Here is a 57,671-nt window from a genome sequence, read left to right as displayed (position 1 = left end):
TCATTAGTAATTTTTTTCTGGTTAAACAACTGAGAAAATAACGGGTCACATTCACTGGCAACACTGTCACCTGATAGCCACAATTTTAGCCCGCCATCTAGAGCTTGCTGACGGTCACCTTTATGCCACTGTGCTGTATTGTAGAAACATTGACTCACTTCTCCTTTTGGCTCTGTACGAGAAAATTGAAGCAGTTTGTTCCACTGTTTCGATTGACCAAGCAGTTGCAGGTAAGTCTTACTAATCACATTAGAAAAAGGCAATTCTTGATATGTTTCAATGAAGCGTTGTACTTCTTGCGGTGACCGCTGCTCCAAACCAATTAGAAACGACCGATATTCTAAATATGGCGTAAGTGGATAGCTTGCCAGTTTACTTTTTACTTTTTGGTAGCGTTGCGGAGTGCGGGCATCAAACCATTGTTGAGCTTGGTCGTACAACTTTCGTTGCTGCTCAAGTTGGCTGTTCGCCAATGCGGCACTTGCTGTTTGCCAAGAACCCATAAGCGTAACTAGAATCAACGTCTTTGTGATGCCCTTACACTGATAATCTATCCTACTCATATTCCGCAACAACCTTACTAATGAAATAAATTGATATTTTAATTGTAGACCGTAGTCGAAGCTAACCGTGCCCTATCTTGCAAAATTAATTGTACAAATCCAATCACATTCACCAAACATCACAGAAAAACATTCACTTAACAGTATTCTTAACAACATTTAAATAAGAGTAATTACTGCTTTTCGATAGCTAAATTAGATCGAGATAGTAACAATAGCGAATGCTTTAGTATAAAATATTTAGCTTAATTCATTAGTTACCATTAGGAATGATCGGCAATGGCTGAATACGTATATACCATGTCACGGGTGAGCAAAATTGTTCCCCCGAAACGACAAATTCTTAAAGATATCTCTCTTAGCTTTTTTCCTGGTGCCAAAATCGGTGTACTTGGCCTTAACGGCGCAGGTAAATCAACTTTACTTCGTATCATGGCTGGTATCGACAAAGATATCGATGGAGAAGCTCGTCCTCAACCTGGACTCAATGTCGGCTACCTTCCCCAAGAGCCTGTCCTTGATGAATCAAAAACAGTGCGTGAAATTGTTGAGGAAGCTGTTTCAGATGTTGCCGATGCATTAACCAGACTCGATGCCGTTTATGCAGCCTATGCTGAAGAAGATGCTGACTTTGATGCTTTAGCAAAAGAGCAAGGCGAATTGGAAGCTCTAATCCAAGCCAAAGATGGACACAACTTAGAGAATGCGCTTGAGCGTGCGGCAGATGCTTTACGCCTACCAGAATGGGATGAAAAAATCGCAGTACTTTCTGGTGGTGAGCGTCGCCGTGTTGCCATCTGTCGTTTGCTACTCGAAAAACCCGACATGTTGTTGCTCGATGAACCAACTAACCACTTAGATGCGGAGTCCGTTGCTTGGCTTGAGCACTTCTTAGTTGATTACAGCGGTACTGTTGTAGCCATTACCCACGACCGCTATTTCCTCGACAATGCAGCGGGTTGGATATTGGAACTTGACCGTGGTGAAGGTATCCCATGGCAAGGGAACTATACTTCATGGCTTGAGCAAAAAGATGAACGTTTAAAACAGGAATCATCACAAGAAAGCGCTCGTCAGAAAACCATCGAGAAAGAATTAGAATGGGTGCGTAAAAACCCGAAAGGCCGACAAGCTAAATCAAAAGCTCGTATGGCTCGATTTGATGAACTGACTACCACAGATCATCAAAAACGTAACGAAACTAATGAACTATTTATTCCACCAGGTGAGCGTCTTGGAGATAAAGTTCTTGAAGTCAACAACCTAACCAAATCATTTGGTGATCGTGTATTAATCGATGATTTATCGTTTAGTATGCCGAAAGGGGCAATTGTCGGTATCATTGGTGCCAACGGTGCGGGTAAATCTACCCTATTCAAAATGTTAAGCGGCACTGAACAACCAGACTCAGGTAGCATTGAACTTGGCGACACGGTTAAGCTTGCTTCCGTTGAGCAGTTCCGTGACAGCATGAACGACAGTAACACCGTATTCCAAGAGATTTCAGAAGGTAGCGATATTATTCGCATCAATAACTTTGAAATCCAAGCTCGTGCTTATTGCTCTCGTTTCAACTTTAAAGGTGTTGATCAGCAAAAGCGGATTGGCGATCTTTCAGGTGGTGAACGTAACCGTGTTCACCTAGCGAAACTGCTTAAGGCTGGAGGCAATGTATTGCTTCTCGATGAACCGACCAATGACCTAGATGTTGAAACGCTACGAGCATTGGAAGAGGCCTTACTTGAATTCCCTGGTTGTGCCATGGTTATTTCCCACGACCGTTGGTTCCTCGACCGCATTGCGACACATATTCTTGATTATCGTGATGAAGGTCAGGTCAACTTCTACGAAGGCAACTATACTGAGTATACCGAGTGGTTGAAACAGACATTAGGTGCTCAGGCAGCTGAACCACATCGAATCAAATACAAACGCATTACTAAGTAATGCTTTGATATCATGACTTGATGTAAGGGCTGTCGTTTTAGGTAGCCCTTTTTTTGTTTTCTAGACACGATAACCACCTTATTTAGAGCAAATAAGAGAGATCCACATGACTGAAAGACGACGTTTTTCCAGAATTATTTATCGAGCACCAGCGTTGATTACTTATCAAGGGCAAACTATCAAATCGACCGTTCAAGACCTTTCATTACATGGGGTTCTTTTACTCTTGAATGGTGAAAATACCTTTAATTGTGGAGACGAAGTAGAGGTTGAACTTACGTTACCAGAGAGTGATATTATGATTCATATTGCCGCTCATGTAGTTGAAACTGACAACACCACAATTCGAGCTCGTTTTGGCAATATTGATATTGAGAGTATTAGTTACTTGCGACGTTTCGTTGAACTCAATGTCGGTGACGATTCTCTTTTACATCGAGAGTTAGAGCATTTAACCGATTTAGCCGATCATATGGAAGAAGATTGATCCTTTTCTATTGATACCGTCAAAAATAAAACCCTGCAATCAGATTGCAGGGTTTTATGCAGTTGTTCCATTCAATTTAGATCTGAGCTTAGCGCTGAATTGAATCACTCGCCTGCTTCAACAGATGCTGACTTTCTGACATAAACTGCTGAGAGTAATCCCCAAACCAATCACTTACCGCATTAAAGCTGGATACAAAACCTTCTTTATCACGATTTTCAATCAACTCTAACGCTTCAGTAAAACGTTGGTGAAAGCGTTTAATCATTTCAATATTCTCTGTAGACGACAGAATAATATCACCGTATAGATCTGGGTTTTGACAGAACAAACGTCCAACCATCGCTAACTCAAGCCGATAGATTGGTGAACTCAAGGTCAGTAGTTTATCCAAGTCAGGATTCTCTCGTGACAAATGCATCCCGTAAGCAAACGATGTAAAATGCCGTAATGCTTGAATCAAACTCATACCTTGATCATGAGAATCTGCATTGATCGGGCATAAATACGCCCCCCAAATCCGCATCTGCTCTACTAACCATTGATAATGCTCTTCACCTCGGCCGTCACAATAGACAACGACCTGTTTTGCCAAGCTAGGCACATCTGGACCAAACATAGGATGAAGACCAACAACAGGACCTTGGTGAGCTTCCATCATTGCAGTTAACGGCTCACCTTTGATAGACGTCAAATCACACAAAATACAATCATCAGGAAGATTGGTTAAGCGAGAAATAACATCGACCGTTTTATAGATCGGTACGGTTACAACCACCAAGCCTGCATCTTTCAATATGTCATCAGCACGATCCCAATCTTGGCTACCAAGGATTTTGACGTTATAGCCAGAAAGGGTAAACATTCTCGCAAATAAACCACCAAGCTGTCCTTTACCACCAACAATCACGATAGAGCGTAGATCTGGCTTTAAACATTTAAAGCCAGCATCCTTTTCACTCGCATAAGATTCACGCATCGTACGACGCAAAATATCTTCAATCAACTGGGGTGGCACGCCTTGACGAGTCGCCTCTTCTCGGCGTGAAGCCAACATAGCCGCTTCACGGTCAGGGGCGTAAATGGGTAACCCATGTTTACTTTTTACTTCCCCAACCTTCTCAACCAGTGACAAACGACGAGCAAGAAGTTGCAATATCTGTTTATCGACATCATCAATTTGGTCACGTAACTCGTTGAGTTCAACAGCCATTTATTCCAACCTCTCTTACTCTTTGATCAAACGTTTTGCTAAAAATGGAGCCAATTCTTGGTGCGTCTTGCGAAGTAGCGCTTCAGTTGTCTCCCAATCAATACATCCATCGGTAATCGACACACCGTATTCCATTTCCGCAAGAGGGAGATCTGATGATTGATTACCCGCATTAATGTGACTTTCTATCATTAGACCATTAATCGATTGGTTACCATTGCAAATTTGCTGAATAGCATCTTCCGCTACTAATGGCTGACGACGGTAATCTTTACGAGAATTAGCATGACTGCAGTCTATCATAAGAGAAGGTTCCAAATTGGATTTAGCCATCTCTTGTTCACACTCTGCGACCGATACTGAATCATAGTTAGTCTGCTTGCCACCACGTAGAATTACATGCCCATTCGCATTACCTTGTGTTGTCAGCAATGCAACTTGACCTTCTGAATTAATGCCCATAAAACGGTGACCAGACGCTGCAGCTTGCATCGCGTTAATCGCAGTTCCTAGGCTACCATCGGTTCCGTTTTTAAAACCAATCGGCATCGATAAGCCACTTGCCATTTCACGGTGAGTTTGTGACTCAGTAGTACGAGCACCAATCGCAGCCCAAGTGAACGTATCGGCCAAATATTGTGGGCTAATCGGATCAAGTGCTTCGGTAGCTAGCGGAATTTCCATTTCAGCTAACTCAACTAATAGCTGACGACCAATATGAAGGCCTTGCTCGATATCAAAACTGCCATCAAGATGTGGGTCATTGATCAAGCCTTTCCATCCAACTGTTGTTCTAGGTTTTTCAAAGTACACTCGCATAACGAGGAACAATTGATCGCTTAACTCTTCCGCAATCTCTTTAAAGCGACGAGCGTACTCTTTCGCCGCATCAAGATCATGAATAGAACAAGGACCGCATACGACTAAGAGTCGATGGTCACGCTTATGGATAATATCCGCAACGGTTTGACGGGATTGCTTAATGTATTCCCGAGCATTAGCACTTAATGGCAATTTTTTCTTTAGTTGTTCTGGTGTAATCAAAACTTGTTGGTCCACTATATTAATATCTGATAAGTCACTTTTAGCCATGCTATTCACCCAGTATATAATTCTTTACAAATGTTCCTGTTCGAAACTCTTTAGCTGTTACTCAGCTCTTGAGGTGAACAATATCATTTTAACTGAACATTACAAGTGTAAGATAATAAAAACAGATAGTGTATATATAATTTTACACTATCTATTTGTTAATATAGAAACACTTATAATTATAGAAAATAGAAGCATATTTCGTACAAAATAATATACACATGTAAATTTTGTGTATTTTTGAAACGTCTCCCTTTTATTTTCCCATAATTGAGTAAAATATAATTATCATTTATTCAAATAACCTTGCTATGGACTTAATCCTCTCTCTCCTGCAACAGATGTGCGTATATTTGGTTTTAGCGTACCTCTTAAGTAAAACCCCATTGGTTTTGCCATTGCTCAATGTCCCTACTCGACTCGACCATAAGCTCGCTACTTATGTCCTCTTTTCTCTATTTTGCATTATGGGAACCTATTTTGGCCTACAAATAGACGATGCCATCGCCAATACACGAGCAATTGGTGCGGTTATGGGTGGGTTATTTGGGGGGCCTGTCGTTGGCGTTGCTGTAGGATTAACTGGAGGGTTACACAGATACTCACTCGGAGGCTTTACCGATCTCGCATGCGCGATATCGACGACAACAGAAGGACTTGTCGGTGGGCTACTGCACAGTTACTTGATGAGTCGAAATAAGAAAGAGTGGCTATTTAATCCCGGGATTGTGTTTAGCATTACACTGGTCGCCGAGGTCCTTCAAATGTCGATTATTCTTGCTGTAGCGCAGCCCTTTGATAAAGCCTATGCACTGGTTTCAACTATCGCGATACCTATGCTCATTGCCAACTCTATTGGTGCCGCACTATTTATGAGTATTTTGCAGGATAAGCGAACTATTTTTGAACAATACTCTGCAACATTTTCACGCCGAGCACTGCGAATTGCAGAACGGTCTATCGGCTTACTTGCGGAAGAATTTGAAGCAAAGAGTGCCAAACAAGTCGCCAAGATCATCTATGAAGAAACCAATGTCGGAGCCGTTTCCATCACTGATCAGGATAAAATTTTAGCCTTTATCGGTATTGGTGATGACCACCATAAACCAAACACACCAATCTCTTCTGATAGTACCCGCCAAGCAATAGACGACAATACTATTATCTACCTTGATGGTAACGAACACCCTTATCAATGCTCTCTTAGTCATGAATGTAAACTAGGGTCGGCGCTGATTATTCCTCTGCGTTCAGGGGACCAAGTCGTTGGAACAATTAAGCTTTACGAACCAAAACGTAAACTGTTCTCTTCAATCAATATGTCTATGGCAGAAGGCATCGCAGAACTGCTTTCAAGCCAAATTCTCTATGGACAATATCAGCAGAAGCAAAGCCTGCTCGGCCGCGCTGAGCTCAAATTACTGCAAGCACAAGTGAACCCGCATTTTTTGTTTAATGCACTCAATACAATTAGTGCGATTACTCGACGAGATCCTGATAAAGCAAGAGAACTCATTCAACACCTCTCCCAGTTCTTTCGCAGTAATCTCAAACAGGACATCGAAAACGTCACTTTGAAAGAAGAACTGGCACACGTAAACGCCTACCTCACTATAGAGCAGGCACGCTTTAGTGATCGTTTAACCGTGATTATCGACATAGAACCACATTTACTTTCAGTTCGCCTACCTAGCTTCACATTACAGCCTCTAGTGGAAAATGCGATAAAACATGGCGTATCAAACCTTCTCAGCGATGGTGTTATAAAAATTTATAGTGAAGCACAACAAGATGGATATAGGATCATCGTCGAGGATAATGCTGGGTGCTATGTGACTCCAGATGAACATCATGATGGTTTGGGCATGGAAATTGTCACAAAACGATTAACAAACCTATTTGGATCAAGCTCAAAATTGGACATCGAATCTATACTCAACAAATCGACTCAGATGAGTTTCTTTATCCCTAGCGATGCAATAGAAAGCTCCAATCACACTCCACAACACGAAGAGAATCATTCATGTTAAGTGCGCTTATTATCGATGATGAAATGTTAGCTCGAGAGGAGCTTATTGCTCAATTGGAGCATTGCAATCATATTGACATAATAGGTCAAGTCAGCAATGCGATAGAAGGTCTCAAGGCAATACAGCGCCAAAAGCCGGATATCATATTTCTCGACATTCAGATGCCACAGGTGACCGGAATAGAACTTCTAGCAATGCTCGACCCTGAAACTATGCCTTATGTTGTGTTTGTTACTGCTTACGACCAGTATGCGGTTCAGGCATTTGAAGACAACGCCTTCGACTATTTGCTAAAGCCTATCGACCAAAAACGATTGGAAAAGACCATCAAGCGTTTAGTAAAACAAACGCATCATAAACAAGATCTTTCGGCCATTACACCAACATTAGATCAAATCCCTTGCATTGGCCTAAATCGAATCTTATTGATTGCCACCAATGATGTGGAGTTTGCCTTTAGTGACGTATCAGGTGTTCAAGTTCAAACCATGCAACAACAAGCAACGAGTCAATTGTGCTTAAAGCAATTAGAAGCCAAAACAACACTGCTGCGCTGTCATCGCCAGTATTTGATCAATCCAAAAGCCATTCATGAGATTAAGCTATTGGAAAATGGTTTGGCGGAAGTCATCACCCGAAGTCAACATTCAGTTCCCGTAAGCCGACGCTACCTAAAACTCCTCAAAGAGTCTCTGGGAATGATCTAACTGCCACTCAAAAGCCTTAAAATGAGATGGGCACAAGTTACTGATTGATGATTCGTTTCATTGTCTCACTTGCCTCTTTCCACTGAGTACTGGATTTTAAGTCTGCCAGCGTAAAAGCGGTGCTTTTTAACATATTAGTGGCTGTTGGCACTTCCATTATTGGTAGGTTATCGATGACTTCAACCGCCTTAGTAGGATCGTTACACACCAAGATCATGTCACACCCAGCCGCTAACGATTGGTGAGCTCGTTCGACCACGTTGCCCATCACCGATGCCCCTTCCATACTAAGATCATCTGAGAAAATAATACCGTTAAAGCCTACCTGTTGGCGTAGTATCTGCTTCAACCAAAACGTAGAGCCACTTGCAGGTTGGTCATCATAATGTGGGTAAACCACGTGTGCAGGCATCACCGCATCCAGTAATTGAGCGTCAATTTGAGCCTTAAATATCGCCATATCTTGCTCAAATACTGAGTCTCTTGGATCTGAAGGTAACTCAAAGTGTGAGTCAGCCAATACAGCACCATGGCCGGGAAAATGCTTACCGGTCGTTGCCATACCCGCTGTTTTCATCCCGTTTAAAAAAGCCGTGCTATAGCGAATCACTTGCTCAACAGATTCTCCAAAAGAGCGACTGCCAATCGCCTTTGAATCGAACCCTTTATCTAAAACTGGGGCAAAACTTAAATCAATATCATGAGCAATCAGTTCGGCAGCCATTAACCAGCCCCCCTGATCAGCAAACGAAACCTCTTTTGAGTAATTCGCGTAATCTTGCGCCGCCGGAAGAAGAGTAAAACCTTCACGAAAACGCTGAACACGCCCACCTTCTTGATCGACGCCAATAATGATCGGCGATCCTGCCGCTTTGCGAATTGAACGATTAAGGGCGACGAGCTGTTCACTATCGTAATAGTTTCTCGCAAATAAAATCACACCACCTACCGTTGGGTGTGCGAGTATCTCTTTCTCTTCCGCCGTTAATTCATAACCCGCGACATCTAACCACAAAGGGCCCATATCTGATCCTTGCTATCTAAATCTATGATTCTATTCTAGCAAGCAACACGTTGGCATTGGAGCACTATCTTGAGATTCAACGATGTTAGTGAGACTATTGCACCATAAATAGCTCAGCAAGGCTTTGGTGACACCGCTGGCAGCAGACATTCCAATCTAAACAGGCAACTAAAAATGGCAATGAACGAACCCGAATACTATATTGGCGTCATGTCTGGCACGAGCTTAGACGGTGTCGATGTCGCTTTAGTCGAATGCCAACAGTCATCGTCTCGTCTCATTACGCACTATTGTCATCCGATGCCAGATAGTCTCAAGCAGCAAGTCACTAAAATTAGCACTGGACAAGCACTGTCTATTAAAACATTCGGCGAACTTGACCACCAACTTGGCCAACTCTTTGCCGATGCCGTACTAGCATTGCTGGCATTGCCCGAATGCACAATAGAACACACAAAGATTCGAGCAATTGGGAACCACGGCCAAACAGTATTCCACCAACCGGAAGGTGAAACGCCATTTACCTTGCAATTGGGTGATGCCAATATTATTGCAGCACGAACAGGGATTGAGACCATTGCTGACTTTCGCCGCAAAGATATGGCGTTTGGAGGTCAAGGTGCGCCGCTTGTTCCTGCTTTTCATCAAACGCTTTTTGAATCCAATGACTCGAGTTTGATTGTGCTTAATATTGGCGGCATTGCCAATATTTCCGTATTCGCGCCAGATGGTAAGGTCGTGGGCTATGACACCGGCCCCGGCAATGGTTTGATCGACAGCTGGTGTAGCCACCACACTGGAGATAGATTTGATTGCGGTGGGAAATGGGCGCAACAAGGAAAGGTAAACCCCGCATTTTTGTCGCTAATGCTTAGCGATCCCTTTTTTAGTAAACCCGCTCCTAAGAGTACTGGAAGAGAGTATTTTCATCTTGATTGGATAGTAAACCAACTCAGCCAAAGTGATGAAAAGATGGCTCTTCAAGATGTACAGCGAACCCTTACCGAACTAACCATCAGCAGTATTGTTGCTGAAGTCGTCTCTCATCAAGCAGGTCCATCTCCTCAATTATTGGTCTGTGGCGGAGGCGTACAAAACCCTTTAATCATGCAACAGCTAAAACAACAACTTCCAGCGTGGCAAGTAATGACGACCTCTCAGCTAGGTATTGATGCCGATTTTATGGAAGCGATGGCTTTTGCCTGGTTAGCCTATCGACGAGTTCACAACCTACCCAGCAACTTGCCGCTGGTTACAGGAGCGAGCAAAGCGGTAAGTTTAGGGGTTATTTACCCAGCCGATAACATTTCAGATATCGATCGTAACTAACTTAGATTCTACACATAACTAATTTGAGAATAACCATGGCCGACGACACACTACTTTCTACCCTATCTCAACTCGTATCCGAAGGGAGAAATCCTGACACCATGGATATTGATTTGCTCCCGACGCGCGCTTTGGTCGAGAAGCTAAATCAACAAGACAAGCTCGTGCCTTTAGCTGTAGAAAAAGAACTGACCAACATCGCGACTGCGGTTGACCATATCACTCAGGCATTTAAAAAGGGTGGCCGCTTAATTTACCTTGGAGCGGGAACCAGTGGGCGATTAGGTGTTCTTGATGCCTCAGAATGCCCGCCAACCTTTGGCGTAAGCGATGAGATGGTAATGGGGTTAATTGCCGGTGGTAAACCTGCGATGTTTAAAGCCCAAGAAGGCGCAGAAGACTCAAGCGATCTCGGAGAAAACGATCTTCGTAGTATTAATTTTTCACAGAACGACATTGCGGTTGGTATTGCCGCAAGTGGACGTACCCCTTATGTCATTGGCGCATTAGATTATGCCAATCAACTCGGCGCGACCACTATCGCGCTATCTTGTAATCCAGACTCTCCGATTGCGAATATGGCAACCATTGCCATTTCACCGATTGTGGGACCTGAAGCGCTAACAGGATCAACTCGATTAAAGTCAGGAACCGCTCAAAAACTGGTGCTGAATATGCTCACTACCGCCAGTATGATCCGCCTCGGCAAGAGCTATCAAAACCTTATGGTCGATGTAAAAGCCACCAACGAAAAATTAGTTGCTCGAGCAATCAGAATTGTCATGCAAGCCACCGACTGCGACAAAACAACGGCAGAACATTTGCTCAATCAAAGTAACAACAATGCCAAAGTAGCAATACTGATGCAGTTGACTGGTTTTGATTATCAACAAGCTGTTTCTCAATTAGAAAAAAATGAAGGTGTTCTACGTCACGCTTCTCAACCCAAGTAGCTCCTTTGCCACCATTGATATCCGTCAATTAAGCACACACAATGCTTAATTGACAAACCACTTAATTACTCCAAAGACCACTTATTTTAATATTCGACCACTTACCTCAATAGCTAATGTTTCTATTTCATCAAAGCGATATTGTGCAATCTGACCTTGATTACACTCTACACAAAATTACAAAAATAGAAGGAACATCCTATGCTATGGTTCTTAACTTGTATGGCCGCCCTCCTAGGTGGCTATTACCTTTACGGAAGCTTTGTCGAAAAAGTATTTGGTATCAATCATAAACGCACCACTCCTGCTCACAGCATGGAAGATGGCGTTGATTATGTGCCCATGTCAACTCCCAAAGTTTATCTCGTACAATTACTCAACATCGCCGGTGTTGGCCCAATTTTTGGCCCAATCATGGGTGCACTATACGGTCCTGCTGCAATGTTGTGGATTGTCCTCGGTTGTATCTTTGCCGGCGCAACCCATGACTATTTCTCAGGAATGTTATCGGTCAGAAATGGTGGTGCTTCAGTCCCTACTTTAACTGGGCGTTACCTAGGCAATGGCGCAAAACATTTCATGAACATCTTTGCCATTATCCTTCTACTTCTAGTTGGTGTTGTATTCGTATCAGCTCCAGCAGGTATGTTAACCAAACTGGTTAATGATCAATTCAATCTTGGTATTGGTTCAATTGTAATGGTGCTGGGGATCTTCGCTTACTACATCATTGCGACGATCGTTCCCGTCGATAAAATTATCGGTCGCCTATATCCTTTCTTTGGTGCTCTGCTGATCTTTATGTCAGTTGGACTCATGACCGCCATTGGCTTCTCTGACCAACATACAGTTCTTGGTGGATTTGAAGTTTCTGATATGTTCAGCAACATGAACCCTAATGACATGCCTTTATGGCCTGGCCTATTTATCACCATCGCATGTGGTGCTATCTCTGGGTTCCACGCAACTCAATCTCCAATGATGGCTCGTTGTATGGAAAATGAAAGCAATGGTCGCTTTGTATTCTACGGTGCGATGATTGGCGAAGGTATGATTGCACTTATCTGGTGTACAATCGCTCTATCGTTCTTCGGTACGCTTGAAGGCCTACAAGAAGCCATTAAAGCAGGTGGCCCTGGTAATGTTGTTTACTCTGCATCATTTGGCTTACTTGGTGTATTCGGTGGTATTCTTGCATTCCTTGGTGTGGTTATCCTTCCAATTACCTCTGGCGATACCGCGTTCCGCTCTAGCCGCTTGATTCTTGCTGAATACTTCAACATGAAGCAAAAAACATTAGTAAGTCGCTTAATGATGGCCGCACCACTATTTGTTATCGGTGCAGTACTAACGCAAGTTGACTTTGGGATAATCTGGCGCTACTTCGGATTTGCCAACCAAAGTACAGCTGTTGTCATGCTATGGACTGCAAGTGCCTACTTGATTCGTCACAATAAGTTCCACTGGATTACAACGATACCTGCTATGTTCATGAATACCGTCGTTCTTAGCTTTATCTTAAGCAGCTCGAAGCTTGGCTTTGGTCTACCAATGCAAATATCAACTGTCCTAGGTTTCTTAGGCGCTATTGCAATGTTTGCCTTTGTTATCAAAAAAGCGAAACAAACTAACGGTGTCGATCTATCAGACGCAGAACCCGCAACTCCGAGTAAAGTATAAGTTTATATAACAACATTGATCATTTGGGCTCAGAAATGAGCCCTTTTTTATTGTCTACAACTCAACTTGACTTTAGCCTCACAAAAACGCAAGTTATCTCCATTACTGAATCGAATATGGAGTAGACAATGACGAAAGGCTTTCAATGGGATTGGGTAGTAAAAATCACACACTGGTCAGTGGCAATACTATTTATTGCTAACTTTTACTTCACAGACGAAGGTGGTGATATTCATATCTGGTGTGGCTATGGCATTCTCGGTTTGGTGGGACTTCGTTTACTTTGGGGATTAATAACCCATTCTCCTGCACGCCTATCGTCCTTTTTTCCTTCTCCTTTTTCAGCATTAAAACACTTAAAAGAAGTCCTAAAAACTCGAAAAGACGATCATGAAGGACACAACCCCGCTGGAGCTATAATGATTTGGGCTATGTGGTTAGGTCTACTTACCACGGGAACATCTGGGTGGATGATGGAAACGGATATGTTCTGGGCCGAGATTTGGGTCGAGGAATTACACGAAACGGCGGCAAACGTAACGTTTACTTGTGTCTGCATTCATGTATCAGCTGTCATATTAATGAGCTTTTTAACCGGCAATCGGTATATCCAAACGATTTCACCGTTTAAAAAATAAAAAGCCCAATTAGAACACTGACTAATCGGACTTAACATTTAAACGTTAGAATTCACAACTTTATAGCCGCATAATTAGCGGCGATGAAGTTCTATTCAACCTGTTTAATCTGAAGCTCTTTAGGCACTTCAAAGAACATATTTTCTTCTCGACCAAGCACTTCTTCAATATCAGTAGCTCCAAGATCTTGAATTCTAGCCAATATTTGATTCACAAGTTCCTCTGGTGCAGAGGCTCCAGCAGTGACACCGACCAAGGTTTTATTATCAAACCAATTTGCTTCAATGTCTTCTGGACAATCAATAAGGTAGCTCGATGTTCCCAGCTTTTCCGATAACTCTTTTAGCCGCGTTGAGTTGGATGAGTTTTTAGATCCAACGACAATCATCACATCAACTTGATTCGCTAAAATACGTACCGCATCTTGACGGTTTTGCGTCGCATAACAAATATCATCTTTCCGGGGACCTTGGATATTAGGAAAGACCTTACGTAGCTCATTAATAACATCAGAAGTTTCATCGACAGAGAGCGTTGTCTGGCTGACGTAATGTAAATTATTAGGATCTTTCACTTTATCCAATAGATTCACAACATCACTAGGGTATTCCACCAAATACATTCCGCCTTGGTCACTTGAGTACTGCCCCATCGTGCCTTCAACTTCAGGGTGTCCTGCATGCCCGATCAATACAACTTCCATATGGCGACGGCTTGCTCGAGCGACTTCCATATGCACTTTTGTTACCAAAGGACACGTTGCATCAAAAACCGTTAAGTCACGATCTTTCGCCTCATTACGTACTTTTTGTGATACCCCGTGTGCCGAGAAGATCACAATATTATCGTCGGGTACATCACTAATATTTTCGACAAAAACGGCACCACGCTGTTTTAGGCCTTCAACAACAAATCGGTTGTGAACCACTTCGTGGCGAACATAAATCGGCGGTTGATACATTTCTAACGCTCGCTCGACGATGCTAATAGCACGGTCAACACCGGCACAAAAGCCACGCGGGTTAGCGAGTAAAATTTTCATATTATTGCTCATACTAATTAATCTGCCGATATTTCAGTTTGTTAAAAGTGTGTTTATTGTACAGATAAAATCTCTACATCAAAGATTACATCTTGCCCCGCCAAAGGATGATTGAAGTCCACCTTAACTGACTCACCTTCAATCGACGTAATAATTCCAGGAATTTCAACCCCGTCAGCTCCCGTAAAAGCCATGATGGTTCCGACTTCAACAGCAGCATCACCGACAAATTTTGATTTATCCATATAGTGAATCGCATCAGGGTTAGGCTGGCCAAACGCATCATCCGCTTTTAGCTCAATAGCTTGAGCATCACCTTCTTTAAGTCCAAGCAAGCTCTGCTCAAAGTTGGAACTAAGGCTTCCGTCACCCATAACAAACACCGCAGGCTTGTCCATATTGCGGGTTGAATCCGCCACCGAACCATCTTTAAGTTTGATGGAAAAATGAAGTGTTACAGTCGAATTTTGAGTAATACTGGTCACAGAAGTGCTCCAAAATAGTCATAAAAAGTAAAAGCGATATAGATATATCCCTTTATGACAAAAAGCGCCACCTGAATCAACAGACAGCGCTTGTGGTTATTCATATTAGTGAACTTAATTCACTCTTTTATCGTCAGTGCTCTTGGTGCGAAAACCATCCAAAATCAACATTCCAGCGCCAATACAAATCGCACTATCTGCCAAATTGAATGCAGCAAAGTGGTAGCTTCCCCAATAAAAATCGAGGTAGTCGACGACAAAACCATGAACGATTCGGTCAAATACATTGCCGACAGCACCACCAATCACCAAGGCGTAAGCACAATTACTCCACTTTTCAGCAGACGATTGTTTGCCCATCCAAAACATCAGCATAGCAACGACAAAAAACGCAATCGAACTAAACAACCAACGTTGCCATCCACCTTGATCACTGAGAAAGCTAAAGGCTGCTCCGTGGTTATGAACATACAACAAATTGAAAAATGAGGTCACTTCAATTCGATTTGCCCAGCCATACCCCATCTTATCCATCACCAGTAATTTAATACCAATATCAGCAATAAAGATAAGGAGCGCTAACCAAAGCCAACGCAATCCAGATTGTTTAATGTCGTTCATACTCATGCTAGTTACGCAAACTGACGAGTTTCGCCTTCACCAGTAACATTAGTTACACAGCGGCCACAGATTTGCTCGTGTCCTGCAATGGTGCCAACATCATCAGTATGGTGCCAACAACGCTCACACTTCGCAGCAGACGTAGGCGTCACTTCAACAAATAAACCTTCAACTTCAGTTTCATTTGCAGAGTCACTTTTCTCACTCAGAGGTTTCACAAGCGCTTTTGAGGTTAATAATACAAAGCGTAGCTCATCTTGAAGTTGGTTCAGTTGAGTCGCTAAAGCATCATTTACATAAAGCGTTACTTCTGCCTGTAAAGAGCCACCAATGACTTTCTCGCTTCGAGCGACTTCAAGTAACTTATTCACCGCATTACGGACTTGCTGAGTTTGTGCCCAAAAGTCATTGTTTAATGCTTCTTCTGCGGACAAAGCAAACAGCTCTTCATACCATTCTGACGCAAATACAAATTGACCACGGCTCTCACCTGAAGGCAGTGTTTGCGGCATTTCATTCCAAATTTCATCGGAAGTAAACGACATAATCGGAGCCATCCAACGAACCAACGCTTCGACGATATAATAGAGCGCTGTCTGACAACTACGTTGCGCGTGGCTACCTTGCTTCGCTGTGTATTGACGGTCTTTAATCACGTCAAGATAGAAAGAGCCCATTTCTACTGAACAGAACTGCATTAAGCGCTGAACAACAGCATGCGTGTTGTATTCATCGAATGACTTAACAATATCTTGTTGCGCTGAGAACGCTTGACCTACAGCCCAACGGTCTAGAGCCACCATATCTTCTGGGGCAACCATATCGGTTTCTGGGTTAAACCCATTAAGGTTCGCTAAGAAAAAGCGAGCAGTATTACGGATACGACGATAAGCATCTGCACTGCGTTTTAAGATCTCATCAGATACGGCAACTTCACCGGTATAGTCAGTTGATGCAACCCACAAACGAAGAATATCTGCACCCAGTTTGTTAGTGACATCTTTCGGTGAAACCACGTTACCCACAGACTTAGACATCTTACGACCTTGGCCGTCAACCACGAAACCATGAGTCAATACTTGGTTGTAAGGGGCTTTACCTTTCATCGCAATCGAAGAAATCAATGACGATTGGAACCAACCACGGTGTTGATCCGATCCTTCTAAATACATATCTGCGGCATTGCCGTTAAATTCTGGACGACTATCAACAACTGAGTAATGAGTCACACCTGAATCGAACCATACATCTAAAGTATCGAGTACTTTTTCATACTGCTCGGCATCTTCAGCACCTAATAGCTCAGCAGGCTCAACATCCCACCACGCTTGAATGCCTTTTTCTTCAACCAATAGTGCAACTTTCTCGATAAGCTCGAGTGACTTAGGGTGAAGGTCAGAAGTTTCTTTATGAACAAATAATGCAATTGGAACACCCCAAGTACGTTGGCGTGAAATACACCACTCTGGGCGCCCTTCAATCATACCCTCGATGCGGCTTTGACCCCACTCAGGGATCCATTGAACACTTTTAATCGATTCAAGAGCCTTTGCACGAAGGCCCGCTTGTTCCATAGAAACAAACCATTGAGGTGTTGCTCGGAAGATAATTGGGCTTTTATGACGCCAGCAATGTGGGTAGCTGTGGGTATAATCAACATGATGCAATAATGCACCTTTTTCTTTCAGTAAATCGACTACATTGGCATTCGCTTTAAAGACATGTTGCCCAGCAAAAATCTCTGTATCTGAAAGATAAACACCATTAGAGCCCACTGGGTTCGCAACTTCTAAACCGTATTTTTGGCCTACAATAAAGTCTTCTTGACCATGTCCAGGAGCAGTGTGAACCACACCAGTACCCGAGTCAGTCGTTACGTGATCGCCTAATACAGCAGGAACTGAGAAATCATAAAATGGATGTTGGAACTGACTAAGCTCTAAATCAACACCAGTTGCAAAACCAAGCTTCTCAAACTCTTCAATTCCAGCACGCGATACAACATCATCAACTAATTCACTAGCAACAATAATTCGCTCTGGGTTGTCCCCTTTCACTTGCAAAAGAACATACTCTAAGTCTTCACGCAAACAAACAGCGCGGTTTGCAGGAAGAGTCCAAGGAGTCGTGGTCCAGATAATAATAGAGATATCGCCTTGACCTTGCTCAGAGCCACATTCAAATTTGGCTAGCAATGCAGCTTCATCAGCGGCCTTAAAACGTACATCAATCGAAGGAGATACTTTGTCTTGATATTCAACTTCAGCTTCCGCTAGTGCCGAACCACAATCGGTACACCAATGAACAGGTTTAAACCCTTTAAGTAAATGACCGTTATCGGCAATCTTACCTAAGGCACGAATAATGTTTGCCTCGGTACCAAAGTCCATCGTGCGGTATGGCTTATCCCACTCACCAAGAATACCAAGGCGCTTAAAGCTTTCGCGCTGACCATCAACTTGAGTTTGAGCGTAAGTACGACATTTCTCGCGAAATTCCGCAGCAGTTACTTTCTTTCCAGGTTTCCCTACTTTCTTTTCTACCATTAACTCAATAGGTAAACCATGACAATCCCAACCTGGTACATAAGGTGCATCGTAGCCAGCTAGGGTTTTTGATTTAATAATAATGTCTTTAAGAATCTTATTTAGCGCATGGCCAATATGAATATCGCCATTTGCATAAGGAGGACCATCATGCAAAATAAAAGATTTTTTGCCTTTTTTAGCTGCACGAATTGCACCGTATAAATCTTGCTCGTACCAACGTTTAAGCATTTCTGGTTCGCGGTTCGCCAGATTGCCACGCATTGGAAACCCTGTTTCAGGTAGGTTCAGGGTATCTTTATACTCACTCATTGATTCTTAATTCCGTAAATGTGGGCGGAGTTAAACATGATGCTAAGTAGCAGTAATGCACTTAACCGTTATGCTCGAGCAGCCACACCCTTGCTGCTTGTGCATCAAATTCGATTTGTTGTTTTAAAGCGTCAAATGATTCAAACTTTCGTTCATCACGCAGCTTATGCAGCAATATGACTTCGAGCTGTTTTCCGTACAAATTTTCTGAAACGTCGAACAAATGTACTTCAAGCTGCCGTCGCATGCCATTCACTGTTGGGCGTTGACCAATATTCGCTACACCATCAACAACGGACTGTCCTAATCCCTTAACTTGCACAACGTAAACACCAGAGACGGGAGACACGCATCGCTTCATTGGAATATTTGCGGTTGGAAAACCAATGGTTCGTCCTAACTTTCGCCCATGTGAAACGCGGCCAGAGATACTATAGTCTCGTCCCAGCATCTCAGCAGCTCGTTGTAATTGGTCATTTGCTAATGCTTCTCGAATCAAAGTACTACTGACTCGCTTGGACTCTACACAAAAACTTTGCGTACTTACCACATCAAAGCCTAACTCTTTACCGATTCGCTGTAATAATGCGAAATCACCACGCCGCTCTCGACCAAAACAGAAGTCGTCACCGATAACAAGAAACTTAACACCCAATTGTCTTACCAACAAGTCACGAATAAAGGCTTCTGGTTCAACATTTGCAAATTGATAATCAAAACCAACACACAGCATTCGGTCGATATTCAACTTACTTAACTGAACAAACTTGTCACGTAACTTAGTTAACCGTGCTGGGGATTTTTCTTTTGCAAAAAACTCCATCGGTTGTGGTTCAAACGTCATTACAACAGACGACAACCCAAGTTGCTCAGCTTTTTCTGATACTTGCGCCAATACTCGCTGGTGCCCTAAATGAACACCATCGAAATTTCCGATCGTCAAAACACAGCCATAATGCTGTGCTTGAATGTTATGAGTACCGCGGATCAGTTCCATGAAATTAGCTTATAACCTGTCACTTCGTATCTATCATTCGATAAAACCGCAGGATTATATACCAATCCCGTTTAATCTGTCGCGGCTTTTAAGTGCTTTGGTCGAATTCCGAGCAAGAGAAGCATAACAATATATGAAAATGCCCCGATAACAATCAGTAAAAACAGATGCCCACTGCGACTTAATTGATCCCACGTAGTCCATACCGATATATCGTCTAGACAATACCACACAATGCTACTCATGATGATGCCCGCCAAAATCACTCTTATAATAAAGAATACAGAAGAGCGACATAAACGATATACATTGGTTAAATGCAATCCTCGATACAAAAGAGCCATATTAATAAAAGCAGAAAGCGACGTTGCGATGGCTAAACCAATATACCCATAGAACCAAGCAAAAATAGCGTTGAAAACCATATTGGAAACCATGGCAATTATGCCATATTTAACAGGCGTTTTCGTATCTTGTCGCGAGTAATACCCCGGTGCCAATACTTTAATTAACATGAAATTAGTTAAACCTGCACCATAGGCAAGTAATGACAATGAAGCCTGATTAACATCATGTACCCCAAACTCCCCTCGCATAAACAACACCATGATCATTGGCTTCGCTAATACCATTAAACCAAACATGGCAGGAATACCAAGTACACACACCATTCGAACGCCCCAATCCATGGTGTGAGAAAAACCATCATTCTGTGCATCAACATGTTTTCGAGAAAGAGCGGGCAAAATAACAGTTGCGATGGCGATACCAAAAATACCCAATGGAAATTCCAGTAGCCGATCAGAATAATAAAGCCAGCTAATAGAGCCAGTTTCGAGAAAGCTCGCAATAAAGGTATCGAGCAGCAAGTTTATCTGACTTACTGATACGCCAAACAAAGCCGGAATCATCAACGTCCGTATTTTTACCACGCCGGGATCACGCCAGCCCCACTTTGGTTTAACCAACACTCCTTGACGCCACAAAAAAGGCAGTTGAAAGAAGAACTGCACCATTCCGCCCAAAAATACGCCAAGTGCTAGCCCAAGTTCTCGTTGCTCTAAGTTGGGCGCGATAAACCAAGCACACCCAATGATCATGACGTTCAGAAATACGGGCGTAAACGATGACACTGCAAACTGACCCAATGTATTAAGAATTGCCCCTGATAACGCAACAAAGGTAATAAACCATAAATAAGGGAAGGTAATTTTTAATAACAAACTCGCAAGTTCAAACTTTTCAGCACTTGGACCGCCATTCAGCCAATCAATAAACCACCCAGCGCCGAATAACGCGGTAACAACACCAGAAAATAGAACCCCTAATAAGGTCACTATGGTGACAATTCCGCCCAAGGTTCCAGAGACCTTTGCGATTAAATCATTGGTTTTTTCCTTATCACCTTGAGCATGATATTCAGTTAAAACAGGTACGAATGCTTGAGAAAATGCGCCTTCGGCAAACAAGCGGCGTAAGAAGTTTGGAATCTTATTGGCAAAAAAGAACACATCTGCACTTGTTCCCGCTCCCATTAAATTCGCGATAACAATGTCACGCACCAATCCCAAAACTCGTGAAACCAAGGTCATAGCACTTACTACTATGCCTGACTTAAGCAGTCGTTTACTCACCGCAACCTCAATATAAAAAGTAGAGAAACACACCCGCCTCCATCCTAAAAAGGTAAGATAATAAATATCTAGGGATAGGAGCGGATAAGTATTAGCATTAAAAAAAAAATACTGTTAGAATCCCCGCCATCTTAACCGCGAAGAGCTGCTATACCAAAATTTTGTTTCTGGTAGAGTGGTTTTTGCACAAATCATTTGACATTCGAGTGCAAATAAGGGATATTTCGTGCCCTTAAAATGTCACCGAACTAAGTTTTTGGGAGTTAAACCCTTGGCAAATAGTAAATCTGCTAAGAAGCGCGCCATACAAGCTGAGAAACGTCGCCAGCACAATGCTAGCCGTCGTTCAATGATGCGCACTTACATGAAAAAAACTGTTGCTGCTATTGAAGCAGGCGACAAAGAAGCTGCAACTGCTGCATTGGCTGCTGTTACACCGATTTTAGACCGCTTAGCGACTAAAGGTCTTGTTCATAAGAACAAAACTGCACGTCATAAAGCTCGCTTCGTAGCTGCAATCAAAGCGCTTTAATTTAGCTTTGTTTTATACTTATAAAGTATAAATAAATAAAAACCGGCTTTTGCCGGTTTTTTTGTTTCTAGCTTATTTAAATCAATCAAACCTTCAGTTTAGTCAGACAACATCTTCTTCGGTTTGACAATATAAACGATGCAATAGTTCTATCATCTCTTTCACTTCTCCGCTTTTCAATGAATAAAAAACGGTTTGTGCCTCTTTGCGAGTCGATACAAGGTTATCACGCCTTAGCCAAGCCAAATGCTGTGATAGCGCTGACTGACTTAACTCAAGTTTTGAACACAGTTCTCCTACAGACAATTCATGCCCAAGAAGAATACAGAGAATTTGCAATCGGCGTTCATTTGCCATTGCCTTCAGTAACACTACAGCTTGAGCTGAATTTTTTTCCATCTCATGAAGATTCATAAAATGATTCCTCGATAAATAATCGTGTTCAAAATATATTCTCGATAGTTTAATCAATAATGCTTATCACTTCCAGTCTAGCACAGCAAAATAAAGTTACCGAAAGCGCTATAAACAGCTGGAGTTGTAAAGTTACATTAACATCACACATTATTTTTATTAACAATTATAGCTTATGCAAATAACCCTTGATAATCCGCTTGGCAAATACACTTCACCGAAGGGTGTTGAATCATTCGTTCAGCGAAAATCACATAGTATTCTTCTTGCAAGGCTTCTATTGTCGTAATAAAGGTCATCGGCAGGTCCTGCTTTACTTCAACACGGTATGCATTCGGTGCAAGAAAAAGAGCATCTGGCTGATATCTGGCAAAAGCCTGAAGTAGAGCGACATCATCAAATTCACCTAAAATATCTGGTGTATAACCTTGTTGGTCAAACCATTGCTGTACATTACGCCCCATCGCAGTTCTACTTCCAGGAACTAATAACTTGCGCTCAGCGAGCAACTTGGATAAATCACAATCCTCGACCTCTCCAAAAGAGAATAAACTCATCTGACACTCTCCGATCTTACGACTATACAAACCCGGGCTTTGTGCTGAATCAACAGGGCAATCAGAAATAATAATATCCAGTTGATGTTGAGATAACTGTTCTAATAGCAGTTCATGAGTAGACTCAAAACAACGCAAATGTATTTTTTCATCTTCGGGTATCGCATGAAGTAAGATCTTACTGACCAACCTTTTAGAAAGTGCATCAGCAACTCCCACGTCAAAGAGAATATTTGAACGCTGACTATAGTTAACAATATCAAGCATCTCATAACTTAAACCAAACATTCGATCTGCATACTTATAGACCAGTTGTCCTAACTCACTTGGTTCTATCTTTCGTCCATTGCGTTTAGTTAATTTCCCACCCATTCGCTCTTCAAAGGCTTTAACCTGCCCAGTCACGGTTTGAGGTGTCAAAAATAAAGCATCCGCTGCTTTGGTTACTGAGCCCTGTTTGCACACCATCCAAAAATAATAAAGGTGGTTGTAATTAAGATGAGCCATCTAAAACACTCCTGACTATAAATGCTTTCTCACAAACAAGAAAAACATGACAACATTGACATATATGACAACAAATAACTCGAAAATATCGTACTAATCAACAAAAAAACACGGTTATTACGAAGTTTATTATTACATTGATTTCATTTAACTTTCTAATATCATTCAATTTCCCATAAAAGACTAGTGATAAGAATTAAATAAAAACTAATAAAATCATAAACTTAAATTAAAACCAAGTTAACTTTAATAAATATTAAAATTAGAGAGGCGACTGTAATATTACTGAAACATTCAACTTCTATTATCCGCGAAGATTAAACAACAGGTCTCGATTAAACGACCCCGGAGAAATTGATGATGAACCAAGCAACGACGACAATACCGTCAGAATCAACAGGGAAACTGATGTTTCGCTGGATCAACTTGGCGTTCATGCTTTACCTTCTGCTTTTAGCTGTTGGTATGATAGGAAGTGGCTTCAAATGGGCAACGGCTGATCAAGCCAAAGTACTGTTCGAATTCGCATCGCATCCTATTGCTGGTCTTATGATTGGTTTAGTCGCGACAGCGCTTATTCAATCATCAAGTACGGTTACCTCGATTATTGTAGGACTTGTTGCAGGTGGCTTACCTGTTGAATTGGCGATTCCTATGATTATGGGAGCAAACATCGGCACGACGGTGACCAATACACTCGTTAGCCTTGGTCACGTTCGCTGTAATACTGAATTTAAGCGAGCATTTGCCAGTGCAACCATTCACGATTTTTTCAATGTCCTAGCCGTAGTGATCTTCCTTCCATTGGAAATGGCGTTTGGACTGTTAGAAAAAATCTCTCATTGGCTTGTTTCCCCGCTACTTGCCACCGGCGATATGAGCATGAAAGGTTTAAACTTTATCAAACCTATAACCAGTCCTGTGATTTCCGCGGTTAAAACCCCTCTTAGCAGCTTTGGCGATACTGTGGGAGGTATTCTCCTAATTGCTGCCGGTATCATAACCATCTTTATCGCCATTACATTCATGGGGAAACTGATGAAGAAGTTAATGGTAGGCCGCGCAAGGGATATTCTAAAAGGTGCAATTGGCCGAGGCCCACTGCACGGTATTCTATCGGGTTCAGTTGTCACTGTATTGGTTCAATCCTCTTCAACAACAACCAGTCTTATGGTTCCTCTGGTAGGGTCTGGCGTACTAAAAGTAAAAGAAGTCTATCCTTTTACTCTTGGGGCCAATATTGGAACATGTATCACTGCTCTACTTGCTGCAACCGCAGTATCAGGCGAATTTGCGGTATTTGCACTCCAGATTGCATTGGTTCACCTTGCGTTTAATATTTTAGCGACACTGTTTATTTACGGTATTCCATTTTTACGTAACCTACCGTTACAAGGTGCTGAAAAAATCTCTGAGTTAGCAATTAAAAACAAGTCAGTTGTTGCCATATATTTAGTGTCTCTATTTTTCATTATCCCAGGCGCTATCCTTGCGATATCCGTGTAAAGTCTTGCCATAATAGAAAGAAACAAAAATGCCGAGCATCTTCATGCTCGGCATTTCTATTTTTTACGTTACTGAAGAATCATTAAACTGAAAATGGATACCGAATAGCATCGTGACATTCGTAGCCTTCAACTTCAAAGTCATCCAATGTGACCCAAGTTTCCAAGTCTTCTAAAGTCTTAACGTTAGGGTTAATCTTAAAAGTAGGCGCAGCTAATGGTGTACGCTTGAGCTGAACATCACGCATCAGTTCTAACTGATCTTCGTATATGTGTGCATTCACTATTTTATGATAAGCCTTTCCAGGTTTGTTACCCGTTATCTGAGCCATAATAGCCAAAAATGCATAAACCTGAACCATATTAAAATTTAGCCCTAAAGGCACATCACAGGACCTTTGAGTGCTATTTAGATATAGAGTATCACCTAATAATGAAAAGTGGTGGCTATACATGCATGGACGTAAACACCCCATATGAAACTCACCAGGGTTGTAGAAATTTAGAATTTCTCCACGGTCATCAACACCACGGCTCAAATCATCAACAATTTTACGCAGTTGATCGATATGCCCGCCATCAGGTTTTGCCCAGGATCGCCCTTGAACACCATATACACGCCCCATATCATCTTCACCTTTACGGTAAGAATTATCTAACCAAGCTTGATTATCGTTGGCGTTAGCATTCCAAGTTGGGGTGCCTAGGGCTCTAAAATCTGCCGCACTGTCATAGCCACGAATATACCCCAAAAGCTCAGCAACGGCTGACTTCCAAAAACTCTTTCTCGTCGTTACCAATGGAAATTGCCCATTCTCCACATCATAAGTTAGATCAGCATTAACAACGGTTAAACAACGTTTGCCTGTTCGCTCATTTTCAATCCAAATGCCATCGTCAACGATACGCTGACAAAGTTCTAAATACTGTTTCACAATCGTTCCTCAGGATAACGTTATTGAGTGATATTACGGCGGTATTTATAAGACCAAACCACCAAAAGCAAACCAGGGATAATCATAGGCAATGAGAGGATTTGCCCCATTGAAATAATATCGCCATACAGACCTAACTGAGCATCCGGCTCACGGAAGTATTCTATGATAAAACGGAAAAATCCATAGCCTAACAAAAACAAGCCAGATACTGAACCTACAGGCCTTGGTTTACGAATAAACCAATTAAGGATAAAGAAGAGAACAACGCCCTCTAAAGCAAACTCATACAGTTGAGATGGATGACGAGGTAACTCTCCAGCATTTGGAAATACGAAAGCCCACGGAACATCTGTGGTTCTGCCCCAAAGTTCGCCATTCATAAAATTGCCTAATCGGCCCAGACCTAACCCAAAAGGAACAAGTGGAGCAACAAAGTCAGCTACAGCAAAAAAGCGACGCTGCTGTCGATGCGCATACCAGAACATCGCCGTTATAACCCCGACCAACCCTCCATGGAATGACATCCCACCGCTCCAAACCTTAAACAAATAAAGTGGATCTTGAATGAAGTAATCAAAGTTATACACCAAGACATATCCGACTCGTCCACCAACAACCACACCGATGAAACACGCAAATAGTAAATCGGAAACCTGTTCCTTGGTCCAGCCACTATTGGGTTTTGATGCTCGTCGGTTAGCCAGCCAATTTGCAAAAAGGAAACCTAACAAATACATCAAACCATACCAATGGATGGCTATTGGGCCAATAGCAATAGCAACAGGGTCAATTTCAGGAAACGGTAAATATTCTTGCGACATAAAATTCAAACTTACTCAATAATTATGGGGATTTAACTAGGACAGTTATTGCGCCAACACGTTCAGTACTATAAGGCATATTGCATTATGCCTTAAATTTATTAATAAATATTCTCTCAACAACACGGTAGGACATTATGAGGGACGACCAGGTTCGATGATGATGTATCATTACGCCATTATCTTATTTTTTACCCGCACGAATAAATCCAGCAAAACCATTTTTCTCTAAATAATCACTCATCAAAGTATAAATTTGATGTCCATGGGTTTGCATCAAAGCTTGATTAACGAGATGCTCTAGTTCTGCCAATTCGGTATTACGAATCATATATTTAACTTTAGCGACATTAGAGGTGTTCATACTCAACGTTCGATACCCCATCCCAATCAACAACATCGCTCCGAGAGGATCACCGGCTAACTCTCCACATACACATACATCAATATTGTTATTCTGACATGTGTCATAAATGTGTTTTAGAGCGAGAAAAACCGCAGGGTGCATCGATTCATAAATATCTGCAACCTTAGCATTATTACGATCAACCGCGAGTAAATATTGAGTTAAGTCATTGGTACCAATCGAAACAAAATCAATTTTATCGCAAATAAGCGGAAGCAGATAGATCATCGAAGGCACTTCAACCATGATGCCAATTTTAGGTTTAACGAGACTCGGATCAATTAGGGAAACTTCACTATACGCCTGCTCTATCAATTCAAGTGCGTCATCAACTTCTTGGATACTCGAAACCATTGGTAAGAGAATACTTAAGTTTTTCGAACCCGCACTTGCTCTGATCATCGCTCTGAGTTGAATAAGAAAAATATCAGGATGGCCTAGAGTAAACCGAATCCCACGCCAACCAAGGAATGGGTTCTCTTCAATAATGGGTAAATATGGTAAAGGTTTATCGCCGCCAATATCAAGCGTGCGCATAACCACTTTTTTATTAGGGTACGTACTTAAGATGCCACTATAGAGCTGAGTTTGTTCTTCTTCTGAAGGGAAACCATTACTAAGCAAGAAAGATATTTCAGTGCGATAAAGCCCTACACCATCAACACTTTGATTTATCGCGATACTGCTATCCATACTTAAACCAGCATTTAACAATACTTCGATCGCCTGACCATCTTGAGTCACAGCCGGTTGATCAACATGGAGGTTGACCATAGCCGACAACTCAGTTTCTTCCGTCGCTAAGGATTGATACTCCTCCAATAAACGCTGATCGGGATCGATATAGACTAAACCAGCATAGCCATCGACGACACCTTGGTGCTCACCAATAGTATTTAAGTTCACAGACGCTCCCATAACCGCAGGAATGCCGAGTGCTCTTGATAATATTGCCGCATGAGAGTTCGCTGAACCATCAACGGCAACAACTCCTAATAACTTATCTTTAGGTATACTGGCGAGAATTGAAGCGGTCAGCTCTTGAACAACCAAAATAATCGGCTGTTCAATGGATTGCATTTCATTTTCACTGTGATAGAGAAAGTAAAGAACTCGTTGACCCAGCTCTTGAATATCCTGGGCCCGTTCACGTAAATACGAATCAGACATACTAGCAAAACGTGCTGCATACGTTTCAACGACTTGACGCAATGCCCAATCAGCCCTATCTCCTAGTTTAATTTGAGTTTTCAGATCCTTTCTCAACATAGGATCATTCAGCAAGTGGGTAAAGAGATCGAATATCGCTAATGCATCTTTATTCAAATCTCCATCGAGCTTATTTCTCATACGACGGAAGTCACCTAATGCTCGATCAATTGCGAGCATCAGCCAATCGTGTTCTTTGTCAGGGTTTAAACCCGATGCTGGAGAGACATCTTCTAATTGAGGTTGGCTGTTATCACACCAAAACTGACCAATAACAACCCCAGATGAAGCGGCAATACCGGATATTGCTCGATGCTGTTCCGATAACAACCACAAACCTTGAGTTTGAGCATGAGCAATCAAGATCGCTATCTGGGCAGCAAGGGTGACGAGGAAGGACTCTTCAACCTCATTAAATTGACGAGAAGAGCGTTGCTGAACAACTAAAACACCAAGCACTTTTTTACGATAAATAATCGGTGTACCTAGAAAACTATGGTAGACCTCTTCCCCTAAACTTTTAAAATACTTAAAGCTCGGATGTTTAGACGCTTCAGCAAGATTTATGGGTTCAGCCGAACGTTTTACCAGGCCTACTAACCCTTCTTCGAACCCAATATGAACCTTATCACCTTCAAACTTAAGGCCTTGAGTTGCCATAAGTTCTAGGCGAGATTTATCCTCATTTGCTAAGTATATCGTGCAGCATTCAGTTTCCATCGCAAGGCATGTTTGTTTAACTAGCACCTCCAACGCTTGATGAACGTTTTCTACTTTGGAAACCTGCTCAACGATTTCCCTTAGCTGAGAAAGCATGATTATCCTCTTCGATATCTACGTTTATTTTTTGCGGACGCGGTCTTACGCTCCCTAAATGGCATTGCTGTTGAAGCAAACTCCTTCATTGCTCGGCGATATACATCTCGCTTAAATGACACTACTTGTCTAACTGGGTACCAATAACTTACCCAACGCCAACCATCAAATTCAGGGGTTTGTCCGCGCTGCATATTCACTCTAGAGTCACTTGATTCTAGACGCAGGAGAAACCATTTCTGTTTTTGTCCGATACAAACTGGTTGAGAATCCCGACGAACAAGGCGCTTGGGAAGTTTATACTTCAACCAATGGCGACTCGTCGCCAAAATTTTCACATCCTTAGATGTTAGTCCAACTTCTTCATACAGCTCACGGAACATAGCCTGCTCAGGTGACTCACCTTCATCCATGCCGCCTTGCGGAAACTGCCAAGAGTGTTGTCCGTATCGTTTCGCCCAGAATACCTGACCATGGCTATTGCAGATAACTATACCAACATTGAGCCGGTAACCATCGCCATCGATCACTGGAAAACCTCTAGTAAATTTTTAATTACATTGATTTTTCCACATATCCCCAGTAGGAGCAAATTAACCTTGCAGGGAAAGACGAAATTTATGCACTGTAACGTGAAATGACGAATAAAAACCAAAAACATAAGTTATCAACATCATTTCAGCTTAACACGTCAATTTATTCACGTTTTCTGTGTATAACTATGTGAAGAAGCCAATGAAAAACTAGCTAGCAACAGATAACCACTTCAATATAGAAAATAAAAACCTCAAAAAGATAATTAATTAATATTTAATTTCAATAAGTTAACCAACAAAACCAATTAAACAGTCAGACAAAGATCTTTTTTGGATCGATTAAAAAAGTAAGTGTTCAAAGATCCATCAATAAAAAGATTATCCACATGTAATTTAAAATCTAAGGCTAAATCAATAATAAACTGCACTAAATTGGACAAGATCCTCATATACACAGTGCAAATGATTTATTTTTCCTTGTAATATGATTAATTTCTGTGGATAACCGTTTACTTATCCAACAACTCTTGATGAACGATCAATTTATCAAGATCTCGAGAACCTCTTTTGCTAAAATCAGATCACGTAAACGATCCCGCACTTATATATGAAACCAGAGCCTAAATCAGAACAAGAGTTACTAAAACGAGCTCATGAAATCGCTGGACTCACATTCGCTGAGTTAGCCGAACACGCCAATATTCCCGTACCTAATGATTTGACTCGAGATAAAGGTTGGGTTGGGCAATTGCTGGAATGGCATTTGGGTGCTCAAGCAGGCAGTCGTCCTCAACAAGACTTTGAAACACTGGGTATTGAGCTAAAAAGCATTCCAGTGAGTTATCAAGGTAAGCCGCTGGAGACAACGTTTGTCTGTGTTGCTCCGTTAGTTGGTATACATGGACTAACTTGGGAGAATAGTCACGTTAGAAACAAACTATCACGTGTGCTTTGGATTCCAGTCGAAGGCGAACGAGAAATCCCATTAGGAAATCGACGCGTTGGTTCACCACTTATCTGGTCACCAAACCAAGAAGAAGAAGCAAAACTGAAAGCCGATTGGGAGGAGTTAATGGAATTTATTGCATTAGGTCAGTTTAATCAAATCACTGCTCGTCATGGTGACGTCCTACAATTACGACCTAAAGCGGCAAACGGTAAAGTTAAAACTGAAGCCGTTGGCAGCAGTGGAAAAATGATAAAAACCTTACCTAGAGGTTTTTATTTACGTACTCAATTTACTGATCTTATTCTAAAAACCCACTTTATTGGCTAATCCAGCTCTTCTTCTAAGCACCTTGTTCACATCTAGCTACTCTACTTAAGCTCGTTACTTTCCAATCAATAGGCACTTAGCTTATATTGGTAGTATATAAACGAAAATCATTGCCTTTTATGCCGCTGATAACAAGGAAGCCTTATGCATTATACGAAACTCCCTCATTCAACGTTAGAAGTCAGCAAAATATGCCTCGGTACAATGACGTTTGGAGAACAAAATACGGTTGATGACGCCTGTTCTCAACTTGATTATGCTTTAGAACGCGGGGTTAACTTTATTGATACCGCTGAAATGTACCCTGTGCCACCAAACGGCAAAACACAAGGGTTAACCGAAGACTATATTGGCCAATGGTTAGAAAAATCAGGAAAGCGTGAAAAAATTGTTCTTGCAAGTAAAGTCTCGGGCCCCACTCGAATTAACCATATTCGCGATAACATGGCGCTCGATCATCGAAATATTCATCAAGCGATTAATGATAGCCTCACGAGACTTAAAACAGATTATATCGATTTATATCAGCTTCATTGGCCACAACGTCAGACTAACTGTTTTGGTCAACTCAATTACCAAGAATCAGATGATCGCGATGATATACCGTTGATTGAAACCTTAGAAGTGATGACCGATTTAGTTAAAGCAGGAAAAATTCGCTATATCGGGGTATCAAACGAGACACCTTGGGGCGTAATGAGTTATCTCCGTTTGGCAGAAAAACATGATTTACCACGCATTGTTACGATTCAAAACCCTTACAACTTGCTCAATAGAACGTTCGAAGTGAGTTTATCTGAAATCAGTCATTACGAAGGCGTACAATTGTTGGCTTATTCTCCACTGGCTTTTGGAACATTAACGGGAAAATACCTTCATGGCGCAAGACCAACGGGGGCTCGATGCTCGTTATATGAACGCTTTCAACGTTATTTTACACCACAAGGAATTAAAGCTGCCGAGGCATATGTCCAGTTAGCCCATGAGCACAACCTAGATCCCGCTCAAATGGCGCTAGCATTTGTCAATCAACGTCCTTTTGTCGGTTCCAATATCATTGGGGCAACCAACCTTGAACAGTTAGCGAGTAATATTGATAGTATCAACCTCACTCTTTCAGATGAGGTACTGGCAAAAATCGAAGAGCTTTCAATACTCTATTCCAACCCTTGTCCGTAGCCTAAATAGAGTTGCCTCCATTTTTCTTATTAAGTTGGGCGCCTAAGCAAGGCGCCCTTACTATTTACGTTGGTATTCTCAACCGATAAAAACGGCGAAGATGATATAGACGACGTTCAACTTGATTTGCAGAAAGTGGTCTATCTCCAATGGCTTGACCATCCGGTAAGATGCCAATATCACGTAATAAGTACTCGCTATGCCATGGGATATCATTCGCTGTACGGCGTAATTTTCGCTGAAAAGCTCGCTCTTTATGTCGAATATCCGCACCAATAAACCAAGTTGCTAACGTAATATAAATAGAATGACGCATAACCTAACTCCTAAAATAGATTGAGCTGGGAGTAAGGCAGATTGAATAAGGGGAGTAGTGATCTTTTTCAAGCTGCCTGTTCCGCAGCTTGAATAAATAATGGCTAACGGATCATTTCATTGTTGGTTCGGTTATCTCGTTTATCTGCAAAAATAGTGGCGACAGACGAATGCATAGACACCATAAGGTAGGCGTTATTACGCAGCATCACTGAAGACACAAAATGAGAGAAATGAGAAGAAGCAGAACATTGAGATAGTATCGATGTGATATTCATGTACGCCTCCGAAAAATGAAAAGTCCAATTAGTGTGAGGTGACAACCTCATAAATGATTATATGAAAATGAATTCACAATACAACCTAAATGTATGAATTTTATTCAATAGACTAGAATTAACTAAAAATCCGCTATGTAACACTGAAATAGAAACGTTATTCTCTGATATAAAAAAGCCGCTGCGTTATAACACAGCGGCTTTTAGAAACAATAAATACGAATCTGCTTAAGCAATCTCTTCTGTCAGCAACCCATGTTTATTTAACAAACGGTACATCGTTGCTCGTGAAATTCCCAACTCTTTGGCTGCCTGAGATACCTGACCACCATTTGACTCAAGTACCATAACCAATGCTTCTTTTTCAGAGCGTTCTCTTACGCATTTGAGGCTCATCTTGCCTTCGCTACGTTTTGGTAAGTCCAAGTTATCTTGAGTTAGCATGACAGTATCTGACATCAATACCATGCGTTTGACCTGATTCGTCAGCTCACGAACATTACCCGGCCAGCTATATCGAGACAGCTCTTTCAATGCGTCATCGGTAAAACCACGAGCTTGGGCATTGTATTCCTTTGAAAAAAGTTGCAGATAATGTCGAGCCAATAACGGGATATCCGCTAATCGTTCTTTCAAACTCGGCACATTGACTCGCAGTACATTGATATAATGATAAAGCTCATCGTTAAAGTCGCCATCAATTAGCGCTTTTTCTAAGTCTGTCGAATTTGCTGCAAGAATACGTACATCAACCTTTTTAAAACCAGTCGATGATTCTACTGTTCCTTCTTGGAAAAAACGTAACAAGTTAACTTGTTGCTCTGCAGTAATAGACAGAATATCGTTAAGGAGGATCGTTCCACCATCGGCTTGCTCTAATAGTGATACAAATTCTTCTTCGTCATTATTAACGCCAAAAAGCTCTTTTTCAAAGCGACGTTCTGACATAGCACGACAATTTACAGGAATAAATGGACGCTGAGAACGAGCAGAGTTAGCGTGAATCGCTTTCGCTACCATTTCTTTACCCGATCCATTTTCACCATGAATCAAGATGCTTACATCCGTTGGAGCGATGCGCTTAATTTGATCTCGTAAACGTTTAATTGGTACCGATTCCCCGATCAGTCCCATATCACTAGACGAACCATAGTTAGGCCAAACTTTTTTCTCAAGTTTCAACATTCCCAATTGATGACCAATCGTACTAAGCAATTGTGCATCTGGTATTGGAGCTGTAAAGAAATCAATACAAAAGTTAACAATGAATTGGCAAATCGTGTCTGAGCTTAACTGTGACTCACGAATAAAGGCAATCCAGCGAACTTGACGATGAGAACTCACCAAGGTTGCTATTCCATTTAAGCTGAATTCATCTTCACTTAAATCGACTACACCAATACAAGGCCCTGTTGACGCAAACAGCGTATCAGCTTTGCGTAAATCAGCAACTTGAGAACAACGCCATCCAACTTGTTCTAATACTGATAACCATGGTTCATAGGTTCCACCAACTACAACCAAAGATCCTGGAACGGAATCCATTCGAAACTGATTATTCATGAACGATCCTTACCACTATTCTATTTAAAATAATTATTAACTATTTTACAGTGTACTAATATATACAAAAGACGTAACTAAAAAAAAGCAATAGATTTTGGTTGTCTTATTAATAGGACAAGTAAAATTAATAATCTCAACAATACGTTATCCAACTCATTATTCATTTAATAATACAAATATAAAGTCTATGTCTTCTTGTTCTACGCCAAATACGTATTACTACAAATGAGTACTATATATTTTAGCATATAAAATAAAGAGCCTCTTCTAAATAGAAGAGGCTCTTTATAACAATTACAAATAGTAAAATCTGAACTAAGATCCAATAACTAATTCGATTGAGGTCTCATTGCAGGGAACAAAATCACATCACGAATCGTATGTGAATTGCTAAATAGCATTGCAAGACGATCAATACCAATTCCTTGACCCGCGGTTGGCGGTAGTCCGTGTTCAAGCGCAACGATGTAATCGGCATCGTAGAACATCGCTTCATCATCACCCGACTCTTTCGCGTCGACTTGAGCTTTAAAGCGCGCATCTTGATCTTCTGCATCGTTAAGCTCAGAGAAGCCATTTGCCACTTCGCGGCCACCAATAAAGAATTCAAAACGATCGGTAATAAATGAGTTTTCATCATTACGACGAGCAAGCGGTGAAATATCAGCCGGATACTCTGTGATGAACGTTGGCTGAATCAGCTGTGGCTCAGCGGTTTCACCAAAAATTTCTTCCAACAATTGACCGCATGTCCAGAAGGTTTCAACCTCGATATGTAGCGATTTAGCAATAGATACCATTAGGTCACGATTTTGAACACCATCGTAATCTAGAGCTTGGATATCGGCATGATCTGGGTTGTAGTGTTTAATCGCATCCAACATGCTCATACGAGTATAAGTGCCACCAAATTCAACCATTTCATCGCCATACGGCATTGCGGTTGCGCCTAACACATCGAGCGCACAGGTTCTTAGCATCTCTTCAGTAAGATCCATCAGATCACGGTAGTCTGCGTATGCCATATAGAATTCCATCATGGTGAATTCTGGGTTATGGCGTGGTGACAAACCTTCATTACGGAAGTTGCGGTTCACTTCGAATACACGATCAAACCCACCGACAACCAAACGCTTTAAGTAAAGCTCTGGCGCAATACGCAGATACATATCAATGTCTAACGCATTGTGATGCGTCACAAACGGACGAGCTGATGCACCACCAGGGATGGTTTGCATCATTGGTGTTTCTACTTCTAGGAACCCTTTTTTAGACATGAACGTTCGAATCGCAGCAACCAACTTAGAACGAATGATAAAGGCGTTACGAGAATCTTCGTTAACGATCAAATCGACATAGCGCTGGCGGTAGCGTTGCTCTTGGTCTGTTAAACCATGAAACTTTTCTGGAAGTGGACGAAGTGCTTTAGTAAGCAGTTCATACTCTTCCATATTAACGTAAAGATCGCCTTTGCCTGACTTATGTAATGCACCTTTAACACCAATGATGTCGCCAATGTCTAAGCCTTGATACACTTCTTTGAGCTCTTTCTGCACAGGTTTCGCAGCATAAGCTTGAATACGACCCGATGTTTCTTGAATCACCAAGAAAGGACCACGCTTGGCCATAATGCGGCCCGTAATTGCAACGATATGATTTAAAGCTTCTAACTCTTCTTTACTCTTCTCACCAAACTCTTTTTGAAGATCACCAGCTAGGCTATCACGACGAAAATCATTCGGGTGACCATTAGATTTACCGATCTTTCGGATATGCTCCAATTTAGCGCGGCGCTCTGCAATCAGTTTGTTCTCTTCTAATAAATGGTCGTTTTGATTCGCATCAGTCATTTGGGATATGCCCTATACATGGTTTTCAGTAAAAAGTTACAGTAAAAATTTGTTATTTCTCTTTAACTTAAAAATATAAGCTTAGAAATATAAGTTTAGAGTTAGAACGAAAGCTAAAGCCCAGATTTTAAGCTTGCTTCAATAAATCGATCTAAGTCACCGTCGAGTACGGCTTGTGTATTTCTGTTTTCAACGCCGGTGCGCAAATCTTTTATTCGAGAATCATCCAATACATAAGATCGGATTTGGCTTCCCCAACCGATATCAGATTTGGCATCTTCGTTTGCTTGCTTCTCAGCATTTTGCTTATGAAGTTCCAATTCAAACAGTTTTGCACGCAACTGCTTCATCGCTTGATCTTTGTTTTTATGCTGTGAACGATCGTTTTGACACTGAACCACGGTGTTAGTGGGTAAGTGAGTAATACGCACCGCCGATTCCGTAGTGTTTACGTGCTGACCACCGGCACCAGATGCTCGGTATACATCAATGCGCAACTCTGCTGGGTTAATGTCGATCGCAATATTTTCATCCACCTCAGGATAAATAAAAGCAGAAGCAAACGAGGTATGTCGACGGCCGCCCGAATCAAATGGAGATTTACGCACAAGACGGTGAACACCGGTTTCGGTTCGTAACCAGCCATAGGCGTAATCACCAGCAATTCGTATTGTCGCCGATTTCAATCCAGCCACATCACCATCTGAGACTTCAATCACTTCAGTTTTAAAGCCTTTCGATTCTGCCCAACGCAGATACATTCTGAGTAGCATTGACGTCCAATCTTGCGCTTCAGTACCACCAGAGCCTGCTTGAAGGTCGATATAGCAATCAGATTCATCATGATCGCCCGAGAACATGCGGCGAAATTCCAACTTCTCTAATTTCGCTTCCAACTCAGATAATTCAGGATCGATTTCATCGAACGTTTCTTGATCTTCTGCTTCAACAGCGAGTTCAAGTAACCCGTCAACATCATCGACACCTTGATCGAGCTGATCAATGGTTTCAACCACCGCTTCTAAGGCTGAACGCTCTTTGCCTAACGCTTGAGCACGTTCAGGTTCGTTCCACACATCGGATTGTTCTAGTTCAGCAGTGACTTCTTCTAAACGCTCTTTCTTGGCGTCATAGTCAAAGGTACCCCCTCAGGATATCTGTACGTTCAGATACGTCCTGTAGGCGGTTTTTTATAGGATTGATTTCAAACATCGTTGCACATTACTTTCGCATAGAATTTAACCGCAGAATTCTACTGAAAAATGTGATGAAGATACAGGAAAAAATGGAAAATTGGCCATTACTCTACAACAAATAGATTTCGCTCAGTTTTGTCCACAAAACCAAGTACCATAAAGTCGTTTTTAAATGCCATTATTCAGACGTTCAGAGGCTTATGACTATTCTTCATGATGAGAAAACCTTTCACTTCAAGCAGTTTGTTATTGCGCAAAAAGGTTGTGGAATGCCAGTGAGCACCGATGGGATTTTACTAGGAGCTTGGTTCGATGTGGAAAGCGCACAGCGTCTACTTGATATTGGTACCGGTACTGGGCTACTGGCACTGATGGCAGCACAGCGTTTTCCAGAAATCAGCATCGATGCCATCGAAATCGACTCAACAGCTTGTAAGATTGCGCAACACAATATTGATAATTCAAACTGGGCTCAGCGTATTTCAGTTCTGCAACGTGATCTTTTATCTTTTACCAGTACCGCCAATTATGATGCGATTGTGTGTAACCCGCCCTATTTTACTAACGGTGAAAGTGCGCAAAGCATAGAAAGAGCAACCGCCCGCCACACTCTTCACTTCACTCATGAAACGCTACTGAAATGTTGCTATCAATTACTTTCTGCAAAGGGCAAAGCCAGTTTTATTCTGCCGATAATCGAAGGAAATAACATGATTGAGCATGCTAAGCAGGCAGGATGGCACCTCAGCCGTTATTGTGAAATACAAACTACCCCAAGAAAACCAACCTCGAGAGTACTATTCGAATTAACTAAGAAAAAGTCATCGTCTGTAGAGCAAAGAAATCTGATTATTCAGCAAGATGGTCACTACAGTGTGGAATTTATTAAGCTAACCAAGGCATTTTACCTTAAGATGTAATCAATTAGTGATGTGATTCCTACTAGGATGCCTCTATAATACTCGCCCTCAATTTTGCCATAATAATTGTCGTCACTCGGAGAACAGACAGTGATTAAAACTTTTGCCGACTTAGAACTAGACCCTAATTTGCTCCAAGCAATAGATGCGATGGGCTATTCTCGTCCAACTGCAATTCAAGAAGGTGTGGTTCCTCATGCGCTTGATGGTCGAGATGTATTAGCTTGTGCGCCTACTGGGACAGGGAAAACGGCTGCGTTTGTTCTTCCTGCATTGCAATTCTTACAAGATTTTCCACGCCGCCAACCAGGCCCAGCAAGGATTTTAATTCTCACTCCGACACGTGAACTTGCCATGCAGGTTGCCGATCAAGCGCGAGAGTTAGCCAAAAATACACACCTGCATATTTTTACGATTACAGGTGGCGTTCAATACCAAGAGCACGCAGATATTTTGGCAACCACTCAAGACATTGTTGTTGCGACACCAGGTCGATTAATGGAGTACATTGAGGCTGAACGTTTCGATTGTCGTGCGATTGAATGGTTAATTCTTGATGAAGCCGATCGAATGCTTGATATGGGTTTTGCCCCTGTCGTCGACCGATTAGCCGCTGAATGTCGTTGGCGCAAACAAACACTCCTATTCTCAGCAACCCTTGAAGGACGTGGTGTCGAAGGCTTTACTAGCGAACTACTGAAAGAGCCTGTTGAAGTCAATGTAGAGCCACCTCGTCGAGAACGTAAAAAGATCTCTCAGTGGTATCACCGATGCGATGATATGCCACATAAGTTAACCCTTCTAAAAACGATCTTAACGGATCAGGCCGAGCGAGCCATTGTCTTTGTGAAAACGCGTGATCGTTTGGCTGATCTTCGCTCGGAACTCGAAAGAGCCAATATTCCTTGTGCATGGATTCAAGGGGAAATGCCTCAAGATCGACGCAATAATGCCATCAGTCGCTTTCGCGATGGTACGGTTAATATTTTGCTTGCCACCGATGTAGCCGCACGTGGTATCGATATCCCAGACATCAGTCATGTGATTAACTTCGATCTTCCTCGTACTGCTGATGTATTTCTTCACCGCGTGGGTAGAACTGCGCGTGCCGGCAAAAAAGGCATCGCAATTTCTTTGGTCGAAGCACACGATCAGGCAATGATGGAACGTATTTGTCGTTACACTAAAGAAGAAATTAAAGAGCGGTTTGTTAATGGTTTGCGTCCACAACATAAAAAACCGATCGTAAAGAAGAAAAAGAAAAAAGAGCCTGCTAAAAAAAGCGTGAAGAAAAAAGTGAAGAAGAAAAAATAACGCTTTTAGTCTGTAAATAAAAACAAAAGGGGACACTGCTACCAGTGTCCCCTTTTTTATTTCTCTCAATAGACGACTAGTGCTCTCGTGTTGCACGGAACTCAACGTCAGGAAAACGTTCTTTCGAGAGATTTAAATTCACCATTGTTGGAGCGATATAGGTTAAATTGTCTCCACCATCAAGGGCAAGGTTTGACTCACATTTACGTTTAAATTCTTCAAATTTCTTAACGTCAGTGCTATCAACCCAACGCGCGGTCGCGACACTCACACCTTCGTAAATGGCTTCCACGTTATACTCTGATTTCAAACGTGCCACCACCACATCAAACTGAAGCACACCGACAGCACCGACAATAAGATCGTTATTTTGAAGCGGACGGAAAACTTGAACCGCCCCCTCTTCAGAAAGCTGAACAAGCCCCTTTAACAACTGCTTTTGTTTTAGTGGATCACGCAAACGAATCCGACGAAACAGTTCTGGTGCGAAGTTAGGAATTCCCGAGAACTTAAGTGCTTCACCGACAGAAAAAGTATCACCAATTTGAATCGTACCGTGGTTGTGTAAACCGATAATATCACCGGCATAAGCATGCTCAGCACGCGAACGATCACCAGCCATAAAGGTGACGGCATCAGAAATACTGACCTGCTTACCAATACGTACATGATTCATCTTCATACCCTGAGTATAAGTTCCTGAAACTATTCGCATAAAGGCGATGCGGTCTCGGTGTTTCGGATCCATATTGGCTTGAATCTTAAACACAAAACCAGAAAAGCTATCTTCCGTTGCAACAACTTCACGCTCATTGGCTTGACGAGGCATCGGTGCCGGAGCCCACTCCGTTAATCCATCCAACATATGATCAACACCAAAGTTACCTAATGCTGTACCGAAGTAGACGGGGGTTAATTCACCTTCAAGGAAAAGTTCTTTATCGAAATCATTCGATGCACCCATCACAAGCTCAAGTTCATCACGCAATTGTGCGGCCAGCTCATCGCCTATTTCTTTATCTAAATCTGGATTATCAAGCCCTTTAACAATGCGCTCTTCTTGAATCGTCGAACCTTGACCTGTTGAGTAAAGAATCGTCTCATCACGATGAATATGATAAACCCCTTTAAACTCTTTCCCGCATCCGATAGGCCAGGTGATCGGCGCACAAAGAATGTTTAACTCATTCTCTACTTCATCAAGTAATTCCATTGGGTCGCGAATATCACGGTCGAGCTTATTCATGAACGTAATGATAGGAGTATCACGCAAACGAGTGACTTCCATTAATTTACGCGTACGATCCTCTACCCCTTTTGCGGCGTCGATAACCATAAGGCAGGAGTCAACAGCGGTTAACGTACGGTAGGTATCTTCCGAGAAATCTTCGTGTCCAGGAGTATCAAGCAAGTTCACCAAGCATTCGTTATATGGAAACTGCATCACTGACGTAGTAATCGAAATACCACGTTCTTTTTCCATATCCATCCAGTCAGATTTTGCGTGCTGCTTAGAACCACGGCCTTTTACAGTACCCGCTTGCTGAATCGCGCGACCAAAAAGCAGAACCTTCTCGGTAATCGTCGTTTTACCCGCATCAGGGTGAGAAATGATGGCGAACGTACGTCGCGTAGACACCTCGTGTAAAAGTTCTGCATTTGACATTAATTGAGTCTTCTCTGTTAAGGACAGATCGGATACCGAATTCCTCGTAATCATACGAACGGAACGAGGATTCGGTATCCAATCTAAATAAATTAGAAAAATTGGGCGCTATTTTCGCTTATCTTGATCGTTGACACAATCAAAACTTGGAAGGATGAATATAAATCAAAGATAATGGAACGAGAAAGGGAAGCAGGAAAAAAACCCGCACTCAACTCAAGTACGGGTTTTATTAATAACTAGAAATGTTTAACTTCGAAGAAGTAGGTCTCACCACTACTATCATCAACGCCATCATTATCGGTTACAGCATAGGCTTTACCTGCTGCGTCAATCGTAAAACCTTCTAATTTGTCAACGACAGGTCCATGAGTCGCGCTTAATTCTGGAAGGAAATCATGCGCCAAAGTCTTAGTTATCACGGGTAATGAATCACCAATGGCGGCTGGAGTCATCTCGTTAAGTGCGACTTTGTAGAGACGTTTAACCCCAGCATTGTCCGCCATCTGATTATCTCGTTCCAAAATATACGCATAATCACCATGTATCGTAATTTCCGATAAACCTATCCAACCCGTTTTAGGGGATTCTAAAGGATAACTGACCGCTCCCCACGATTGCGTGTTGATGTTATAGGCCAACAATTTTACATGATTTTTCGCATCATCTTTCCAAGAACGTTGAACCGCGACCCATAAAGTATCGTTATGAAGTGCGATGCCTTCCGCTCCGAAGCGAACTTGGTGCTTCAACAATTCAGAAGGAAAGTCGACACGTTGATCAATCTCACCATCAGAATCAACATGATAAACAGCATGAGGAACGTCTTTCTTTTCATTTCCTTCAGATGCCAACCAAAAACCACCATTAGGATCGGAAACAATCCCTTCAAGATCAAGTTTTTCAGCGGGCTTTCCATTGCGTGTAACCTTCATTGCTGAAGTGATCTGCGCTGGAGTTGTTGATGCATCAATCGTAAAAATTCGCGGTTGATTATGATAAAAACTGTCGCTTACAGCATAGAGTTTTGCTGGCGTTTTTACATCGGCCGCTAAGCCAGAAAGTGCCCCCCAACCAATATAGTGGCCGTGCTCATCGTGCTGAGATTCAATTTGTGGGTAACTTGCAGGCTTATCTTGCAATTGATATAGCATAATATGTGAACGCAACCCGCCATCTTCGATCAAGTCACCTTCATTTGCTGTTGCAACTAAACCACGTTCGGGAATAGCAATCGCCGACTCAGGAGCAATTCCCGATGGTAACATTTGAACCAAAACCGGTTCTGCACCTGTATCTCGATACACCGCAGCAATCGAACCACGCTCTGAAAGCACGAAAATATACGTTTGACCTTTAAACGATGCAACTTCTAATCCTTCAGGTTCAGCACCTTTTTTCCCAGAGCGTTTATCAGGATAATGCCCTACTCGCACAACTTGTTGTTCAAAACTCGATCCACTTTCAAACAGCACTTCTCCTTGCTTATTGAAAATAGTAAAACCTCGAGCGCCGCCTTTATAGTCACCTTCATTTGCAATCACAAATCGGTCACTGTCTAACCATTTAACTGAATCTGGTTCACGAGCGACATTCTTAAGAGAACCGGTAAAATCCAAAGCACCATCTTTCTTAATATCAATATCGGTTAAATCAACCGTTCCCGCTGAAAAGTGGTTTATCACTTCACCTGAATTAGCATCAATAATGGCAATATGATTGTTTTCTTGTAGGGTTAATACGATTTGATTATCGTCGTTAAACGCAACAAACTCCGGTTCAGGATCAGACGCCCCTACAGATGCAAACCCAGTAAGCTCAACTCTTTTGCTGTTTTCACAATCAAGCATATTTCCTTTTGTCGGGATAATCGTCATAAAACCAGCAGGTAACTGAGGTAGTTCGCCGTCGTTAAGATCTTCATCTCGTTCATTCTCAATAGCAACAGCAATATAACGACCATCTTTAGAAATAGCGACCGAGTCAGGCTGGCCATTTAAATCACAACGACCTGTCAACGTACGACTTGAAATATTCCCCATTGCGAGAAAACCCGATGGCTCGATATAGCTTGTTGACGTATTAACGCCAGCCACAAACCAATCAGTATACGCAGTGACGGAAGTAGGCTCACCATCAAGGGCTAAAAACCCTAAAGCGCTTGGTGCTGCAGGATCTTCAATATCGACAAAACCAACGCCGCCTAGAGGGCTATCAGAATAGATAAGCGTATTACCATCGCCACTTGCCGCAATTATCTCAGCAGACGTCTCATGTTTATTGCTAATATTATTTGGAAGGTTTTCTGCAACAGGGAAGCTTGCGATTCGATTAAATGACTCAGCGAACACGGAAGATGAGCACGCAGCCAATGCACACGCTATTACCGTGGGTTTAAATAAAGAAGTTGCCATATCAGTACCATATCAATGTGGCCAAAGTTATGGTTTGAAATAGTAGTCGAGCACTATGACAATAACGTGTGGATTTAATTGCGGTTTAGTGACATACAACTTAACAGTGTGAGGAACTGACACTTGCAATCAGTATTCCTCCCACCGTAATAACTAACCTAGCTTTCTTAACCAAGAGTCAGCGGCTTTATCAATGTTAGAGAAAGCTTGGCGAAACGAAGCTTCTCCTTTTCGATATGGATCATCAATAGTACTCAATCCAATCCAGTGACCAAATAAGAAAGCTTTTGAGCGAGCAGTAGGAAACTTATCGCATAATACTTCTATCTGATTTCTCTCCATCGCAAGGATCAAATCAACATCATCGATCATATCGAAGGTAACTTGTCTTGCACGATGAGCACTAAGGTCATAACCAAGATCACGTGCCACCTCAATTGCCAACGGATCGGCAGGAGATCTCTCTAACCCACTCTTCTTCGTCGCAACTCCAGCTGAAGATACAACCTTATTAGGCAGTAGATGCTTTAACTTCTCTTCTCCATAAGGAGAACGACAAATATTACCGGTACAAATAACTAAAATTCGGTCAAACAACAGCTTGTCTCCGTAGAGTTTGAAGTGTGTCTCTCATTAACATTATCAAACGCCACAAGAGTCCATGAAATAAATATCATTAAAAGTAAGAAGAATCATTTTAAATACTTTTATTCATGTAGGCAAAGTTTCTATCACATAGAATAGACAAATACTGAGTATCAGTAATAAAAAAATAGCCGCTAATCAATAGCGGCTACTTTTTAGCAATTTAATTGAGCGATTAACTCTAAAAAAATTCGCTTAGAAACTTACGTTCATACCAACAACGTAACCTGTTTCGGCATCATCTTGGTCAGTAAAACCAACTTCCGCATAAGTGCTAACGTTGTCTGTGAAGTAGTAAGTTGCATTAACATAAACATCGTTAATTGCGTCATCTAAATCATCACGGTCAACAAGAGCCCAACCTGCAGAGTAAGCCAAGAACTCACCTGGATCATAAACCGCCGCCAATCCAAAAATGGTCCCATCTATATCATCACCAACAGCTTGCTCTGTTGTCGAAATACCATAAGTTGCCGCAAGTTCAATATCACCACGCGTGTAACTTGCTTCTAAGATATATGCATTTGATGATAGGTCACCAGTTTCTGCTTGAGCACCAAATAGCGTAAAGTCAGCATCACCTGAACGTAAACCAATCTTACCATCTACTTGATAATCGTCATCAACACCGCCTTTCTGCAAGATATACGCAACTGATGCGTACATTGTTTCTCCGCCATCGTAAGAATACTTAACGACTTGGTCACCACCAGTCGCGATACTACCATTCGCGATGTTAGAGCTAAAGCCAAAGTCATAATCACTACCGATACCAGCATCATCAAATACAGTAGATTGATCACCAATTGATAATGTAGAAGAATCATTTGCAACTAAATAAACATACAAATCACTAACTTCGAAACCTGTGTCTCCAGTACCATCAATCTCATAATAAGCACCAGCAACAAGAGCTTCAGAAGCTTCATAGCTAAAATCAGCGCTGATAGTAGAACTCTCGAGATTTAATTCAGCGTCACTGTCTTCTGCTTGACCCTTAATATATTTAACATCAGCCTCACCAGAAATTTCCAGAGCTAGGCCATCCGATGCATAAATTTCAGCTGCATTAACAGAACCGATAGTCGATAACAGAGCCACTGCAATTAACGTTTTTTTCATTTTTTTGTCCCTATATATTCTATTAGCCAGATAATGCTTGGCTGATCAAATAGCAATTTAATAAAAATGACACTATGGAAAAGCATAGCACCTAATTTGATGATCAAATATGAAGCTATTGAGCAAAATAACATTAAAGTTAAACCGCTCTCTTTAATTTAAGACTAAATTAGATAACGTACAAATAATTACAACAAGTGTTACATCGTCTTATTATGAGTTCCTCTCAACAATAAGACAAAGCATATTCTAAGGTTCTACTTTATTATTTTTAACAACAGGAAGCGAACTACTTGCGCCAGCCAATACTAAAATCATGATAAACATCACTGCATTTGCTGGAGGCTGAAGATTAAAGTCAACAGTAATGTGGATAAGCATACCCACGATTGCCATCAAAGCACCTAACGCTGTACCTTTAAGAGTTTTACTGTTTCGCTTACGTATTGCTTTTAAGCTAAGCCAAATAGCCCAAAGGACCGCAGAACCTAGAACTAGAGTTGCAGGCACTCCAGCTTCAACAATAAACTGAATATAGTCATTATGAGCAAAGTCATAGTAACCAATATTGTAATGCGAATAGCTAGGAAAAGTCGAATAAAAACTCCCCATCCCAGTCCCCGTTACTGGATAATCTTTAATAATATCCATACTCCACTCAACAACTTGGTCGCGGGTTTCTGCTTGTGCAGATGTCGCCTCTAAACGATCTTTGACTTTCGATAAACCAAATACTGTCCCCACCACCAATGTATCGATCGCAATTAACGATATGATCATCACTGTTAAGGCGCGTGGGCGATTTTTATAGAAAATCATGGCGATGATGCCACCAATCACCGTCACCGAGAAAAAAGCACTGTTACCCATTCGAGAGCGGGTCATAACTAAAGCGATGACCATAACAACCAAACAAAGACGTACAATCATTTTTGTAGACATCATCGCACTGGTCCAGCGTTTCAAGCGAACATTCCAAGAACCTGATGGAGTCTGATGAAGTTGCGATATAATCAAGCCCGTTCCAATACAGAGCGACATCATCAAATAGTTAGCGAAATGGTTATGATATACAAACGTTCCGTTAGCTCGGTTGCCCTGCTCTAAACCAAATATCCAACTAATCTTAGCATGGAGTAATACTTCTAACGCACCATAAAAGGCTTGGAAAGTACCTGAAATAACAATGGTATAGAGAACAAGTTTGATACGTGATATTGAATTCACCAAAATCACTGCATTCAATGCGAACAGAGTATAAGCTACGCCTTTCAACAACCCTGATAGGGTTGCGTATCGGTCAAGGGAAATAGTAAAAGAAGTACTGCCAACTAACTGATATACCTCGCTCGCATTAGGTGAAATAATTGCCAATAAGCCAGAAGGAATCGGAATTATTTGCAATAACACCCACACTTGAAACAGAGCCAATGGAATCAACAGCCATAGATAACGCTTTACTCTTTTCCAAGGAAAATGCTCACGATAGCTATATAGAGTGAGCAAGGTAATAACAGCAATCCAACTTTCAAATAACGACCAAGCCCAAGGGCGATGACTCGCCAAAGGAAGCGGTAGAAAAACCAACAGAGCCAGAAGATTATAAAAGCAAAAACGTTCAGTACGAGACATACATTCCTAATTAATAAATAAACAAATTAAAAAATAAAAGCCCAAAACAGTTATAACCATTTTGGGCTTTGTATATCATTAGGCTAAGACAGTATCGTCATTAGTTTCCTGAAATACCACTACCTGAAGTAGAACGAAGACGACGAGTCGTCGTTGTACCAGCAGCTGCAGCGTCTGTTAAGGTAGTTGGATCTGCTCCTGCCAAGACCGCTGCTGTAACAACGTCATCAACACTTGCACCAGCAGCAACAGCTGCAGCGACAATATCACCAGCAGATTCAGGCGCTACTGTAACAGCAGAAGCAACAATAGCATCCGTTGCTTCAGGAGCGATAGCAATAGCTGCTTGAACCGCTTCTTCAGCACTTGCAGGGTCTGCTGTGATAACACTAGCAACAATATCAGACATCGCTTCAGAACAATCAGAAGCGCCTGCGCCAATACCTAGATTGACACATTGACCAAAGATTGAAGCAACTTGTTCTGCAGCACTTGATCCTGATTGTGCTGCTACAGCTTGATCAACGATCGCTTGCTGAGCATCAGTAATAGCATAAGCTGGTGCAGCGGAGATAGCTAACGCGGCAACAACACCTAGAGATAACGATTTAAGTTTCATAGAGTTCCCTCATATATTAAACATTGAATACACTAGCTGGCGTTAGCAGGCCAATAAGTTATTCGACTAATATCACGTATTCTAGTGGATCTATGTACTCGGATCCAATTTAATTTTAACGGTTTCATGACATTCTCACAAACAAGAAATGTAACCGCCCCTATAATAAGATCATCTTTTTTATCAGATGACTAAGTTGATATAAATATCAACTACCTTATTATTTTGTTAGCCATAGCCGTCGAATCAGGATGCAAACTGCTGCTCCGACCACTATCCCAGCATAATTAACGGCTAGATCTGATAATGAAAACGCTCGTCTCGGCAAATAATATTGACTCAATTCATCTAGCGTCACCGCGCATAACAATACTAAAGTCGGCCATCCAATAAACATCACTCGACGCTTAGAGGAAGGCATCACTAAAACCGATAAAAAACTCAATCCACTGGCGATTAAAAAGTGAAGGTGCTTATCCCCTCCTAATCGCCACTCTAAATGTGAAATCTGTTCAGCTAATATTCCCAATGATTTAAACAATGACACCAAACCGCACAATCCAGCCACCGCCACAAACAACCATATACGATTTACCGCTGGGTAAACCTCAGTTCCATTCGCTTTACATCGGTGGTTCTCTTGCATTCGTTCAGGCCTCACTTTTTGCGACATGACCTTAAGTCTAGACCAACAAAAGTTGCTACGCTGCAAAGTTTTTCTTTTTCCGATGACTCCGAAACCAAGCCATTGATTTCATATCGGTTAATCCCATATTTCGAATGTTCAGAGAAATATCCAATAGCTAACAGTTTCTGTTCATTATTCAATTCCTGCCAATTAGCAAATAAAAGATCGATACCGGTATTTGCAGTCAACGTCTGATATGGACCAAAATATTGCGCTAATTCAAGGCGTTGCTGAACCAATTCAAAAGGTTGATTTTGATAAGTTAAAACGTACGCCTCTTCGGCATAAGTTGCGGAATAAAGTGGACGTATATGGCTTGCTGTGCGATAAACCTCTCTGGCTCGAGTCAGTGCAGTTTCAGCATCTTCTCCGTCCCAGTAATTGGTCGTAGCAATGTAACCCAGTAATGCAAGTACATCAGGGTTTGCCGAATTCATATCTAAAATATCATCAGCAAGGCGATTTACCGTATCACGCTGCTCTTGGGCTTTATCTTCAAAGTCAGGACTTTGTATATCGGCATTGAGCATAAATTCTGCGTAGTGATCAACTTCGTTCTCGAGTCCAATTTGAAAAAGCGAGCTAACCCCGAAATGCATCGATAAGTAGAGCAAAGCAAGTGAAATGACAATCAGCGGTGACTGTCGCAAAGCCGATTTTAATGTTGCACTATTTATTGTCACAATCCATCACCTTGATTACGCTTTATTAGCTACAGGTTAAAACATAGGCGCGTAGTTTGATAAAGACAAAAGAGAGAGTCAACATGATATCGACTCCCTCTCCTTGACGTATTTAATTAGAATTAATCAAATAATGCCTGTTCAGAATCGACATAACCTTGACGTTCAATACGCTCGACATCATCTTCTTCTAAATAACTTCCCGAGCGTACTTCAATAATTTCAAGGGGTAATTTACCAGGGTTTTCAATAGCATGAGAAACACCTAACGGAATATATGTAGATTGATTCTCAGACAGCAAAAACTCCTCGTCTCCTTTAATGACTTTTGCGGTTCCCGAAGCCACGACCCAATGTTCAGCACGATGATAATGCTTCTGGATTGATGTTTTTCCACCAGGTTTTACGGTCACTTTCTTAACATTGAAACGTTGACCGTCAGCAATCAGGTCTGCAGCTCCCCAAGGACTATAGGTTTCGCGGTGAATAAGACACTCGGTACGGCCTTGGTCTTTTAAAAGGTTAACAATGTTTTTTACATCTTGAACTTTGTCTTTGCTCGCCACTAACAATGCATCTTTGGTTTCGACGATAATTAAACCATCGACTCCAACAGCGGTAACCAGTTTATTATCCGAGTAAAGATAACTATTGCTCACGTTTTCAATTAGCACGTCACCACGAATCGCATTACCATGCTGGTCTTTTTCATTCACTTCCCAAAGAGAACTCCACGAACCAACATCGCTCCAGTTTGCATCCATAGGCACCACTACCGCTTTATCAGTGGGTTCCATAACCGCATAATCGATGGACTCATCTGGACAAAGTGAGAAAACATCTTTATCTAGTCGAATAAAATCAAGATCTGGGTAGGCGGTTTTATCGGCCTCTTGGCACGCAGCAAGAATATCAGGGCGGTGTTTTTCTAACTCTTCCAAAAATGCAGAAGCTTTGAAAAGGAACATTCCGCTATTCCAATAATAACCACCCTCAGACAGATAAGCTTTTGCCGTATCTAGGTCTGGCTTTTCGACGAATTGTGCCACTTCATAACTAGAAGCATCAAGGGCATTGCCTTGTTTGATATAGCCGTAACCCGTTTCAGGAGCAGTAGGCACAATTCCAAATGTCACTAATTTGCCTTGTTGCGCTTGAAGCTTTGCTTTGTTTACCGAGTCAGTAAAAGCTGCTTGGTTCTTAATTACGTGGTCAGCGGCCAAAACAAGAAGTAACGGATCATCGCCATTTTTAACTGCATTTAGTGCGGCAATCGCGACAGCTGGCGCCGTATTTCGACCAACCGGCTCCAATACAATCCCACTGTGAGACAAAGATGATGAACGAAGTTGCTCCGCAACGATAAAGCGATGCTCATCATTACAAATAATGAAAGGCGCCAAATGATCAATATCGTCAAGACGTTCGATAGTGTTTTGCAACATAGTGCTATCACTGGTCAGCGATAAAAATTGTTTAGGGTAATGTGTTCGAGATAGAGGCCATAAACGACTGCCAGAGCCGCCTGCCATTATTACGGGTAAAATCATAAGTCACCAATTTTATTATAAAATAATTCTAATATGCCAATTTAACGCTGTCACTAAAGCTTGCACCCTGCTCATCTTTGGAAGAAAGCAGAGGCTCATCACCGTCCACCAACGGCCATTCTATTCCAAGGGTGACATCATTCCAAACAATAGATTGCTCAGCCTTCGGGTTATAATAATCGGTACATTTATAAACAAATTCAGCTTCTGGACTCATAACATAAAAACCATGAGCAAACCCTTCTGGTACCCATAATTGGCGTTTATTTTGTGCAGAAAGAACAACGCCAACCCATTTCCCTAATGTGGGTGATCCTTCACGAATATCCACAGCGACATCATAAACTTCACCGCTGACAACCCGAACCAACTTACCCTGAGTATTTTCAGTTTGATAGTGCAAACCACGTAAAATACCTTGGTTGGATTTAGAGTGATTGTCTTGAACAAACTTAGTTGACTTGCCGGTGACAAGCTCTTCAAATTTCTGCTGGCTCCAAGTCTCCATAAAAAAACCACGTTCATCGCCAAAAACAGCAGGTTCTATAATTTTCACATCTGGAATGCTTGTCTGTATTACTTTCATTATGAATCCTATTTGGAATATGCTTCGATATTATTCAGCGCATCTCGCCAGTTACTGGCAGGAATGGAAAAGGTTTGTGTAATTTTTGTGTTATCAAACATTGAGTTAGCAGGTCGCTTGGTAAACGTTGGATACTCATCAGATGTTAAGCTGATAACTTCCGGTATTTTATCTATCAGATCAAACTCAAAAGCTTTAATAAAAATTTCCTGAGCAAATTCACTCCAACTCAAATTCGGCGCTCCTGAGAAATGGTAAATACCAAAGTCTGAAAACGACTGGCCTTGGTTATAAATGGTATCAGCAATCTTAATCAAAGCCGCCGCAACATCGCCGGCGTACGTTGGCCCGCCAAATTGATCGCCAACAATACCAATACTCTCTTCTGATCTCGCCAGTCGAATCATTGTCTTAACAAAGTTGCTGCCTCGCTCCCCGAATACCCAAGCAGTGCGCAATATAATGTGCTTATCACAAGCTTCGCTTACCGCTTGTTCTCCAGCAAACTTACTCCGTCCGTACACACCTTGAGGTGCAGGTACATCGCACTCTTTATACGGCCCATTTTTATCCCCAGCAAATACGTAATCACTAGAGATATGAAGAAGCGTTGCATCATGTTGTTGAGCAGCTTGCGCCAGATAACGCGGTCCCTCGCAATTGACGGCATAACAATGCGGCTTTTCTAACTCAGCGATATCGACACCGGTGTGAGCAGCTGCATTAATAATGATATCGGGAACGAAAGAGGAGACCTTAGAAAACACGGCTTCTTTATCGGTAATATCGAGTGCTTCTCGACCTGTCGCCAGTAATTCGATGTCATCACGTATGCGAAGTTGGTCTGTTAAACATCTGCCGACTTGACCATCACATCCAATTACCATTACCTTCATTAAGCGTTAGCCTTCCTGCTTTCTTCAATCAAACGAACAAGGTACAAACCGTATTCATTCTTAATCATTGGCTGTGCTAATTCAAGCACTTGCTCATCAGTCAGCCACCCATTACGCCATGCAATTTCTTCCAAACACGCAACTTTAAGACCTTGGACATCCTGGATGGTTTCAACAAATGATGCTGCTCTATTGAGACTTTCATGAGTCCCAGTATCCAACCACGCAAAACCACGACCTAATAGCTGAACATTTAAACTGCCGTCATGCAGATATAGCTCATTGAGATCAGTAATTTCTAGCTCACCTCGTGGTGATGGCTTAATCTGTTTGGCAAAATCCACGACACGATTATCGTAAAAATATAGCCCTGTTACCGCAAATTCCGATTTTGGATTCGTCGGTTTTTCTTCTATCGATAAAGCTTTCATATTCTCGTCAAACTCAAGAACACCAAAGCGCTGTGGATCTTTTACTTGATAACCAAATACCGTAGCACCACCTTCGCGAGCAGCGGCATCTTTTAAGGTTTGACTAAAGAATTGACCATAGAAAATATTATCCCCTAATACCAAACAGACTGAATCGTCACCGATAAACTCTTCACCAATAATAAAAGCTTGAGCTAACCCATCAGGACTAGGTTGCACCGCATACTCGATATTTACACCGAACATACTCCCATCACCGAGTAAGCGACGAAATCCTTCATTATCTTCAGGGGTTGTGATAATTAAAATATCTTTAATACCTGCCAACATCAATGTTGATATTGGGTAAAAAATCATAGGCTTATCATAAATAGACAGTAACTGCTTAGATACACCACGAGTTAACGGATATAAGCGAGTTCCGGAACCACCGGCCAATACAATACCTTTCATTGTTACGCTCCTAATCGTTCACGTGAATATGAACCGTCTAACACTCTTGTCCACCATTCTTGATTTGATAAATACCATTCCACCGTTTTACGAATACCACTCTCGAAGGTTTCTTCTGGTGTCCATCCTAATTCAGTTCCAATTTTCGATGCGTCAATTGCATAACGTACATCGTGCCCTGGGCGATCGGTTACGTAGGTAATAAGGTCTTGGTAATGTGCAACACCTTCTGGTTTGGCAGGAACGAGTTCTTCCAACAGAGAACAGATCGTTTTAACAACGTCGATATTAGCTTTCTCGTTGTGACCACCAATGTTATAGGTTTCGCCAACGACACCTTCGGTTACCACTTTATAAAGCGCTCGAGCATGATCTTCAACAAACAGCCAATCACGGATTTGCATACCATCGCCATAAACCGGTAACGTCTTACCTTCCACAGCATTGAGAATAATTAATGGAATAAGTTTTTCTGGAAAATGAAATGGACCGTAGTTATTCGAACAATTGGTAATCATTGTTGGCAATCCATACGTTCGTTGCCATGCTCGAACCAAATGGTCACTCGATGCTTTCGAAGCCGAATAAGGGCTTGAAGGTGCGTAAGATGTAGTCTCGGTGAAAAGATCGTCGGTTCCCTCAAGATCACCATAGACTTCGTCAGTCGAGATATGGTGGAAACGAAAAGCCGCCTTTTTATCCGCCTCGAGAGAGTTCCAGTATGATCTTGCTGCTTCAAGTAAGCAATAAGTACCAACAATATTGGTTTCGACAAAGTCCGCAGGACCATCAATCGAGCGATCAACATGACTTTCAGCAGCTAAGTGCATCACCGCATCTGGTTGATGTTGTTGAAATACGCGATCCAACTCAGCTCGATCACAGATATCCACCTGTTCAAAATGGTAACGTGAACTGGATTCAATTTCAGATAAGGACTCTAAATTCCCAGCATAAGTAAGCTTATCAAGATTTACAACGCTGTCTTGGGTCTCATTAATCACATGCCTTACAACGGCCGAACCAATAAACCCGGCACCACCAGTGACAAGTATTTTCATAGTATTTTCCATTCCTAGCCAATCTGGAAAAGGTAGTTCTAAATGTTCAGTTTATCAATTTAATCAATCAACTTTATCCACGTAAAACCACATCAATCCAATTTTAGATAATAAGACACTCTTATTAATGGGTCGTTATTGGGTTAATTATAGCGTAAGAAAAAATCAGAAGAATAGGAAAACAACTTCGTATACCCTATTTCCTCGTAAGTTCTCTTATTTGAACACAAAAAAATATTCGAATGAAAGAAACACACCATTCTGGTCGATGTTCGATACAACTCATCATCACAGTATCAATGTAAAATCGACGCCACTCTTTAACAAAGAACTTAACAAAGAATCTAACCAAAAATGACCCTCAAAAGAGGGCCATATAATCCTATTAAAACGCAATCATATTAAAGCTAACCACTTCAATGTCGTTCCATTTAAATACGGCTTACGATACATTCAACGAATCTTTTTCTGTAGGCACTTCATACTTTTCAGTCTCGACTCTTTCAATGCCTGTTACAGAGTTTGGCTCATCAATCGTAGCTGGTTCAACGATGCCATGATATTTTTTGTATTCATCTTCAACAAATTTACCGACATTTTGTCTAAATATTTCCGAGGAAAATCCTTCAGCATGTTTACGTATGACCAAAGGATCGAAAGACAATGTTTCAAATTTTTCCACAGCCTGTATTAACGATTGCTCGTCTTGCTTATGAAAATAAACACCGGTTTCACCGTCAACGACAGTATCTAAACTTCCGCCGATACCGTACGCAATAACCGGCGTTCCACACGCCTGAGCTTCTAGTGGAACAATGCCGAAATCTTCTTCTGCAGCAAACACAAAAGCACGTGCTTTTTGCATTTTCTCAATTAAAACAGAATACGGTTGATATCCCATTAACTCAACGTTATCACTTGCATAGGATTTTATTTTGTCAAAGTCCGGCCCAGTACCAATAACCACAAGTTTCTTATCAGGCATTTTAGAAAAAGCCTGAACGATCAAACATATTTTTTTATAAGGAACCATTCTTGATGCCGTTACGTAAAAGTCCTCCTTCGTCTCTTGCAAGGCGAAAGATGAGACATCGACTGGTGGGAAGATCACTTCCGAATCACGCTTATAAAATTTATTAATACGCTTTTTAATAAAGTTGCTGTTGGCAATAAATTGATCTACTGATGCTGCACTTCGGTGATCCCAAATACGAATTTTATGCAGAAGATACCTCACCAACATCGACTTTAGACCCGATTTCATATTGGATTCTTTTAAATACTGAGTTTGCATATCCCATGCATAACGTATTGGAGAATGGCAATAACTAATATGAAGCTGATTTGGACTGGTAATCACGCCCTTTGCCACTGCATAGCTGCTACTTATAACGACGTCAAAACCAGAAAAGTCAAACTGCTCAATCGCAATCGGCATTAACGGTAAGTAGTTTCTATATAACTTCTTTGCAAATGGCAGTTTTTGAATAAAACTGGTTTTAACCGTTTTCCCTGCCAAATAAAAATCACGATCTTTTTGTTCAAGAAAATCCAACAGTGAAAAAACTTCACAATCAGGATATAGCTCGATTAACTGTTGTAGCACAAGCTCTGCGCCACCTGTCTGTGTTAACCAATCGTGGACAATTGCTACTTTCATAAATAGACACCTGATATTGTTTTTTGTACATGAAAGACTTCATTTCGCTTTGCCGTCACAACTGATGCAGCAATCTGTGGTAATGCTTGTTCCTTTACTTTAATGCGTAGTTCCATAACTTTTTAAGACTCTTATTTCTTATAAGCAACCCTTCACTTCTGATGTGAAATTGGCCTATATATCTTCATTAATTCATATTACTTCAAGCGAAATGTGACACATACTTCATACTGTTCAGTCAAAAATCTCGGCATATTAACGTGCATAACCAAGACGACTTTCGATTTGCAACCCACTTAAAAAATGTAGTTCCAAACATCCACTTTATCAATTAAATAGATGTGTTTTATCCGCCCGATGGCAGGCCAACTCTAAATTTCTATACAATCTATTGATATTTAAGCACAGAAAGGAACGAACAAAATGTAAGTAGTCGGGCAATGATATCAAGAGAAACAATATCAATGTTAGTAATCGCAAATAAAATTACGAAACTATCACAGGGGCATAAAAAAGCCCTCGCGATGAGGGCATAAAGATAGCATTAACTTATTGGAGAGAACAAGCCTACTTAACCATTCTGTAACAAATTTAAGTCTGCTGCGCTCTCTTTAGATGTTCGGCAACACGCTGCAGTAAACAGAGCATCAGTAGAACTATTCAGTGCGGTTTCAGCTGAGTCTTGAACCACACCAATAATGAACCCAACCGCAACAACTTGCATTGCAATATCATTTGAAATACCAAATAAACTACACGCTAATGGAATCAATAATAGTGACCCACCTGCAACGCCAGACGCGCCACATGCGGATACCGCCGCCACAACACTGAGCAATAACGCTGTTGCGAAGTCAATTTGAATACCTAACGTGTGTACTGCTGCAAGTGTTAATACGGTAATCGTAATCGCAGCGCCACCCATGTTGATCGTCGCACCAAGAGGAATTGATACAGAGTAGGTATCTTCATCCAACTCCAATTTACGACAAAGCTCCATATTTACAGGAATATTAGCGGCTGAACTACGCGTGAAAAATGCAGTGATGCCACTTTCACGTAAACAACGCAAAGTCAGTGGGTATGGGTTCTGACGCGTTTTGTAGAATACAATTAATGGATTAACCACTAATGCAATAAACAACATCGCACCAAGTAACACAGCTAACAGTTGGGCATAGCCTAGTAATGCATCAAATCCGGTTGCTGCAATCGTCTGAGAAACCAAGCCAAAGATCCCGATAGGTGCAAAACGTATCACCATTTTTACAATTTTAGACACACCGTCAGCAAGATCAGTCAACATCAGTCTTGTACTATCACCCGCAGCACGAAGTACGACACCAAGCCCAACAGCCCATGCAAGGATAGCGATATAGTTCGCATTGATAAGAGCGCTTACAGGGTTCTCAACCACTTTAAATAGAAGAGTGTTCAATACTTCAGCAATACCTTGTGGTGGTGCGAGTGACGCCTGGTTTGTCACGAGAACAAGTTCCGTCGGTAAAACAAAACTAAAAGTAACCGCTGTTAGGGCCGCAGCGAATGTACCAATAAGGTAAAGTATAATAATGGGACGCAACTGAGTTTCACTTCCCTTCTGATGGCTTGCAATCGATGCGGCAACCAACACAAACACAAGGATAGGAGCAACCGACTTCAACGCACCAACAAATAGGCTACCAAAAAGACCAGCAACACTCGCACTGCTTGGTGATAATACCGCAAGCAACACTCCAGCTATTATCCCGATAAAAATTTGCACTACTAAACTCGCATTAATCAGTGCACCTAACGGGCCACCTTGCTTTGTATTATTCATCAATCTCATTCTCTATTTGGTTTTATATGCCGCAAAAATACACCAAACAAAGCACCCACAACTAGATCTTACGCAAACTATCAACACTTTTATCTATATAAATAGCAAATAAACAACATATATAACCAAAACTAAAAACAAAAGTTTAGAACAAAAAAAAGGCCAGCAAAATAACTGACCTTAGAAAACACGGCTGATAATAATTGATTCCTTATTGCTTATTGCTTATTGCTTATTGGTAATCATAGATCGTATTACCTTTATTTTGGGCATCACTAGCAGAGACCGCCTGAATATCTTGTTTCGTA

Annotated in this window: 51 protein-coding genes (2 of these 51 cut by a window edge); 14 read left to right on the top strand and 37 right to left on the bottom strand. The window is 41.6% G+C overall.

The genetic code is table 11. From position 1 onward, the window contains the following. Positions 1-563 carry the beginning of a transglycosylase SLT domain-containing protein gene (locus ACXJY6_RS14965; RefSeq protein WP_458768812.1) on the bottom strand. 1,399 nt of this gene lie to the left of the window's left edge, so only the first 563 of its 1,962 coding nucleotides appear in the window; its start codon is at positions 561-563; the stop codon falls past the left edge of the window. A 279-nt stretch (positions 564-842) separates the two neighbouring features. On the opposite strand from ACXJY6_RS14965, the gene ettA reads away from it, so the two are divergent. Both ettA and ACXJY6_RS14955 read left to right on the top strand, forming a co-directional pair. Next, positions 843-2,510 (top strand): energy-dependent translational throttle protein EttA, encoded by a 1,668-nt coding sequence (ettA, locus tag ACXJY6_RS14960; RefSeq protein ID WP_456051993.1) that lies wholly within the window; start codon positions 843-845, stop codon positions 2,508-2,510. A 106-nt stretch (positions 2,511-2,616) separates the two neighbouring features. Beyond that, on the top strand, positions 2,617-2,997 hold the full coding sequence (locus ACXJY6_RS14955) for a PilZ domain-containing protein (protein WP_456051994.1): 381 nt from the start codon (positions 2,617-2,619) through the stop codon (positions 2,995-2,997). A gap of 88 nt (positions 2,998-3,085) precedes the next feature. Here the strand turns inward: ACXJY6_RS14955 and tyrA are convergent, their stop codons facing one another. Then, positions 3,086-4,210 carry a bifunctional chorismate mutase/prephenate dehydrogenase gene (gene tyrA / locus ACXJY6_RS14950; RefSeq protein WP_456051995.1) on the bottom strand — a complete coding sequence of 375 codons (1,125 nt, stop codon included), beginning with the start codon at positions 4,208-4,210 and terminating at the stop codon, positions 3,086-3,088. 15 nt (positions 4,211-4,225) lie between these two features. After that, positions 4,226-5,302, bottom strand: a complete 1,077-nt coding sequence (locus tag ACXJY6_RS14945; RefSeq protein ID WP_456051996.1) for a 3-deoxy-7-phosphoheptulonate synthase — start codon at positions 5,300-5,302, stop codon at positions 4,226-4,228. A 311-nt stretch (positions 5,303-5,613) separates the two neighbouring features. Between ACXJY6_RS14945 and ACXJY6_RS14940 the strand changes: the two genes are divergently transcribed. Beyond that, positions 5,614-7,332 carry a LytS/YhcK type 5TM receptor domain-containing protein gene (locus tag ACXJY6_RS14940; protein ID WP_458768811.1) on the top strand — a complete coding sequence of 573 codons (1,719 nt, stop codon included), beginning with the start codon at positions 5,614-5,616 and terminating at the stop codon, positions 7,330-7,332. Next, positions 7,326-8,039: a two-component system response regulator BtsR gene (btsR, locus tag ACXJY6_RS14935; protein WP_456051998.1), complete on the top strand. Its 714-nt coding sequence runs from the start codon at positions 7,326-7,328 to the stop codon at positions 8,037-8,039. Before ACXJY6_RS14940 ends, btsR begins: the two co-directional genes overlap by 7 nt. A 37-nt stretch (positions 8,040-8,076) precedes the next feature. Here btsR and nagZ read toward each other — a convergent pair whose 3' ends face one another. Then, positions 8,077-9,063 (bottom strand): beta-N-acetylhexosaminidase, encoded by a 987-nt coding sequence (gene nagZ, locus ACXJY6_RS14930; protein ID WP_458768810.1) that lies wholly within the window; start codon positions 9,061-9,063, stop codon positions 8,077-8,079. 180 nt (positions 9,064-9,243) lie between these two features. Between nagZ and ACXJY6_RS14925 the strand changes: the two genes are divergently transcribed. The 4 genes from ACXJY6_RS14925 to ACXJY6_RS14910 all read left to right on the top strand — a co-directional run bounded on the left by ACXJY6_RS14925 (position 9,244) and on the right by ACXJY6_RS14910 (position 13,663). Next, complete coding sequence (locus tag ACXJY6_RS14925; RefSeq protein WP_458768818.1) at positions 9,244-10,392, top strand: anhydro-N-acetylmuramic acid kinase; 1,149 nt, start codon at positions 9,244-9,246, stop codon at positions 10,390-10,392. 35 nt (positions 10,393-10,427) lie between these two features. Next, entirely contained in the window at positions 10,428-11,345 is a 918-nt protein-coding gene (gene murQ, locus ACXJY6_RS14920; RefSeq protein ID WP_458768809.1) for an N-acetylmuramic acid 6-phosphate etherase, read from the top strand. Positions 11,346-11,546: 201 nt separating this feature from the next. After that, the gene (locus tag ACXJY6_RS14915; protein WP_458768808.1) at positions 11,547-13,025 is read left to right on the top strand and encodes a carbon starvation CstA family protein; all 1,479 of its coding nucleotides are present in this window, start codon (positions 11,547-11,549) and stop codon (positions 13,023-13,025) included. 128 nt (positions 13,026-13,153) lie between these two features. Next, positions 13,154-13,663, top strand: a complete 510-nt coding sequence (locus ACXJY6_RS14910; protein WP_458768807.1) for a cytochrome b/b6 domain-containing protein — start codon at positions 13,154-13,156, stop codon at positions 13,661-13,663. Positions 13,664-13,754: 91 nt separating this feature from the next. Here ACXJY6_RS14910 and ispH read toward each other — a convergent pair whose 3' ends face one another. The 6 genes from ispH to murJ form a co-directional block, all read right to left on the bottom strand. After that, positions 13,755-14,717, bottom strand: coding sequence for a 4-hydroxy-3-methylbut-2-enyl diphosphate reductase (gene ispH, locus ACXJY6_RS14905; protein WP_456052004.1), 963 nt, complete (start codon positions 14,715-14,717; stop codon positions 13,755-13,757). Positions 14,718-14,758: 41 nt separating this feature from the next. After that, positions 14,759-15,190: an FKBP-type peptidyl-prolyl cis-trans isomerase gene (gene fkpB / locus ACXJY6_RS14900; protein WP_458768806.1), complete on the bottom strand. Its 432-nt coding sequence runs from the start codon at positions 15,188-15,190 to the stop codon at positions 14,759-14,761. A 114-nt stretch (positions 15,191-15,304) separates the two neighbouring features. Then, positions 15,305-15,817, bottom strand: coding sequence for a signal peptidase II (gene lspA, locus ACXJY6_RS14895; RefSeq protein WP_458768805.1), 513 nt, complete (start codon positions 15,815-15,817; stop codon positions 15,305-15,307). A 5-nt stretch (positions 15,818-15,822) separates the two neighbouring features. Then, positions 15,823-18,669, bottom strand: coding sequence for an isoleucine--tRNA ligase (ileS, locus tag ACXJY6_RS14890; protein WP_458768804.1), 2,847 nt, complete (start codon positions 18,667-18,669; stop codon positions 15,823-15,825). A 61-nt stretch (positions 18,670-18,730) separates the two neighbouring features. After that, a complete protein-coding gene (gene ribF / locus ACXJY6_RS14885) occupies positions 18,731-19,666 on the bottom strand; it encodes a bifunctional riboflavin kinase/FAD synthetase (protein ID WP_456052008.1) in 936 nt (311 codons plus the stop codon). A 71-nt stretch (positions 19,667-19,737) separates the two neighbouring features. Further along, a complete protein-coding gene (murJ, locus tag ACXJY6_RS14880) occupies positions 19,738-21,300 on the bottom strand; it encodes a murein biosynthesis integral membrane protein MurJ (RefSeq protein WP_456052009.1) in 1,563 nt (520 codons plus the stop codon). Positions 21,301-21,571: 271 nt separating this feature from the next. Here murJ and rpsT point away from each other — a divergent pair, with 271 nt between their 5' ends. Then, entirely contained in the window at positions 21,572-21,832 is a 261-nt protein-coding gene (gene rpsT / locus ACXJY6_RS14875) for a 30S ribosomal protein S20 (protein WP_456052010.1), read from the top strand. A 102-nt stretch (positions 21,833-21,934) separates the two neighbouring features. On the opposite strand, the gene ACXJY6_RS14870 is transcribed toward rpsT, so the two are convergent. Both ACXJY6_RS14870 and nhaR read right to left on the bottom strand, forming a co-directional pair. Then, positions 21,935-22,246 carry an ArsR/SmtB family transcription factor gene (locus ACXJY6_RS14870; protein WP_456052011.1) on the bottom strand — a complete coding sequence of 104 codons (312 nt, stop codon included), beginning with the start codon at positions 22,244-22,246 and terminating at the stop codon, positions 21,935-21,937. 173 nt (positions 22,247-22,419) lie between these two features. Next, positions 22,420-23,310 carry a transcriptional activator NhaR gene (nhaR, locus tag ACXJY6_RS14865; RefSeq protein WP_456052012.1) on the bottom strand — a complete coding sequence of 297 codons (891 nt, stop codon included), beginning with the start codon at positions 23,308-23,310 and terminating at the stop codon, positions 22,420-22,422. A 360-nt stretch (positions 23,311-23,670) separates the two neighbouring features. Between nhaR and ACXJY6_RS14860 the strand changes: the two genes are divergently transcribed. Beyond that, a complete protein-coding gene (locus ACXJY6_RS14860; protein ID WP_456052087.1) occupies positions 23,671-24,816 on the top strand; it encodes a Na/Pi symporter in 1,146 nt (381 codons plus the stop codon). Between the two features lie 82 nt (positions 24,817-24,898). Here ACXJY6_RS14860 and ACXJY6_RS14855 read toward each other — a convergent pair whose 3' ends face one another. From ACXJY6_RS14855 to rppH, 4 genes are all read right to left on the bottom strand, one after another. After that, on the bottom strand, positions 24,899-25,750 hold the full coding sequence (locus tag ACXJY6_RS14855; RefSeq protein ID WP_456052013.1) for a thymidylate synthase: 852 nt from the start codon (positions 25,748-25,750) through the stop codon (positions 24,899-24,901). Between the two features lie 20 nt (positions 25,751-25,770). Further along, positions 25,771-26,574, bottom strand: coding sequence for a prolipoprotein diacylglyceryl transferase (gene lgt, locus ACXJY6_RS14850; RefSeq protein ID WP_456052014.1), 804 nt, complete (start codon positions 26,572-26,574; stop codon positions 25,771-25,773). Positions 26,575-26,758: 184 nt separating this feature from the next. Beyond that, positions 26,759-29,005, bottom strand: a complete 2,247-nt coding sequence (ptsP, locus tag ACXJY6_RS14845) for a phosphoenolpyruvate--protein phosphotransferase (protein WP_458768803.1) — start codon at positions 29,003-29,005, stop codon at positions 26,759-26,761. Between the two features lie 2 nt (positions 29,006-29,007). Beyond that, complete coding sequence (gene rppH / locus ACXJY6_RS14840; protein WP_456052016.1) at positions 29,008-29,535, bottom strand: RNA pyrophosphohydrolase; 528 nt, start codon at positions 29,533-29,535, stop codon at positions 29,008-29,010. Positions 29,536-30,148: 613 nt separating this feature from the next. Between rppH and mutH the strand changes: the two genes are divergently transcribed. Beyond that, the gene (mutH, locus tag ACXJY6_RS14835; protein ID WP_458768802.1) at positions 30,149-30,817 is read left to right on the top strand and encodes a DNA mismatch repair endonuclease MutH; all 669 of its coding nucleotides are present in this window, start codon (positions 30,149-30,151) and stop codon (positions 30,815-30,817) included. Between the two features lie 144 nt (positions 30,818-30,961). Then, on the top strand, positions 30,962-31,996 hold the full coding sequence (locus ACXJY6_RS14830) for an NADP(H)-dependent aldo-keto reductase (RefSeq protein WP_458768801.1): 1,035 nt from the start codon (positions 30,962-30,964) through the stop codon (positions 31,994-31,996). A 64-nt stretch (positions 31,997-32,060) separates the two neighbouring features. Here the strand turns inward: ACXJY6_RS14830 and ACXJY6_RS14825 are convergent, their stop codons facing one another. From ACXJY6_RS14825 to prfB, 5 genes are all read right to left on the bottom strand, one after another. Then, positions 32,061-32,312, bottom strand: a complete 252-nt coding sequence (locus ACXJY6_RS14825; RefSeq protein ID WP_456052019.1) for a DUF1127 domain-containing protein — start codon at positions 32,310-32,312, stop codon at positions 32,061-32,063. Between the two features lie 103 nt (positions 32,313-32,415). Next, on the bottom strand, positions 32,416-32,589 hold the full coding sequence (locus tag ACXJY6_RS14820; RefSeq protein ID WP_458768800.1) for a hypothetical protein: 174 nt from the start codon (positions 32,587-32,589) through the stop codon (positions 32,416-32,418). Positions 32,590-32,817: 228 nt separating this feature from the next. After that, complete coding sequence (gene vpsR, locus ACXJY6_RS14815) at positions 32,818-34,152, bottom strand: cyclic-di-GMP-binding transcriptional regulator VpsR (RefSeq protein ID WP_458768799.1); 1,335 nt, start codon at positions 34,150-34,152, stop codon at positions 32,818-32,820. 332 nt (positions 34,153-34,484) lie between these two features. Further along, positions 34,485-36,005: a lysine--tRNA ligase gene (lysS, locus tag ACXJY6_RS14810; RefSeq protein WP_458768798.1), complete on the bottom strand. Its 1,521-nt coding sequence runs from the start codon at positions 36,003-36,005 to the stop codon at positions 34,485-34,487. 113 nt (positions 36,006-36,118) lie between these two features. Next, positions 36,119-37,217, bottom strand: a protein-coding gene (gene prfB, locus ACXJY6_RS14805; protein WP_456052023.1) for a peptide chain release factor 2 whose coding sequence is annotated in 2 segments (ribosomal slippage) — positions 36,119-37,141 and positions 37,143-37,217 — 1,098 coding nt in all. Because the reading frame shifts where the segments join, the coding sequence is not laid out codon by codon here. Positions 37,218-37,401: 184 nt separating this feature from the next. On the opposite strand from prfB, the gene ACXJY6_RS14800 reads away from it, so the two are divergent. Together ACXJY6_RS14800 and srmB are read left to right on the top strand one after the other, a co-directional pair. Beyond that, the gene (locus tag ACXJY6_RS14800) at positions 37,402-38,121 is read left to right on the top strand and encodes a tRNA1(Val) (adenine(37)-N6)-methyltransferase (RefSeq protein ID WP_458768797.1); all 720 of its coding nucleotides are present in this window, start codon (positions 37,402-37,404) and stop codon (positions 38,119-38,121) included. A gap of 90 nt (positions 38,122-38,211) precedes the next feature. Continuing rightward, entirely contained in the window at positions 38,212-39,435 is a 1,224-nt protein-coding gene (gene srmB, locus ACXJY6_RS14795; RefSeq protein WP_456052025.1) for an ATP-dependent RNA helicase SrmB, read from the top strand. Positions 39,436-39,511: 76 nt separating this feature from the next. Here srmB and prfC read toward each other — a convergent pair whose 3' ends face one another. The 16 genes from prfC to ACXJY6_RS14715 all read right to left on the bottom strand — a co-directional run. Beyond that, the gene (prfC, locus tag ACXJY6_RS14790) at positions 39,512-41,101 is read right to left on the bottom strand and encodes a peptide chain release factor 3 (RefSeq protein ID WP_456052026.1); all 1,590 of its coding nucleotides are present in this window, start codon (positions 41,099-41,101) and stop codon (positions 39,512-39,514) included. Positions 41,102-41,340: 239 nt separating this feature from the next. After that, positions 41,341-43,515 (bottom strand): esterase-like activity of phytase family protein, encoded by a 2,175-nt coding sequence (locus tag ACXJY6_RS14785; protein WP_458768796.1) that lies wholly within the window; start codon positions 43,513-43,515, stop codon positions 41,341-41,343. A gap of 153 nt (positions 43,516-43,668) precedes the next feature. Continuing rightward, on the bottom strand, positions 43,669-44,112 hold the full coding sequence (locus ACXJY6_RS14780; protein ID WP_458768795.1) for a low molecular weight protein-tyrosine-phosphatase: 444 nt from the start codon (positions 44,110-44,112) through the stop codon (positions 43,669-43,671). A gap of 243 nt (positions 44,113-44,355) precedes the next feature. After that, entirely contained in the window at positions 44,356-45,282 is a 927-nt protein-coding gene (locus tag ACXJY6_RS14775) for a porin (protein WP_458768794.1), read from the bottom strand. Between the two features lie 249 nt (positions 45,283-45,531). Then, positions 45,532-46,914: an O-antigen ligase family protein gene (locus ACXJY6_RS14770; RefSeq protein WP_458768793.1), complete on the bottom strand. Its 1,383-nt coding sequence runs from the start codon at positions 46,912-46,914 to the stop codon at positions 45,532-45,534. Positions 46,915-47,014: 100 nt separating this feature from the next. Further along, the gene (locus ACXJY6_RS14765; RefSeq protein ID WP_458768792.1) at positions 47,015-47,533 is read right to left on the bottom strand and encodes a hypothetical protein; all 519 of its coding nucleotides are present in this window, start codon (positions 47,531-47,533) and stop codon (positions 47,015-47,017) included. Between the two features lie 220 nt (positions 47,534-47,753). Beyond that, positions 47,754-48,179, bottom strand: a complete 426-nt coding sequence (locus ACXJY6_RS14760) for a VanZ family protein (RefSeq protein WP_458768791.1) — start codon at positions 48,177-48,179, stop codon at positions 47,754-47,756. Positions 48,180-48,190: 11 nt separating this feature from the next. Further along, a complete protein-coding gene (locus ACXJY6_RS14755; RefSeq protein ID WP_458768790.1) occupies positions 48,191-48,904 on the bottom strand; it encodes a hypothetical protein in 714 nt (237 codons plus the stop codon). 122 nt (positions 48,905-49,026) lie between these two features. Next, positions 49,027-50,454 (bottom strand): mannose-1-phosphate guanylyltransferase/mannose-6-phosphate isomerase, encoded by a 1,428-nt coding sequence (locus ACXJY6_RS14750; protein WP_458768789.1) that lies wholly within the window; start codon positions 50,452-50,454, stop codon positions 49,027-49,029. A gap of 28 nt (positions 50,455-50,482) precedes the next feature. Then, positions 50,483-51,040, bottom strand: a complete 558-nt coding sequence (rfbC, locus tag ACXJY6_RS14745) for a dTDP-4-dehydrorhamnose 3,5-epimerase (RefSeq protein WP_458768788.1) — start codon at positions 51,038-51,040, stop codon at positions 50,483-50,485. Between the two features lie 8 nt (positions 51,041-51,048). Next, entirely contained in the window at positions 51,049-51,936 is an 888-nt protein-coding gene (gene rfbD / locus ACXJY6_RS14740; protein WP_458768787.1) for a dTDP-4-dehydrorhamnose reductase, read from the bottom strand. After that, complete coding sequence (rfbA, locus tag ACXJY6_RS14735; RefSeq protein ID WP_456052037.1) at positions 51,936-52,820, bottom strand: glucose-1-phosphate thymidylyltransferase RfbA; 885 nt, start codon at positions 52,818-52,820, stop codon at positions 51,936-51,938. Before rfbA ends, rfbD begins: the two co-directional genes overlap by 1 nt. A gap of 2 nt (positions 52,821-52,822) precedes the next feature. After that, positions 52,823-53,881, bottom strand: a complete 1,059-nt coding sequence (gene rfbB / locus ACXJY6_RS14730; protein ID WP_458768786.1) for a dTDP-glucose 4,6-dehydratase — start codon at positions 53,879-53,881, stop codon at positions 52,823-52,825. Between the two features lie 442 nt (positions 53,882-54,323). Then, entirely contained in the window at positions 54,324-55,541 is a 1,218-nt protein-coding gene (locus tag ACXJY6_RS14725) for a glycosyltransferase family 4 protein (RefSeq protein ID WP_458768785.1), read from the bottom strand. A 571-nt stretch (positions 55,542-56,112) separates the two neighbouring features. Beyond that, positions 56,113-57,363 (bottom strand): serine/threonine transporter SstT, encoded by a 1,251-nt coding sequence (gene sstT, locus ACXJY6_RS14720; protein ID WP_458768784.1) that lies wholly within the window; start codon positions 57,361-57,363, stop codon positions 56,113-56,115. Between the two features lie 232 nt (positions 57,364-57,595). Continuing rightward, positions 57,596-57,671, bottom strand: the 3' portion of a protein-coding gene (locus ACXJY6_RS14715) for a glycosyltransferase family 2 protein (RefSeq protein ID WP_458768783.1). The gene runs 947 nt beyond the window's last position; 76 of the gene's 1,023 nt are visible here — the last part of the coding sequence; the start codon falls outside the window, past its right edge; the stop codon is at positions 57,596-57,598.

The organism is Vibrio phycocola, from assembly GCF_054404255.1.
This window is presented reverse-complemented; position numbering and strand designations above follow the sequence as displayed.

Bases quoted from the DNA above. Each gene is read 5' to 3' on its own strand.
- ettA (WP_456051993.1), top strand. From the start codon at position 843: ATGGCTGAATACGTATATACCATGTCACGGGTGAGCAAAATTGTTCCC.
- ACXJY6_RS14955 (WP_456051994.1), top strand. From the start codon at position 2,617: ATGACTGAAAGACGACGTTTTTCCAGAATTATTTATCGAGCACCAGCG.
- tyrA (WP_456051995.1), bottom strand. From the start codon at position 4,210: ATGGCTGTTGAACTCAACGAGTTACGTGACCAAATTGATGATGTCGAT.
- ACXJY6_RS14945 (WP_456051996.1), bottom strand. From the start codon at position 5,302: ATGGCTAAAAGTGACTTATCAGATATTAATATAGTGGACCAACAAGTT.
- ACXJY6_RS14940 (WP_458768811.1), top strand. From the start codon at position 5,614: ATGGACTTAATCCTCTCTCTCCTGCAACAGATGTGCGTATATTTGGTT.
- btsR (WP_456051998.1), top strand. From the start codon at position 7,326: ATGTTAAGTGCGCTTATTATCGATGATGAAATGTTAGCTCGAGAGGAG.
- nagZ (WP_458768810.1), bottom strand. From the start codon at position 9,063: ATGGGCCCTTTGTGGTTAGATGTCGCGGGTTATGAATTAACGGCGGAA.
- ACXJY6_RS14925 (WP_458768818.1), top strand. From the start codon at position 9,244: ATGAACGAACCCGAATACTATATTGGCGTCATGTCTGGCACGAGCTTA.
- murQ (WP_458768809.1), top strand. From the start codon at position 10,428: ATGGCCGACGACACACTACTTTCTACCCTATCTCAACTCGTATCCGAA.
- ACXJY6_RS14915 (WP_458768808.1), top strand. From the start codon at position 11,547: ATGCTATGGTTCTTAACTTGTATGGCCGCCCTCCTAGGTGGCTATTAC.
- ACXJY6_RS14910 (WP_458768807.1), top strand. From the start codon at position 13,154: ATGACGAAAGGCTTTCAATGGGATTGGGTAGTAAAAATCACACACTGG.
- ispH (WP_456052004.1), bottom strand. From the start codon at position 14,717: ATGAGCAATAATATGAAAATTTTACTCGCTAACCCGCGTGGCTTTTGT.
- lspA (WP_458768805.1), bottom strand. From the start codon at position 15,817: ATGAGTATGAACGACATTAAACAATCTGGATTGCGTTGGCTTTGGTTA.
- ileS (WP_458768804.1), bottom strand. From the start codon at position 18,669: ATGAGTGAGTATAAAGATACCCTGAACCTACCTGAAACAGGGTTTCCA.
- ribF (WP_456052008.1), bottom strand. From the start codon at position 19,666: ATGGAACTGATCCGCGGTACTCATAACATTCAAGCACAGCATTATGGC.
- ACXJY6_RS14870 (WP_456052011.1), bottom strand. From the start codon at position 22,246: ATGAATCTTCATGAGATGGAAAAAAATTCAGCTCAAGCTGTAGTGTTA.
- nhaR (WP_456052012.1), bottom strand. From the start codon at position 23,310: ATGGCTCATCTTAATTACAACCACCTTTATTATTTTTGGATGGTGTGC.
- ACXJY6_RS14860 (WP_456052087.1), top strand. From the start codon at position 23,671: ATGAACCAAGCAACGACGACAATACCGTCAGAATCAACAGGGAAACTG.
- lgt (WP_456052014.1), bottom strand. From the start codon at position 26,574: ATGTCGCAAGAATATTTACCGTTTCCTGAAATTGACCCTGTTGCTATT.
- ptsP (WP_458768803.1), bottom strand. From the start codon at position 29,005: ATGCTTTCTCAGCTAAGGGAAATCGTTGAGCAGGTTTCCAAAGTAGAA.
- mutH (WP_458768802.1), top strand. From the start codon at position 30,149: ATGAAACCAGAGCCTAAATCAGAACAAGAGTTACTAAAACGAGCTCAT.
- ACXJY6_RS14830 (WP_458768801.1), top strand. From the start codon at position 30,962: ATGCATTATACGAAACTCCCTCATTCAACGTTAGAAGTCAGCAAAATA.
- ACXJY6_RS14825 (WP_456052019.1), bottom strand. From the start codon at position 32,312: ATGCGTCATTCTATTTATATTACGTTAGCAACTTGGTTTATTGGTGCG.
- ACXJY6_RS14820 (WP_458768800.1), bottom strand. From the start codon at position 32,589: ATGAATATCACATCGATACTATCTCAATGTTCTGCTTCTTCTCATTTC.
- vpsR (WP_458768799.1), bottom strand. From the start codon at position 34,152: ATGAATAATCAGTTTCGAATGGATTCCGTTCCAGGATCTTTGGTTGTA.
- lysS (WP_458768798.1), bottom strand. From the start codon at position 36,005: ATGACTGATGCGAATCAAAACGACCATTTATTAGAAGAGAACAAACTG.
- ACXJY6_RS14800 (WP_458768797.1), top strand. From the start codon at position 37,402: ATGACTATTCTTCATGATGAGAAAACCTTTCACTTCAAGCAGTTTGTT.
- prfC (WP_456052026.1), bottom strand. From the start codon at position 41,101: ATGTCAAATGCAGAACTTTTACACGAGGTGTCTACGCGACGTACGTTC.
- ACXJY6_RS14785 (WP_458768796.1), bottom strand. From the start codon at position 43,515: ATGGCAACTTCTTTATTTAAACCCACGGTAATAGCGTGTGCATTGGCT.
- ACXJY6_RS14775 (WP_458768794.1), bottom strand. From the start codon at position 45,282: ATGAAAAAAACGTTAATTGCAGTGGCTCTGTTATCGACTATCGGTTCT.
- ACXJY6_RS14770 (WP_458768793.1), bottom strand. From the start codon at position 46,914: ATGTCTCGTACTGAACGTTTTTGCTTTTATAATCTTCTGGCTCTGTTG.
- ACXJY6_RS14765 (WP_458768792.1), bottom strand. From the start codon at position 47,533: ATGAAACTTAAATCGTTATCTCTAGGTGTTGTTGCCGCGTTAGCTATC.
- ACXJY6_RS14760 (WP_458768791.1), bottom strand. From the start codon at position 48,179: ATGCAAGAGAACCACCGATGTAAAGCGAATGGAACTGAGGTTTACCCA.
- ACXJY6_RS14750 (WP_458768789.1), bottom strand. From the start codon at position 50,454: ATGATTTTACCCGTAATAATGGCAGGCGGCTCTGGCAGTCGTTTATGG.
- rfbC (WP_458768788.1), bottom strand. From the start codon at position 51,040: ATGAAAGTAATACAGACAAGCATTCCAGATGTGAAAATTATAGAACCT.
- rfbD (WP_458768787.1), bottom strand. From the start codon at position 51,936: ATGAAGGTAATGGTAATTGGATGTGATGGTCAAGTCGGCAGATGTTTA.
- rfbA (WP_456052037.1), bottom strand. From the start codon at position 52,820: ATGAAAGGTATTGTATTGGCCGGTGGTTCCGGAACTCGCTTATATCCG.
- rfbB (WP_458768786.1), bottom strand. From the start codon at position 53,881: ATGAAAATACTTGTCACTGGTGGTGCCGGGTTTATTGGTTCGGCCGTT.
- ACXJY6_RS14725 (WP_458768785.1), bottom strand. From the start codon at position 55,541: ATGAAAGTAGCAATTGTCCACGATTGGTTAACACAGACAGGTGGCGCA.
- sstT (WP_458768784.1), bottom strand. From the start codon at position 57,363: ATGAATAATACAAAGCAAGGTGGCCCGTTAGGTGCACTGATTAATGCG.